This is a genomic window from Rathayibacter sp. AY1C2 (assembly GCF_002931195.1).
Classification (GTDB): domain Bacteria; phylum Actinomycetota; class Actinomycetes; order Actinomycetales; family Microbacteriaceae; genus Rathayibacter.
Genome location: NZ_PSWG01000019.1, coordinates 1 through 55369, shown reverse-complemented (window position 1 = coordinate 55369; position 55369 = coordinate 1). Strand labels below are relative to the sequence as shown.

The following is a 55369-nucleotide window of genomic DNA, read 5'->3' as shown; positions in this document are numbered from 1 at the left end:
TGATCGGGCGGCTCTGGGCGGTCCACCACTCCGTCTTCGAGGGCGTGGCCCGGTACTCGCCCGCGCTCGTCGTCGCGAACTTCGTCTGGCTGGCCGCGGTCGTCCTGCTCCCCTTCGCGGCGAACCTGATCTCGAACGTGCTCGACACCGACGGCAGCGTCATCGCGCTCTACATCGGCACGATGATCGCGGCGAGCGCGGCGACCCTCGCGATGCAGCTCATCGTGCGCCGCGATCCGGATCTCCTGGCCCCGGGGGCGGAGCCGCGGCGCTCCCTCTCGAGGTCGCTGATCGTGATCAGCGTCCTCCTCGCGGCCCTCGTGCTCGCCGTCGCGGTGCCGGCCGTCAACATGTTCGCGCTCCTGCTGCTCCTGCTCTCGGGTCCGATCGAGCGCCTGGTGCACCGCGGGCGCCCCGGGGGACGCGCGGCCCACCGCCGGACGGAGCGCGGGCTCGACCGGCTCGTCAACTTCTCGGACGCGACCGCCGCCATCGCCATCACCGTCCTCGTCCTGCCGCTGGTGCAGCTGGCTCCCGAGGTCGCCCGGGAGGGCGGCGGAGTCCCGGCGCTGCTCGCGGAGCACCTGGACTCGGTCCTCGCCTTCGCGCTCTCCTTCGCGGTCATCGCCGTCTTCTGGATCCCCCACCACCGCGTCTTCGAGATCGCCGGGGACTACGACGGCGCCCTGGTGTGGCTGGACCTGCTCTGGCTGGCCGCGCTGGCGTTCTTCCCGTTCTCGACGAGCGCGCTGGCGCTGTTCCCGGACTCCCGGGCGACGATCGGGCTCTACATCGGCACGATGGCCGCGATGAGCGGGGCGCTGGTCCTGATCGAGCTGCGCCTCTCCCGGCACCCGGAGCTCAGGCGGCCCGGCGCAGGGCCCCTGCCGCTCGCGCCCGCCCTGCTGCCCTTCGCGCTGCTCCTCGTCGCACTGGCGCTGGCGCTGCTGGTCCCGTCGGTCGGGCTCTGGTGGCTGCTCCTGCTCCTGCTGCAGCGGCCCGTCCGGGCACTGCTCGCGCGGCGCTGATCCTCAGGCGCCGGGCGTCCAGCCCAGCTGCGGGGCGATGCGCTCGGCGACGGCGCGCAGGATGCGCCGGTGCGACTCCACCCCGCCGACCGCCGGGAGCGTCACCGTGAGCGCGTCCGCCTCCGCGAGCGCCGGATCCGCGGCGAGCGATGCGACGATCCGCTCCGGGCTCCCGACATGGAGGGGGCTGAAGCGCATCGGGGCGGCGATGATCGACCGGTCGGCCGTGCGGGGGCGGCCCTCGTCGTCCATCCGCGCGAGGTAGCCCTCGATGAAGGGGCGGTGCGCCTCCTCGTCGGCGGCGTCGAGCAGCGGCAGCACGATGCGGCCCGCCGTCACCCTGGACGTGCGCCCCGGGTGCGCGGCGGCGAAGGCCTCGCGGTAGGCACGGATCTGCACCGCCTGCTGCTCGGCGAACGGCAGGCCCGTCTCCTCCGTGTTGAGCGTGGACACCTGCAGGTGCATGCCCTGCTCGCCCGCCCGGACCGCGGAGGACACCGTTCCCGCCCCGTACCAGAGCCGGTCGGCGAGGCCGGGCGCGTGCGGCTGCTGAACCAGCGGAGCGCCGACCGGGACCGACATCAGGGCCGACTCCGCGACGCCGAGCACGGCGCCCGAGAGCGCCTCGCGGAGTCGCGCGATGCGCTCCTGCGCCTCCTCGCGGAAGTCGCGCTCGGCCTGCCCGAACACCCCGTCGAAGACGGAGGAGAGATGCGCGAAGCCGCTGCTGACGCCGAGGTCGAGGCGTCCGCCCGAGAGCAGGTCCACGGTCGCGGCGTCCTCGGCGAGGCGCACGGGCGACTCGTAGCGGGCGCCGATGACCGCGGTCCCGAGGCGGAGGCGGCGGGTCCGCTGGGAGGCGGCCGCGAAGAAGGTCATCGGAGACGCGAGGTAGCGCTCGAAGTGCCGCACGCGGGCCCAGCCGGTGCCGTAGCCGAGCTCCTCGGCGAGCTCGAGCAGGGCCAGCCCGTCCTCGAGGCTCCGCGCGGCGTCGCCGGGCCGCTCGGGGCCCTCCGGGTACGGCACGAAGGTCAGCAGGTCGAGTCCGAGGCGGCGGGTCACGCTGCGACGCTACTCCGGCCGGACCCGCCCCGACGACGGAACGGACGGCGCCGCCCGCCGGAGCAGGGGCACCGTCCGTTCCGACGGTGGTGCGGGGAGGACGGGCGCTAGAGCGCCGCGTAGACCTCGCGGAGCAGGGCGGCCGTCTCGGACGGCGTCTTGCCGACCTTCACGCCCGCGGCCTCGAGGGCCTCCTTCTTGGCCTGCGCGGTCCCGGCCGAGCCGGAGACGATGGCGCCGGCGTGGCCCATCGTCTTGCCCTCGGGGGCGGTGAAGCCCGCGACGTAGCCGACGACGGGCTTCGTGACGTTCGCCTTGATGAAGTCCGCGGCGCGCTCCTCGGCGTCGCCGCCGATCTCGCCGATCATCACGATCGCCTTCGTCTCGGGATCGGCCTCGAACGCGGCGAGCGCGTCGATGTGGGTCGTGCCGATGATCGGGTCGCCGCCGATGCCGATGGCGGTCGAGAAGCCGAGGTCGCGCAGCTCGTACATCATCTGGTAGGTCAGGGTGCCCGACTTCGAGACGAGGCCGATCGGGCCCTTGCCGGTGATCGTCGCGGGGGTGATGCCCACGAGCGACTCGCCCGGCGTGATGATGCCGGGGCAGTTGGGGCCGATGATCCGCGTCTTGTTCCCCTTCTCCTGCGCGTACGCCCAGAACTCCGCGGAGTCCTGCACCGGGATGCCCTCGGTGATGACGACGAGGAGGCCGATCTCGGCGTCGATCGCCTCGATGACGGCGTCCTTCGAGAAGGCGGGCGGCACGAACGCGATGGAGACGTCGGCGCCGGTGGCCTCCATCGCCTCCTTCACGGTGCCGAAGACGGGGAGCTCGACGTCGCCGTGGGTGACGGTCGTGCCGGCCTTGCGGGCGTTGACGCCGCCGACCACGTTCGTGCCGGCCTTGAGCATCAGCGCGGTGTGCTTGGTGCCCTCGCCGCCGGTGATGCCCTGGACGATGACCTTGGAGTCCTTGGTGAGGAAGATCGACATGCTTGTTCTCTGATTCCTTGAGTCGTCGGGTCCGTTACGCGGCGGCGAGTTCGGCGGCCTTGTCGGCGCCCTCGTCCATGGTCGCGGCGAGCGTGATGAGCGGGTTGGCGGCGGCCTGGAGGATCGCGCGGCCCTCCTCGACCTTGTTGCCGTCGAGGCGGACGACGAGCGGCTTCGTGGCCGAGTCGCCGAGGATCTCGAGCGCCTGGAGGATGCCGTTGGCGACCGCGTCGCACGCGGTGATGCCTCCGAAGACGTTGACGAAGACGCTCTTGACCTGCTCGTCGCCGAGGATCACGTCGAGGCCGTTCGCCATCACCTGCGCGGAGGCTCCGCCGCCGATGTCGAGGAAGTTGGCCGGCTTCACGCCGTTGTGCCTCTCTCCGGCGTAGGCGACGACGTCGAGGGTCGACATGACCAGGCCCGCGCCGTTGCCGATGATGCCGACCTCGCCGTCGAGCTTCACGTAGTTGAGGTCGTTCTCCTTGGCCTTCGCCTCGAGCGGGTCGGCGGCGTCCTTGTCCTCGAGCGCGGCGTGGTCCGCGTGGCGGAAGCCGGCGTTCTCGTCGAGCGAGACCTTGCCGTCGAGCGCGACGATGTCGCCCTCCTCGGTGAGCACGAGCGGGTTCACCTCGACGAGCGTGGCGTCCTCGCCGGTGTAGACGTCGTAGAGCTTCACCAGGACGGGCGCGACCTTGGCGATCAGCTCCTCCGGGAACTTCGCCGCGCGGGCGATCTCCTCGGCCTTGGCCTGGTCGATGCCCTGGCCGGGGACGACCTCGACGCGCGCGAGGGCGTCGGGGCGCTCGACGGCGAGCTGCTCGATCTCCATGCCGCCCTCGTAGGAGGTGAGCGAGAGGTAGGAGCGGTTGGCCCGGTCCAGCAGCACCGAGAAGTAGAACTCGCGGTCGATGCGCGCACCGCCTGCGACCATGACGCGCTTGACGACGTGGCCCTTGATGTCGAGGCCGAGGATCGACTGCGCCGCGGCGAACGCGTCCTCGGGGGTCTTCGCGACCTTCACGCCGCCCGCCTTGCCGCGGCCGCCGATCTTGACCTGCGCCTTGACGACGGTGACGCCGCCCAGCTTCTCCGCCGCGGCGCGCACCTCCTCCGGCGTGTCGGCGACGATGCCCGGGAGCACGGGGACGCCGTACTTCTCGAACAGATCACGGGCCTGGTATTCGAAGAGATCCACGCTGCATTCCCATTCCGCGCCGAGCGCGCTTGCGTTTCGAGTTCGAGGTGGCCCGGACGACGCCGGAGTCTCGGCACTGTCCCTGGGCCGCGCCGAGTCTACTCCGCACCCGCCGGGGGCTTCCCGTGCGGTCGCTCCGCGCCCGCCGTACGCCCGCCGGGGGCACCGGCTCCTCCTCCGCCGGCCGCTCCCGCGTAGCGTGGAGCCATGTCGTCGGCCTCCCGCACCCCGGACGTCTTCCGCGAGGGCGTGTTCCTGCTGGCGGGCGCGCGCGCGATCCTCCTCCAGATCGCGCACCCGGCGGTCGGGCAGGGCGTCGCCGACCACTCCGACTTCGTGCACCGGGCCGTGAACCGCCTGCACGGGACGCTCTCCTACCTCTACGTCCTGCACTACGGCACTCCCGAGGACGTGCGCGCCGTCCGCCGCCGCGTGAACAGGGCGCACGTGCCCGTGCGCGGCCCCGGCTACACGGCCTTCGATCCGGAGCTGCAGCGCTGGGTCGCAGCGACGCTCACCCAGTCGATGCTGCAGCTCTACGAAGGCGCCTTCGGCGCGCTGAGCGAGGAGGAGGCGGACGACATCGTGCGCCGCTCCGTCGTCGTCGGCGCGGCCCTGCAGATGCCCGCGGACCTCTGGCCCGACTCCCGCACCGCGTTCGACGCCTACTGGGAGCGGGAGCTGGAGCGCCTCGAGGTCACGCCCGCGGCCCGCCGGGTCGCCCACGACCTGCTGGGCCCGAGCATCGCCGCCTGGTACCTGCGCCCGCTCGGCCCCTACCTCCGCCTGATCACCGCCGGTCTGCTCCCGGCGGCGCTCCGCGAGCCCTTCGGCTTCCACTGGACCGCACGGCAGGAGGCGCGGTTCGAGCGGGCGCTCTCGCGCACCTTCGCCGTCTACCGCCTGCTGCCCGCGACCGTGAGGACGGCTCCCAGCCGCTACTACCTCGCCCGGGTCCGACGCGACGCTCAGAAGCCGGCCACGACCTCCCAGCCCGCGTAGGCGGCGAGCTCCAGCCCGAGCGCCTGCGCGGCCGCACGCGCCTCGTCGATCCCGCGCTCGTCGCGCACGTCGACGGTGACCGGCACGCTGTCGCCGAACCCCGCGATCTCGACCCGCGCGCTCGTCGGACCGCTGTAGAGCGGAACGTGCGCGTCCGCGGTCCGCGCACCGACCACGCGCGAGCCGGTCGCCTCCGCGATCACCGCGAGGGCGAACGGAGCCGTCACCACCGCATCCGTGTAGAGCGTCGCCTCGCCGCGCATCGCGCCTCCCGTCGTCCGACCCGCGGAACCGGGCCGCAGCAGTCCGACTGTAGGCAGCCGCCCGCGCCTCCCGCACCCCCTTCCGCTCGGCGCCGGGATGCGCACTCCCCGCCCGTCCGTGCTGAACATCCGGTGCGGATCGCTCGACGCGGCCGCCCGGCGGATCTACGGTGAAGCACCCGGCATCCGCCGCGGCGGTCAACGACGACTGGAGCCTTGATGAGCATCACCGAACCCCGCACGGCCGAGGCCCCCGCCGCTCCCCCGCCCGCCGCCGGCTTCGGCACCCTCTCCGTCGCGGCCATCCTGGCGGAGGCGGCGCGGCGCACCCCTGACACGATCGCCATCCGCGTCGGCGAGCAGGCCGTCGACTACGCGACCCTCTGGCGGCAGACCCGTGCCTACGCCGGAGCCCTGCGCGCCCAGGGGATCGGACCGGGCGACCGCGTGGCCCTGCTCGTCCCGAACGTCCCCGACTTCCCCCGCGGCTACTTCGCCGTCCTCGCGCTCGGCGCCGTGGTGGTCCCCGTGCACGCCCTGCTCAAGCACGACGAGATCGCCTACGTCCTGCGCGACTCCGGAGCCGTCGCGCTCGTGTGCGCCGCTCCGCTGCTCGCCGAGGGGGCCGCCGGAGCGGACCTCGCAGACGTTCCCGTGCTGAGCGTGATGGTGCCCGACGGCACCGCCTCGCCCCTACCGCGCCTGGAGGACCTCGCCGCGGAGGCGACCCCGATCGACGGCTACGTGCCCCGCTCCCCCTCCGACACGGCGACGATCCTCTACACCAGCGGCACCACCGGCCGCCCGAAGGGGGCGGAGGGGACGCACTTCGCGATCGTCTCACAGTCGGACGTGCTGCTGATGAACACGTTCGACCTGCACCGCGGCGACGTGGTGCTCGGGGCGCTGCCGCTCTTCCACACCTTCGGGCAGGTCTGCGCGATGAACACGGCCTTCCGCACCGCCGCGACGGTCGTCCTGGTGCCGAAGTTCGACGGCGACGCCGCGCTCGAGGCGATGATCGCCCACGGCTGCACGGTCTTCGAGGGCGTGCCCACGATGTACGTCGCCCTGCTCGACGCCGCGACCCGGCGCGAGGACCGGCCGCCGCTGCGCTACGCGGTCTCGGGAGGCGCCGCCCTGCCCGTCGCCGTGATCGAGCGCTTCCGCGAGGTGTTCGGCGTCGAGATCTACGAGGGCTACGGGCTCACCGAGACCTCCCCGGTCGCCACCTTCAACCACGTCGGAGTCCCGCCGCGGCCGGGCACGGTCGGCACGCCGATCTGGGGCGTCGAGGTCGAGGTCGCCCGCCCCGACGTGACCGACCGCGTCGAGCTGCTCCCCCGGGGCGAGCTCGGCGAGATCGTGGTGCGCGGGCACAACCTGATGAAGGGGTACCTCGGCAACCCGGCGGCGACCGCGGAGGCGGTGATCGACGGCTGGTTCCGCACCGGCGACCTGGGCACGAAGGACGAGGAGGACTACATCCGCATCCTCGACCGCACGAAGGACATGATCATCCGCAACGGCTACAACGTGTACCCGCGCGAGGTCGAGGAGGTGCTGATCGGGCACCCGGCCGTGCAGAACGCGGCGGTCTTCGGGATCCCGGACGAGCGCCACGGCCAGGAGGTGATGGCCGCGGTGATCCTCGCCCCGTCGGCGACCGCCACCGCGGAGGAGCTGATCGCCTACGCCAACGAGCACCTCGCCGCCTTCAAGTTCCCCCGCCGCGTCGAGTTCGTCGACGCCCTCCCGCTCGGGCCCAGCGGCAAAATCCTCAAGCGGGAGCTCGTCGCGCGCTACGCAGGCTGACCACTTCCGCGAGATGCCACTCGGGTGAGCCCGCCACGGCGTGCCGCGCACCGGAGCGGCATCTCGCGGACGGCGACCAGAGGGCACACGGGAAGGGACGGACGTCAGCCGAGCAGTGACCAGACGGTCCCGGCGAGGACGGTGCCGACGGCGGCGCCCGCGAGGACCTGGGCGGGGGTGTGCGCACCGAGGCGCACCCTCGACCAGAGCACCCAGAGGACGATGGGCACGCTGATCAGCAGGGAGAGCGGTCCGTAGGCGATCAGCACGACGACGGCGCAGGTGGCGACCACCGCCGCGTGCCCGGACAGCTTCCAGACCAGGTTGACCACGCCGACGGCGAGCACCACGGCCACCGTCACCACGCCGAACGTGGTCACCGCGGCAGGAGCGCCGAGCACGGCGAGAAGCACCAGTCCGGCCGCGATCGACACCAGCGCCAGCGCGATCGGCAGCGCCCGCTCGCGCCGGTCGGGCACGTGATGGTCGCCGTGGATCCGGCCGGTGCGCATCAGCAGGCGGATGACGAGGTAGGGCACCACGCCGACGAAGAGCGCCGCGAGCGCTCCCCAGGCGACGCCGAGCAGGGGCGGATCCGCGACGCGCGCGCCGACCACGACCGGCACGAGCACCGCGAGGACCGCCGGGGAGAACACCTCCGTCGCGAGCCGCGCGGCCGCCGATCCGGCCGCCACCGGACTAGATCTTCTCGATCGGCGCGACCTTGATCAGCAGCTTCTTCGCGCCCACCTGGTCGAAGAGCACGTGCGCGACACGCTTCGAGCCCTCGCCCGTCACCGCGTTCACGCGCCCCTCACCGAAGTCGGTGTGCCGGATGCGGTCGCCCGCGATCAGCTCGAGGTCGCCGTTGTCGCGCACCATGCCGGTGATCCGGTTCGGGAACTCGCCCTTGGCCTTCGGCGCCGCGGCGAGCGCCTCCCGGAACTCGGTGTTCGATCGCGACTTGCCGAAGCCGGGCCGCTGAGCGTTCAGGGCCCGGGGCTGCGTGCCGCCGCGCGAGGTCGCCGCGCCGGGCGACTGGCGCCACTGGATCAGCTCTCCCGGGATCTCCTGCAGGAACCGGCTCGGCATCGCGACCGACGTCTCGCCGTACTGCGCGCGGGTCATCGCGAGCGAGAGGTAGAGGCGCTTGCGGGCCCGGGTGATCCCCACGTAGAACAGCCGCCGCTCCTCGGCCGGGCCGCCGGGCTCGTTCGCCGAGATGCGGTGCGGGAGCAGGTCCTCCTCGATGCCGGTGAGGAACACGGCGTCGTACTCGAGGCCCTTCGCCGTGTGCAGCGTCATCAGCGAGACGGTGCCGGAGTCGTCGTCGAGGTCGTCGGCCGCGGCGACCAGCGAGACCTCGGTGAGGAAGTCCACGAGCTCGCCGTCCGGGTTGTTGCGCGCGAACTCCTTGGTGACGGCGATGAGCTCGTCGACGTTCTCGGCGCGGGCCTCGTCCTGCGGGTCGCGGCTGGCGCGGAGCATGTCGAGGTAGCCGCTGCGGGTGAGGAGCGCCGTCAGCACCTCGTGCACCTTCGCCTCGCCGCCCTCCCGTGCGGGGTCGAGCATCAGCGCGCACTCGTCGAGGAGGGTCGCGAGGTCGACGATCGCCTTCGTCACCTTCGGGCCCATCCCGAGCGAGCCGGCGTTGCGCATCGCCTCCCGCAGGGTCACCGCGTTGGTGTCGGCGAACGACTGCAGCTGCGCCTCCGTCGCGGGGCCGATGCCCCGCTTCGGAGTGTTCATGATGCGCCGCAGCGCCAGCACGTCGGCCGGGTTCGCCACCGTGATCAGGTACGCCAGTGCGTCCTTGATCTCGGCGCGCTCGTAGAACTTCGTGCCGCCCAGGATCCGGTAGGGCAGCGCGGAGCGGATGAAGATCTCCTCCAGCGCGCGGGTCTGCGCGTTGGTGCGGTAGAAGACCGCGATCTCGTCGTAGCCGGTGCCCGCCGCGTGCAGGCGGGCGATCTCGTCGACCACGAACTGCGCCTCGTCGTGACCCGAGTACCCGGTGTAGCCGACGATCTTCTCCCCGTCGCCGCTGGAGGACCAGAGGTTCTTCGCGCGACGGTCGAAGTTGTTCGAGATGACGGCGTTGGCCGCCGAGAGGATGTTCTGCGTCGAGCGGTAGTTCTGCTCGAGCAGGATCACGCGGCAGCCCGGGAAGTCGCGCTCGAACTCGACGATGTTGCGGATGTCGGCGCCGCGGAACGCGTAGATGGACTGGTCCGAGTCGCCGACGACGGTGAGCGAGGCCCCCGGGATGGAGCCGTCGGCCGTGACCGGTCCGCGGTAGGGGCGGTCGAACTGCGCCGCGGCCATCGTCGCCGGCGGCACGGGCCGGGTCAGCTCGTGGATCAGCGAGTACTGGGCGTGGTTCGTGTCCTGGTACTCGTCGACCAGCACGTGGCGGAAGCGCCGCTGGTACTTCGCGGCGACGTGAGGGAAGGCGCGGAAGAGGTAGACGGTCTGCGCGATCAGGTCGTCGAAGTCGAACGCGTTCGCCCCCTCGAGCGCCCGCGAGTAGGCCCGGAAGACCTGGAGGAACATCTCCTCGTTCGGGTCGCTGAGGTTCGCGGTGCGGGCATAGGAGTCGACGTCGGCGAGCTCGTTCTTGAGCTTGGAGATCTTCGCGGAGGCGCTCGCGACGGTGATCCCGAGCGAGTCGGCCTCGAGGTCCTTCACAATGCGCTTGAGCAGGGCGCGCTGATCGCCCGAGTCGTAGATCGTGAACGACTTGGTCATGCCGAAGTTCTCGGCCTCGCGGCGCAGGATCCGCACGCACGCGGAGTGGAACGTCGAGATCCACATCCCCTCGGCGCTCTGCCCCACCAGCTTCTCGACGCGCTCGCGCATCTCGGCCGCGGCCTTGTTGGTGAACGTGATCGCGAGGATTTGGCTCGGCCAGGCCTCGCCGTTGCCCAGGAGGCTCGCGATGCGCCGGGTGAGGACGCTGGTCTTGCCCGAGCCCGCACCCGCGACGATGAGCAGCGCCTCTCCGCGGTACTCGACCGCCTCGCGCTGCTGGGGGTTCAGCCCCGCGACGAGCTGCTCGTGCGCCGGGTCGGTGCGGGGCGCGTCCCCGGGGCCGCCGGGGGGACCGACGATGACCGGGGTGGCGCGGGAGTCGCTCGGATCGAAGAGGAAGCTCATGTCCCTCCGAGTGTAGATCGCCCCTCCGACACCGGAGCGGTCAGGCGGTCCGCTGACGCGGCGCGGGCGAGGTGAGCGCCCCACCGACGTCCAGTCCGCGCCACGCGAGGGAGAAGCCGAGCACGGCGAGCGCCGACGTCGACACCGCCAGGAGCTGCAGGAGCGCGAAGGCGGTGAGGTCCTTCGTGTCGTCGGGGTAGTACTGGATGCCCTGGACGGCGAGAGCCGCGAGCAGCACCACCACGATCACCGAGCACACCAGGAGCAGCCGGTTCACCCCGCGCCGCGCGGGCCTCTTCGGCGCTCGGCCCACCTGGGCCCTGGTGGTCAGCCACGCGCAGGCGGCGGAGGCGGAGGCGAGCGCGACGAGGTCGGCCCCGAGGACGTCGCTCGCCCGGTGCCAGGAGGCGGCCATCGTCAGGTTGCCGACCAGCACCACGACCGCGCCGCCCAGCGCGAGCACGACGGTCCGCGCGCGCCCGGGGACGACCATCGCCAGGGCGAAGACCACCGAGACGGCCGCCGCGGTGTGCCCGCTCGGGAAGCTGCCGCCGGTGTACCAGGAGTCGGTGTCGACCAGCTCGGGCCGCTCGAGGACCACGTTCTTGAGCAGCTGGGTGAGCCCGGCCGTGACGACGATCGAGCCGACGGAGGCGACGGCCAGCGCCGGGCGCCTCCGGATCAGTGCGATCGCCGCGACGAGCAGGGCGCCGACGACCATGGAGAGCGGGGTGACGTCCGCGAGCGCCCCCGCGGCGGCGCCGGTGGCGCGGCCGAAGACGAGGTCGGCGCCCCGGAGCCCCGAGTTCTCGACGCCCTGGCCCTGAGGGGTGAGCACGGCGAGCCAGTAGACGACGGCGACGCCGATCACGGCGAGGACGGCGGTGGTGATCCAGCGGCGGGTGATGCGCTCTCGGGTGGACACGGGGCCTCCTCTCGAGGGACGGGCGGGCGGTGGTGAGCCGATGATGCCAGCGAAGCCTCCGCGTCCGCTCGGCACGCGCCGGAGGAGCGCCCGATCACGATCCGGGTTCAGCCGCGGAGCAGACGCTCCTGCTCGGCCGCCCGCGCCTCGATCGCCAGATCGGGCTGGTCGGCGAAGACGCCGTCCACTCCCGAGCGGAGGATCATCGCGAACTCCTCCTGCCAGCCGCCGTACTCCGCCGGGTCCTTCCCGCGGCGGTGCACCTTCTCGAGGAATCGGTTCTCGGCGCGCAGCGTCCAGCAGTAGACCTCGAGCCCGGCCGCGTGGGCGTCCTCGACGAGCGGACCGGTCCCCGTCGCCCGGCCGGCCGCGTCCCGCGAGAAGAGCATGCTCTTGTCGACGCTGATCCCGTCGACGGCTCCGGCGAGGTTCCGCAGTCCCGCCGGCGTGGTGAAGGCGGAGTAGGGGGCCGCGTCGGCGCCGTGGGCGGCCACGAGGTCGGGCGGGGCGCCCCGCGACTCGAGCAGGTAGATCCGGCGGGCGCCGACTCCGCTCACCGCGAGCCGCTCAAGCACGGTCTTCTCGAAGCTCTCGATCGTGAGCCGCGGGTCGCGCGGACCCCAGCCCGCGGCGGCGAGCTCCTCGCGCAGCAGCACGTCCAGCGGCAGCCCGATCCCGGCGAAGTACGTCGCGTGCTTGATCTCGGCGACGAGCCCCGGCGGAGCGAGCGGATCGTCCTCCGCCGCCCGGTCCAGCAACGCCAGCAGCTCGCTGAAGCGCAGCAGCGGGAACTGCCCGTCGAACGTGGCGCTGGAGCCGCGCACCGCCGGCAGCCGCTCCCGGGCCCGCAGTTCCGACAGCTCGTCCCAGGTGAAGTCCTCGGTGAACCAGCCGGTGATCTCGCGGCCGTCGATCCGCTTGGTGGTGCGGCGTGCAGCGAACTCCGGGCGCTTCTCGACGTCCGTCGTGCCGGAGATCTCGTTCTCGTGGCGGAGGACGAGCACGCCGTCGCGGGTCGCCACCAGATCGGGCTCGAGCGCATCGGCGCCCAGCGCGATCGCCAGCTCGTAGGCGGAGCGGGTGTGCTCCGGTCGGTAGCCGCTCGCTCCGCGGTGGCCGATGACGAGCGGTGACTGGCGCGCGGGCATGCCGCGATCCTACGGGCGGCTCTGCACGGCTCGCAGCGGAGTCGAGGTCCGCTCGAAGAGAACAGCCAGACTCTGAGAGGTGCTCTCAGATAAGGTGGTGTCCATCGTCGCAGTCCTCTCGGATCCGCGGCGCACCCCGCACCCACAGCGACTCAGATCCGCGAGTTCCCTCGGAGACCAGCGCACCTGAGAGAAGAGGAACCATGGCAAGCAACAATCCGGCCTTCGGACGCCCGGAGTTCAGTAACCGCGGCTACGCCGGCCGCGTGCAGGACCTCCCGGACGTCTCCCCCGGCACGCTCGACCAGATGTACTCCCGTCCGGCCGCCGGCTCCGTCGAGACCGACCGGATGACCGTCGAGGACACCCTCGCCAAGACCGCCCTCGCCTTCGTCGTGCTCCTCGCGGGTGCGGCCGTCGGCTGGTTCGTCCCGGGCCTGATGCTCCCCGCCGTGCTCGTCGCGCTGGTGCTGGGCATCGTCAACGCCTTCAAGAAGCAGCCGTCGCCCGCCCTGATCCTCGGCTACGCCGCGACCCAGGGCATCGCGGTCGGCGCGATCTCGAAGTTCTTCGAGAGCGCGTACGCCGGAGCGGTCGTCCAGGCCCTCATGGCGACCGTCATCGTGATCGGCGTCACCCTGGCGCTGTTCATGAACGGCAAGATCCGCACCTCGCCGAAGCTCAACAAGATCTTCTTCATCGGCATGATCAGCTACGCGGTGTTCTCGCTGGTGAACCTGGGCCTCGGCCTCTTCGGCGTCGGCGGCGGCTTCGGTCTCCGCACCGGCTTCATCGGCATCGTGATCGGCCTCATCGCCGTCGCGCTCGCCACGTACTCGCTCGTGATGGACTTCGAGTTCATCCAGCAGGGCGTGCGCAACCGCCTCCCCCGCATCTACGGCTGGACCGGCGCCTACGGCATCCTGGTCACCGTCGTCTGGATGTACCTGGAGATCCTGCGCCTCGTCGCGATCTTCCGCGAGTAGCACGGCGCACCACGTCCGACGGGCGCTCGACCTCCGGGTCGGGCGCCCGTCGTCGTTCCCGGCCCCAGCGCCGTTCCCGGTGCACTGCCGGGAGCGCCTGGCACGATGGAGGGATGAGTGCCGCAGACTCCCGGATCGTCGGCCTCGACGTCGCACGCGGCCTGGCCGTCCTCGGCATGTTCGCCGCCCACCTCGCCCCGGTCGAGAGCGAGATGCTCTGGAACGGCCGCAGCTCCGTCCTCTTCGCCGTGCTGGCGGGAGTGTCGATCGGGCTGATGACGGGCGGAGCACAGCGCTCCTCGCGGCCCTGGCACGACACGGGATCGATCCTGCTCCGCGGGCTGTACCTGCTCGTCATCGGCGTCGCCCTCACCCTGCTGGGGACGCCGATCGCGGTGATCCTGCCGCACTACGGGGTGATGTTCCTCGTCGCGGCGCTGCTGCTCTTCCTGCCGCGGGCGGTCCTCGCCCTGCTGGTCGCGGTCGCGGCGATCGCCGGGCCCCTCGCGGTCGACGCGCTGACGAGCGCCGGCGGCTCCTGGCTCTCGACCCTGTCGCCCGACGAGGCGCTCCTGGCCGCGCAGCCCCTCACCTGGCTCACCCAGTACTACCCGGTGCCGTCGTGGCTGGCGTACGTGGTGCTCGGCCTCCTGATCGCGCGCTGCGACATCCGGTCCGCGACCACCCAGCGCTGGGTCGTCGTCGGCGGCGCCGTCTCGGCCGTGCTCGGCTACGGCGGCGGGCTGCTGCTCGGGGGTCCGGAGGCGGTGGAGGCGCACGCCAGCACCACCGCCGAGCTCCTCGGGGCGGGCGGGGTCGCCTGTGTGGTTCTCGGCGCGCTGACGGCTCTGCTGCAGCGGCTGCCGCTCCTGGCACGGGCGGCGACTCCGATCGCGGCCGTCGGTGCGATGCCGCTGACGATCTACTCGCTGCAGCTCGTGGCGCTGGCGGTGTACCTGGTCCCGTACGAGCCGTTCGACTTCGGGTCGTGGCGCAGCTGGACGCTGCTCGGCGTCTTCGTGGTCGGCTCGATCGTCGCCGCTCTCCTCTGGAGGCGGCTCGTGGGGCAGGGCCCGCTGGAGTGGCTGCTCGCGCGCGCGTCGCTGCGGCCTCGGGGTCCGCGCGCGGCGCTGGGTTAGGGTGGCCGGATGATCACGCGTCGCGAGGCCGCTCAGCGCCTCGACATCCCCCTCGAGATGGCGACGCGGCACGGCATCCCCACCCGTCTGTCGGAGGAGGAGCTCGCCGCCCTCGAGCAGGATCCGCCCGCCTGGCTCGTCCAGTCGCGCGCGAACCGCACCGGCAGGCGTCCCGTGTGGGTGACCCTCGACTGCGCCGTCTGCGGCCGCTCCGAGGCCGCCCGCCCGAAGAAGTGGTGGCCCGAGTTCACGTTCCTCGTCTGCGAGGACCACTCCCCCGCCTCCTGGCCGCACCACCCCGAGGGCCACCGCCGCGACGAGTACGACGGCATCGGCACCCGCTTCATCGGCGTGCTCGACACCCCCGCCTGACCCGCGCTCGCGCGCCCGCCGCCTCCGCCTGCACCACGGCCCCCGGACCAGCGCAGACCCGCGTTCCCCGACCACCCGGCAGGAGCTCGCCTCTCGATCGGCACCCCCGGAACGTCCCCGCAGGGCCTCGTCCCGCTGACCGCCACTCGGAACGCCTCGCCAGGCACCGGTCAACCCCGACCGATCCCCCGGCCGAACCGCGGCCACCCGTTCCCTGAACAGCCACCTGAGCTCGTTCCCCGACCTGCATCCCGGGAACGGCCCCGCAGGGGCTCGTTCCCCTCTACCTGCACCCGGGAACGGCCCCGCAGGGGCTCGTTCCCCCACCCGCTCCCCTCAACAAGAAACGGCCCCCTTCGAAGGGAGCCGTTCCTGACGTTCCGCGGGTCTCCGCGCGGTCAGCTGCAAGGCGGAGAAGGGCGCGATACCGGAGGTATCGCAACCGCCGACAACGCCGCAGATGACCGTGCGGAGACCCGCGGAATCACTCCCACTCGATGGTGCCGGGGGGCTTGGACGTCACATCCAGCACCACCCGGTTCACGCCGCTCACCTCGTTGGTGATGCGGTTGGAGATTCTGGCGAGGAGGTCGTAGGGCAGGCGGGTCCAGTCGGCGGTCATCGCGTCTTCCGAGGAGACGGGGCGCAGGACGATGGGGTGGCCGTAGGTGCGGCCGTCGCCCTGGACTCCGACGGAGCGGACGTCGGCGAGGAGGACGACGGGGCACTGCCAGATCTCGGTGTCGAGGCCGGCGGCGGTGAGCTCGGCGCGGACGATGGCGTCGGCGTCCTGGAGGAGGTCGAGCCGCTCCTGGGTGACCTCGCCGACGATGCGGATGCCGAGGCCGGGTCCGGGGAAGGGCTGGCGGCCGACGATGACCTCGGGGAGGCCGAGCTCGCGGCCGATCGCGCGGACCTCGTCCTTGAAGAGGGTGCGGAGCGGCTCGACGAGCGCGAACTGCAGGTCCTCGGGGAGTCCGCCGACGTTGTGGTGGGACTTGATGTTGGCGGTGCCGGTGCCGCCGCCGGATTCGACGACGTCGGGGTAGAGCGTGCCCTGGACGAGGAAGTCGATCGTCTCGCCCTCGCCCTGCGCTTCGAGCACGAGCGCTTCGGCGGCGGCCTCGAAGGTGCGGATGAACTCGCGGCCGATGATCTTGCGCTTCTGCTCCGGGTCGCTGACGCCGGCGAGCGCGTCGAGGAACTGCTCGCGCGCGTCGACGGTGACCAGGCGGACGCCGGTCGCGGCGACGTAGTCCTCCTCGACCTGGCGGCGCTCGTCCTTGCGGAGGAGTCCGTGGTCGACGAAGACGCAGGTGAGCTGGTCGCCGATGGCACGGTGCACGATCGCAGCGGCGACGGCGGAGTCGACTCCGCCGGACAGGCCGCAGATGACGCGTCCGGTGCCGACCTGTTCGCGGATCACGGAGACCTGGTCGTCGATCACGTTGGAGGAGTTCCAGTCGGCCGGGATGCCCGCGGCGCGGTGGAGGAAGTTCTCGATGACGGCCTGGCCGTAGGCGGAGTGCTTGACCTCCGGGTGCCACTGCACGCCGTAGAGGCGGCGCTCGTCGTTGCCGAAGGCGGCGACCGGGGTGGAGCTCGTGGAGGCGAGGACCTCGAAGCCCTCGGGCGCCTGTGCGACCGAGTCGCCGTGGCTCATCCACACCGTCTGGTCGGCGGGCTGCTCGCCGAGGAGCACGCCACCGTCGGTCGAGAGGGCGGCGTCCGTCGCTCCGTACTCGCGCAGCCCCGTGTTGGCGACCTCGCCGCCGAGCGTCTTCGCCATCACCTGGAAGCCGTAGCAGATGCCCAGGACCGGGATCCCGAGGTCGAAGATCGCGGGGTCGAGCTGCGGGGCGCCCTCCTCGTACACGCTGGAGGGGCCGCCCGAGAGGATGATGCCGACGGGCGACTTCGCGGCGATCTCGGCGGCCGTGGCGTTGGAGGGCACGATCTCGGAGTAGACGTTCGCCTCGCGGACCCGGCGGGCGATCAGCTGCGCGTACTGCGCGCCGAAGTCGACGACGAGGACGGGCTGCGCGGCCAGGTGCGGCTGGGGAGCGGTGGGCTGCTCGCTAATGGGGGGCCTCCACGGAGTCGGTCGGGGTCTTCGGGTCGGTGCCGGCGGTCCGGCGCTCGAGGTACTGCTCGACCTCGCGGGCGATGCGGGTCTCGACGAAGAAGGAGAGGGTGGGCACCACGCCGCCGAGCGCGATGAGCACGAAGCGCGTGAACGGCCAGCGCATGAGGCTCCACAGGCGGAAGTCGGCGAAGAGGTAGACGACGTAGAACCAGCCGTGCGCGATCAGGATGCCGGTGGACAGGTTCGCGCCGGTGCCGCTCGACGTGAACTCGCCTCCGGGCACCTCGTACATCGGGGCGAAGTGCAGGACGCCCTGCTGGCCGAAGGCGAACAGCTCGAGGTGGAAGACGTACTTGAGCAGCATCTCCGCGCAGAGCAGGAGCAGCATCACGCCGGTGATGATCGAGGTCACCCGGTAGAAGCGCAGCGCGCTCCGGATCGCAGGGAACTGCGCGGGCTTGGGCTCGAGGGGCATGACGACCAGTTTACGGTGCGGGGGCGGGGGCCTCGGCCCGGTCGCCCAGGTCGGCGCGGGCGCGCTCCTCGGCGTCGAGCGCCTCCTCGGCCTCGCGCTCCCACGCGTCCTTGACGAGGCGGAACCAGAGGTAGAGGGCGAAGCCGGCGAAGACGACCCACTCGATCGCGTAGAAGACGTTGAGCCAGTTCAGCGAGACGTCGCTCACGCGCGCCGGGGAGTCGATGGCCTCGAGGCCGGCGACCGGCTCGTCGACGACGACGTAGCCCTGGTAGACGTCCTGGGGCGGGTCCGGCCAGCGGTTGATCAGCGCGGGGACGGAGAGCGCGGTGAGGGTGGCGGGGTCCAGGCCCTCCGCCGGAGCCTCCGCGGCCTCGTTGGCCACGAGGCGGCCGATGAAGGAGGAGGGCGCCTGCTCGCTCCCGCTGTTCAGCGCGTCCGCGACGGACTGCGCCTGCGCCTCGTCCTGCGTCCAGCCGTAGGCGAGCACCAGGTCGGCGTCGGCGGTGCGGGTGCGGGCGATGACCCACCAGCCCGGCTGCTCGCCGTTCAGGCGGCCGCCGAGGATCTCGGCACCGCCCGGCACGAAGACGGACGAGCCCTCCACGCGCTGTCCGTCGGCGGTCGCCGTGATCGAGCGGGAGGGGGTCGCGACATCGGCGAGCGGGAGCGTCGTCTCCGACACTCCGGAGTCGGGCGCGGCGGCCTCGACCGCGCGGCCGACCTGCCACTGCCCGAGCGCGGCGAAGAGTCCGGCGATCAGGAGTGCGAGCGCCAGCGCGGCGATCCAGCGCGGGCGCCGGGCCACCTGCCCGACCGTGCTCTGCGTCATTCGTCCCTCGTCCGCCCTCGATCCGTGCGGTGTCCCGCGGGCCGGATCGAGCCTAACCCGTGAGTGTGGGAGCTCCGTGGGATCAGTAGTCGGGCTCCCTCGGGCGGCGGGGCCGGGCGTCGTCGGCGCCGTCGGACTGCTGCATCGCCTGGTCGATGAGCGCCTGACGCATCGGATCGGGGAACTCGTCGTCGAGCTCGTCCGGCTCCGCGGGGCGCCTCGGAGGAGCGGGGGCCTCCTCCGCGGAGACGGCGGGCGCGGCCATCGCCGCCTCCACGAGCGCGAAGTCCTCCTCGTCCATGGCCGTGGCCGCTGCGGGTGCCGGGCGGTGCCGCCGCCGCGAGAGGAACGCGCCGATGCTCTCGGAGCGCGAGGCGAGGATCGGCCCGACGATCGCCATGATCAGCACGTAGAGGCCGGCGAAGGGCTGGATCCGCTCGTCGAGCCCCGCCGAGAGCGAGAGCGTCGCCAGGATGAGCGCGAACTCGCCGCGGTTGTGCAGGATGAACGCCGCGTTCAGGCCCGCGCGCGGTCCGAGCTTGTTGAGCCACGCGACGAACTGCCCCGCGCCGAGGTTCAGGACGATGGTCATCACCGCGGCGATCAGCACCGGGACCACGACGCTCGGGAACGCACCGGGATCCAGCCCGAGACCGAAGTTGACGAAGAAGAAGGCTCCGAACACGTCGCGCAGCGGGATCGCGATGTGCTCGACCCTCGACCGGAACCGCGTCGCTCCGATGACCAGTCCGATCAGGAATGCGCCGATGGCGTCCGTCACTCCGAGGACCTCGCCGATGCCGCCGAACAGGATGGCGAGACCGAAGAACAGGATCGTGAACAGCTCGTCGTCGCGAGTGCGGAAGAAGCGGGAGACGACCTTCCCGCCCCAGCGGGCGATCGCGAACATCACCACGAGGAACGCGAACGCGATGACGAGCTTGAGCACCACCGGCCACGGCTCCGTCTCGCCCGAGAGCACGACGGACACGATCGCCAGGTAGACCGCGATGAAGATGTCCTCGACGACCGTGACGCCCAGGATCATCGGCGTCTCGGGGTTCGCCAGGCGCTTGAGCTCGATCAGCAGCTTGGTGACGATCGCGCTCGAGCTCGTCGCCGTGATGCCGGCGATGATCAGCGCCTCGCGGCTCCCCCAGCCCAGCGCGAAGCCGAAGCCGAGGCCGACGGCCATGTTGACCGCGATGTAGGAGCCGCCGGAGAGGATCAGGCGGCCGGCGTTCCCGAAGAACTCGTCCTGGTCGAACTCCAGGCCGAGGTTGAACAGCAGGAGTATCAGCCCGAAGACCGCGGTCAGCTCGATGTAGCTCGACTCGAAGTCGAGCGGGAAGAGGTGGAAGTTCGGGCTCGCGAGGAGCCCGACGACCATGTAGATCGGGATGGCCGGGAGCCCGATCGTCCTCCCCAGCCGGCCGAGGACGTAGGCGACGACGAACAGGACGCCGAGGACGATGAGGTCTTCGCCGTGGTGCATCCTCAGGCTCCGGGCGGGGCGTCGACCGTCTTGGCGAAGCTGCCGGTGCGGAAGAACGCGAACGCCTTGGCGACCTTCTCGGGGCTGCCGGCGACCACGAGGGTGTCGCCGGGGAAGACGCGGAAGTCGGGGGCCGGCGCCGGATTGGCGGCGTCGCCCCGGACCACGGCGACGACGGTCAGCCCGACGATCCCGCGGTCGGCGGGCTTGCCGAGCTGCTGTCCGGCGATGTGGTCGTCGTAGTCGACGGTGAACCAGTCGATCGAGAGGCCCGGGATCTGGTCGAGCGCGGTCAGCGACTCCGTGATCTGCGTGCCGCCGAGCAGCTCGGCGAGCGTGTGCGCCTCGTCATCGCTCAGGCGGAGAGACACCTTGGCGCCGTCCTGGTCGCCCTCGGCGAACGTGATCAGGTCGCTGTGGCCGGAGCGGTGGGCGATGACGCCGACCTTCCCGCCGTCGGCCGTCAGGAACGTGTGCAGAACGCCGACACCGGGCAGTTTGACCCTGCGGACCTCGACCATGCGTGCTCCCTCCGCGCCGTGCGGCGCTCCCACTCGGGACTTCCAGCTTAGGCGCGTGCGGAGCCCTCCTGCCGAGGGAACCCCGACCCGTCGAGGGATCCCGCAGTTCCCGGCCGGCTCGGCGGTCCTGCGTCCCTCGCTGTCCACAGGGGGTGGGGGGAGTCTCCACAGAAGGAGCGGAGGGAGGGAAAGGGGGGCGGAAGCGTGCAGTGGGGATCTGTCGAGACGGGGCGTGCCGCCGGTCGGACGAGTCCGTGCGGCTGCACAGCGGTACGCGCGGACCGGCGAGTGGGCGAGGACCTCCGCGGACGAGCGGCAGCGGGCGCGGATCGACGCCGTGGCCGCGACCGGGAGCGCGCCCTTCGTCCTCCGCGAGTCGGCGGCGGCGGTCCGGGACCCCCCCCTGGTCGAGCCGCTCGCGGTGACCGTGCATGTCGAGGGGCGACGGACCTGGGCAGCCGGACGTGGAACGGCGTCGCGGAGCGCGCGTCCGCCCCCACCCGCACTGATCGACGGACTCGCCGTCTCGGATCTGGCGCAGACCGCCGTCGACCTGGACCGACCCGGCGTTCCTCCGGGACCGCTCCCGAGCTCGTGCTTCTCGCCGAGAAGCGCCGGGAGGACCGGCTCCGCGCGCGGGTCCGCAGCGTCGTCCGCTGGGCTGGCGCAGGGCCCACGACGCCAGCCCCCTGCTCATCCGGCCGGCCCGTCCCGGCGTCCGCCGCGTCGAGGGACCTCCGGCCCGTCGAGGGAGCCCGCTGTTCGCGGCGGCCTCGACGGTCCGGATCGCCTCGGTCGGTGAGCGTCAGCTGGGCTGGTACGGCGCGACGACGACCTCGACCCGCTGGAACTCCTTGAGGTCGGAGTAGCCGGTCGTCGCCATCGAGCGGCGCAGGGCGCCGATGAGGTTCGCCGTGCCGTCGGCGCCGGTTGCCGGACCGTAGAGGACCTGCTCGAGGGTGCCGACGGTGCCGACCTCGACGCGGCGGCCTCGCGGCAGCTGCGGGTGGTGCGCCTCCGCGCCCCAGTGCCAGCCGCCGCCCGGAGCGTCGGTCGCGCGCGCCAGCGCCGAGCCGAGCATCACGGCGTCCGCGCCCACCGCGACGGCCTTCACGATGTCGCCGGAGGTGCCGAGGCCGCCGTCCGCGATGACGTGCACGTAGCGTCCGCCCGACTCGTCGAGGTAGTCGCGGCGAGCGCCGGCGACATCGGCGACCGCGGTCGCCATCGGAGCCTGGATGCCGAGCGTCGTGCGAGTGGTGGAGGCGGCACCGCCGCCGAACCCGACGAGGACGCCCGCGGCGCCCGTGCGCATGAGGTGCAGGGCCGCGGTGTAGGTGGAGGCGCCGCCGACGATGACGGGCACATCGAGCTCGTAGATGAACTTCTTGAGGTTCAGCGGCTCGGTATCGCGCGAGACGTGCTCGGCCGAGACGGTCGTGCCGCGGATGACGAACACGTCGACCCCGGCGTCGACGACGGTCTGGTAGAGCTCCGCGGTCCGCTGGGGCGACAAGGCCCCGGCGACGGTCACGCCCGCGGCGCGGATCTCGGCCAGGCGCGCGGTCACCAGCTCGGGGCGGATCGGAGCGGAGTAGATCTCCTGCATCCGCTGCGTCGCGGTCTCGGCCGGAAGCCTGCGGATCTCCTCGAGCAGCGGCTCCGGGTCCTCGTACCGCGTCCACAGACCCTCGAGGTCGAGGACGCCCAGCGCCCCCAGATGCCCGAGCCGGATCGCCGTCGCCGGCGACACCACCGAGTCCATCGGCGCGGCGAGGATCGGCGTCGCGAACTGGTACGCGTCGATCGACCACTTCACCGACACGACCTCGGGGTCGCGCGTCCGGCGGCTCGGGACGACGGCGATGTCGTCGAAGGCGTACGCGCGGCGGGCGCGCTTGGCGCGCCCGATCTCGATCTCCATGACGCAGAGTTTACTGTGGCTCGCTCCTCGCTCCGCTCGTCGCTCGCCCGCGGTCGGCCCGAGCGGGCGGTCGCGTTCCGCAGAGCGGGTCGCGTCCGCGCTACGACGATCCGCTCGCACGCGGATCGCCGGTTACCGCTGAGCGGTGTCAGCCGTGGCTCGCTCCTCGCTCCGCTCGTCGCTCGCCCGCGGTCGGCCCCAGCGGATGGTCGCGTTCCGAAGAGCGGGTCGCGTCCGCGCTACGACGATCCGCTGGAGAGCGGATCGCCTGCTACCGCTCCTACCGGGCTCCTCACCGGGCCGCGATCGACGCGAGCGGGCGCACTCCACCAGCAGGTGAAGCTTGCGCGGCCGCCACCACGATTCGCTGCAACGCGGGAAGCCCGTCCCCACTCCGTCGCGCTCGCGCGCGGTGCATGACCACTCCCCCGCGACGGCACAGGCGGAAGCCTCCCCCCGCAGTCGCGGCGGCGCCTCGCGCCGCTCGCGCTGCGTCCCCCGCCCCTCAGCCGAGGACCGGCGCTCGTCTCCCGGAGGGAGGCGGCGGATCGGGATCGCGGCCCCTCCGGCGTGGTGGGCGTATGGGCCGCAGGCCCATCGGGCAGAGGGGCCGCGATCCCGATCCGCCGCCGGCCCCACCAGACCCCCTCAGCGCCGGTAGTTCGGCGCCTCCACCACCATCTGCACATCGTGCGGGTGCGACTCCTTCAGCCCGGCCGCCGTGATGCGCACGAACTTCCCGCGCTCCTTCAGCTCGGGGATGGTGCGCGCTCCGACGTAGAACATCGACTGGCGGAGCCCGCCGGCGAGCTGGTACGCCACGTTCGCGAGCGGGCCGCGGTAGGGCACCTGGCCCTCGATGCCCTCGGCGATCAGCTTGTCGTCGGTGGGCACGTCGGACTGGAAGTAGCGGTCCTTCGAGTAGGAGGTCCGCTCGCCGCGGGTCTGCAGGGCGCCGAGGGAGCCCATACCGCGGTAGGTCTTGAACTGCTTGCCGTTCTGGAACACGAGGTCGCCGGGGCTCTCCTCGCAGCCCGCGAGGAGCGAGCCGAGCATCACGGTGTCGGCGCCGGCGACGAGCGCCTTGGCGATGTCGCCGGAGTACTGGAGGCCGCCGTCGGCGATGACGGGGACGCCGGACTCGCGCGCGGCGAGGGACGCCTCGTAGACCGCGGTGACCTGCGGGACTCCGACGCCGGCGACGACGCGGGTGGTGCAGATCGAGCCGGGGCCGACGCCGACCTTGATGGCGTCGGCGCCCGCGTCGACGAGTGCCTGCGCCCCGGAGCGGGTTGCGACGTTGCCGCCGATGACGTCGACGCCGGCGAACGCGGAGTCGGACTTCAGGCGGCGGATGATGTCGAGCACGCCGGCGGAGTCGCCGTTGGCGGTGTCGACGACGATCACGTCGACGCCCGCGTCGAGCAGGGCGGTGGCGCGCTGCCAGGCGTCGCCGAAGAAGCCGATCGCGGCGCCGACCCGGAGGCGGCCCTCGTCGTCCTTCGTGGCGTTGGGGTACTGCTCCGACTTGTCGAAGTCCTTGACCGTGATGAGGCCGGCGAGCTTGCCCTGTGCGTCGACCAGCGGCAGCTTCTCGATCTTGTGCTGCGCGAAGAGGGCGATGACCTCGCTGTCGGGGATCCCGACGCGGCCCGTGATCAGGCCGGTGCTGGTCATCACGTCGCGGACGAGCGTGGTCGCCTTCTCGAACGGCGAGACGAAGCGCATGTCGCGGTTGGTGATGATGCCCACGAGCACGCCGGTGGAGTCGACGACGGGGAGGCCGCTGATCCGGTACTGGCCGCAGAGGTCGTCGACCTGGGCGACGGTGGCGTCCGGGGTGGTGGTGACGGGGTTCGAGACCATGCCCGACTCGCTCCGCTTCACCCGGTCGACCTGGTCGGCCTGGTCGGCGATGGAGAGGTTGCGGTGCAGGACGCCGAGGCCGCCCTGGCGGGCCATCGCGATCGCCATGCGCGCCTCGGTGACGGTGTCCATCGCCGCGGAGAGCAGCGGGGTCGCCACGCTGATGCGCTTGGTGAGACGGGAGGCCGTGTCGGCCTCGCTCGGGATGACGTCGGTGTGCCCCGGGAGGAGCATGACGTCGTCGTAGGTGAGTCCGAGGAATCCGAAGGGATCCGGCTGGTCCATCAATGCCCCTTAGCAGGTCGAGTGCGGGAGCCCGGAGAGGACGGGAGGAGTCCGCTCACGAGCGCCACGGTTGTTCGATCTTAAGCGCCGTGAGGCTCGCGGTATTCCTCGACGGCGCGGCCGCCGGGCCGCGGATGGGCGCTGGAGCGCTCTCCTCTCCCTCATAATGTCGTCACGCGTAAGTGCGGACGGTGAAACACCGCCGACACATGCGGAACGTATGGTCAACCAACGTTGTTTGACGACGGCGATTCGGGCGTGCCCGGAGACCCCATCCGTCTGTGCACCCTGACGAGAGGTAGACGTCTTGCTCACAGCCAGCCGTTCGATGCGCCGCCAGCGCTCGACGACCCTGCATCCGACGGACCGGGAGGCGCCCCGTGGATAGGAGACGCCCGAGGCTCCGAGACCGGCTCCTGGCCCTGGGTCTGCTCGCCGCGACCCTCACCGGGATCGCCGCGGCGGCCCCCGCCGCACTCGCCGCCACCACCGCCGACCAGTCGATCATCGCCTGGGTCCGCGTGCAGGGGACGAACGAGAACCTGACGGGGGTGACCGTCGAGATCGGCGGCGACGCCTCCGCGACCGTGACCACCGGCGAGGACGGCCGGGCCACGTTCCCCCTCGACGCCGCGGGCACCTACACGGTGACCGTCGACGAGGAGTCCCTGCCCGTCGACAAGGGCTACCCCGCCGCGGGTCAGAACCCGAAGCAGGTGAAGATCGTCGCCTCGCAGAACCAGATCGTGAACTTCATCGTCTCGACGGCCAACCCGAAGGGCTCCGGAGCGACCGTCCCGGTCCCGACGGACTCCGCGGCTCCGACGAGCCCCGCGACCGAGGGCACGACCGGCAACGACGCGACGAACCCCGACGGCACGTCCAACGCGGTGAACCAGCCGGTGTCGGCCGACACGTTCTGGATCATCTTCTGGCCGAAGGTCGTCACCGGACTGATCTTCGGGCTCCTGATCGCCCTCGCGGCGATCGGCGCCTCGCTGATCTACGGCGTGACCGGCCTGAACAACTTCGCCCACGGCGAGCTGGTCACCTTCGGCGCGCTGATGGCGTACCTCTTCTCCGGGGTCTTCGGACTCCCGGCGCTGCTGGCCATCCCGATCGCGGTGATTCTCGGCGGGGCCTTCGGCTTCGTCCAGGACGGGCTGCTCTGGAAGCCGCTGCGGAAGAAGGGCATCCAGCTCATCCCGCTGATGATCGTGACGATCGGCCTCTCGCTGGCCCTGCGCTACGTGTTCGTCTTCTTCTTCGGAGCCGACCGCCTCTCGCTCCCCAACAGCACCGCTCCGTTCTTCACGGTGCCGGAGCTCGGGATCAGCCTGAAGTTCACCGACATCGTCGGCGCCGTCGTCGGCGTCGTCTGCATCGTCGCCGTGGCCTACGTCCTCACGAAGACGAAGATCGGCAAGGCGATGCGGGCGGTCTCGGACAACCGGGCCCTCGCCTCCGCCTCGGGCATCAACGTTGAGCGCGTCATCCGCGTCGTCTGGGTGATGTCGGGCGCTCTCGCCGCGCTGGCGGGCGTCTACATCGGCTACTACCAGTCGCTGCGCTGGGACACGGGAGCGTCGATCCTGCTGCTGATCTTCGCGGCGATCACGCTCGGCGGACTCGGCTCCGCCTACGGCGCGCTGGTCGGCTCGCTCATCATCGGACTGATGATGAACATCTCGACGATCTGGATCCCGGAGAACCTCAAGTACGTGGCTCCGCTCGTTCTCATGATCATCATCCTCCTGGTCAGGCCGCAGGGAATCCTGGGCCGCAAGGAACGGATCGGCTAGGACACCATGAACCTCAACTTCATCTGGCTGGCGATCGGGCAGATCGTCGATCCCACTGTCGCCGCGTACGCGCTGGCGACCATCGGCCTGGTCATCCACTTCGGATTCACGGGGCTGCTCAACTTCGGACAGGCCGGCTTCATGGCAGTGGGCGGCTACGCCTTCGCCATCACCTCGGTCAAGTTCGAATGGCCCGTCTGGGGCTCCTTCCTCGCGACGATCGTCGCGGCGACCGTCTTCGCGCTCATCCTGGGCATCCCGACGCTGCGGCTGCGGGCCGACTACCTCTCGATCGTCACGATCGCGGCGGCGGAGATCATCCGGCTCTCGGTCAAGACCCCCGAGTTCTCGGCGATCACCGGCGGCTCGGAGGGCATCAACGGCGCGGCGAAGGCGTTCAACGACCTCAACCCGCTGCCCGAGGGCCGCTGGGGCATCGGCGTGCTCACCTACAGCCAGGACCAGTGGTGGGTGCGGATCGTCGGCTGGGGCCTCGTGCTCCTGGCCTGCCTCCTGGTGTTCCTCCTGATGCGCAGCCCCTGGGGCCGCGTCATCAAGGGCATCCGCGAGGACGAGGACGCCGTGCGCTCGCTCGGCAAGAACGTCTTCTCGTACAAGATCCAGGCGCTCATCCTGGGCGGCGTGCTCGGAGGCCTCGCAGGAGCGCTGTTCATCCTCCCCCGCTCGCTCCAGCCCGACAACTACGGCACCCAGCTCACGTTCTTCCTCTACACGATCATGCTGCTGGGCGGCGCCGCGACGGTCTTCGGACCCGTCGTCGGCTCGATCATCTTCTGGGTCGTCCTCGGTCTGACCGACGGACTGCTCACGCTCGGGATCGACACCGGGGTCCTCAACAACGACCTCATCCGCCTCACCACCGTGCAGACCGGACCCATCCGGTTCATCGTGGTGGGGGTAGCCCTCATGCTCCTGGTGATCTTCAGACCCCAGGGGATCTTCGGCAAGAAGAAGGATCTGCACTTTGCCTAAGACGCCGGTCTCGGACATCACCGAGGAAGCAATCGTCCCCGGGGTCAGGAAGAAGGACCCCATCGTCGTCGCCGACAACGTCAGCCGCCGCTTCGGCGGCCTGACCGCGGTCGACGTCGAGCACCTCGAGATCCCCCGCGGATCCATCACCGCCCTGATCGGCCCGAACGGGGCCGGCAAGACCACGTTCTTCAACCTGCTGACGGGCTTCGACAAGCCCAACACCGGCAAGTGGAACTTCAAGGGCAAGAACCTCGCCAACGTCCCGGCCTACCGGGTGTCGCGGATGGGCATGGTGCGCACGTTCCAGCTCACCAAGGCGCTCGGCGGCATGACGGTGCTCGAGAACATGCTGCTCGGCGCGAAGGGGCAGAAGGGCGAGAACATCTTCACCTCGCTCATCCGCCCGCTGTGGTCGAAGGAGGAGGACTCGATCGAGCAGCGCGCGATCCGCCTGCTCGAGAAGTTCAAGCTGGACACCAAGCGGGACGACTACGCGTCGAGCCTGTCGGGCGGCCAGAAGAAGCTGCTCGAGATGGCGCGGGCGCTGATGTCGGAGCCCGAGCTCGTCATGCTCGACGAGCCGATGGCCGGCGTGAACCCGGCGCTGACGCAGTCGCTCCTCGGTCACATCGTGAACCTGAAGGACGAGGGCATGACCGTGCTCTTCGTCGAGCACGACATGCACATGGTCAACACGATCGCCGACTGGGTGATCGTGATGGCCGAGGGCAAGGTCGTCGCCGAGGGCCCGCCCTCGACCGTGATGAACGACCCGGCCGTCATCGACGCGTACCTCGGCGCGCACCACGACACCGACCTGGGCACGATCGAGGGCCAGCTCGAGATCGCCGAGGAGATGGACTCCGACCTCGTCCGCGAGGACGTGGAGCGGCAGGCGGATAAGGCCGGCATCCCGACGCCCGGCCACGACGCTCCGGCGGCCGGAACGGCGTCCCCGTCGGCCTCCGCGCCGACGAGCGTCGCCCCGACGACCGACGCCCCGGCCGTCGAATTCGAGAAGGACGAGAGATGACCGCCGACACGACGACTCCGAACACCCTCGAGACGCACGATCTGCACGCGGGCTACGTGCCGGGGGTCAACATCCTCAACGGCTCGAACGTCTACGTGAAGCGCGGCGAGCTCGTCGGGATCATCGGCCCGAACGGTGCAGGCAAGTCGACGCTGCTGAAGGCGATGTTCGGCCTGGTCAACATCCGCCAGGGCACCGTCCTGCTGAACGGCGAGGACATCACCGGCCTCAAGGCCGACAAGCTGGTGTCCAAGGGCGTGGGCTTCGTGCCGCAGAACAACAACGTCTTCCCGTCGCTCACCATCGAGGAGAACCTCGAGATGGGCATGTACCAGAAGCCGAAGCTGTACAAGGAGCGGCTCGAGTTCGTCACCGAGCTCTTCCCGGAGCTCAGCAAGCGGCTCAAGCAGCGCTCGGGGTCGCTCTCGGGCGGTGAGCGCCAGATGGTGGCGATGTCGCGGGCTCTGATGATGGACCCGTCGATGCTGCTGCTCGACGAGCCCAGCGCCGGCCTGTCCCCGATGCGGCAGGACGAGACGTTCGTCAACGTGCAGCGGATCAACCGCGCGGGCGTCTCGATCATGATCGTCGAGCAGAACGCGCGGCGGGCGCTGCAGATCTGCGACCGCGGCTACGTCCTCGATCAGGGCCGCGACGCCTACGAGGGCGCGGGCCGGGAGCTGATGAACGACCCCAAGGTCATCGAGCTCTACCTGGGCACGCTCGCGACGACCAACGAGGTCACCACGAGCACCCCGACCGTCGGCGGCTGATCCCCGCTGCGAAGGGCCCGTCGTCTCCGGACGGCGGGCCCTTCGTCGTTGCCGGGGCGCGGATCGGGCGCGAGCGGGGCCGAGGGGCCGGGGCGGCTCCGGGGCGGAGGCGGGGCCGCTCGCCCAGGGCGCCGGGCGGCTCGGAGACCACTCCGAGCAGGGCGGGAAGGCAGGCGGCTCGGTGCCCGGAGATGCGCCGGCACGGGGTACCGGAGAAGGGAGGCGAGGGAGCCGCTCTCCCGGCGCGGACACGCCTTCACCGGTCTCTCCGCGATGCCCGCCGAACCCCCGGCAAGTCGGCGGAACGACGGTCTGGACACTCGGTCTCCTGTCCGCGGGACGAGGGCAGGACAGCGAGAGTCTCTCCGCACCAGCGACCCCCACGAGGGGGACAGGATATCGCCCTGCCTGCCGTAGTTTTGGGGACACGGGACAGCCCTGCAGGGGGACGTCCCGCTCCCCTCTCCCCCGGTAGGGACCGCGATCGGTCGCCGATCTCCTCCCCTCCCCGCAGCGCCTCGAGCGCCGCGTCGTCCGCCTCGAAGGAGCCGACCATGAAGAGCTACACCCCCGCCCCTGTGGAACTCGGAGCCGGCTTCGGCACCGGTGCGATCGGCGACTACGAGCGCTGGCGCGTCGTCGGCGTCTACGCCCAGGTCGTCATCGCCGAGACCACCGGCGGCAAGCGCCGCAACTACAGCCGTTCCTTCGTCACGTACCGCCTGGCGCAGGAGGCGGAGCTGCTCCGCGCCTCCTAGGTCCTCCGCACTCCACGAGCGCGCGTCCTCCCTCGGGAGGGCGCGCGCTTCTGCGTTCCCGCTCGACGTCGTCGCTCCCGCCCGCGGTCCGGCAGGGCGCCCCTCGAGGCCGGGAGAGGCGCTCGGAGGCGTTCACAGGCCGTCCGAGCCGCTCCTCCTCCCGGGTGTCTCCTCGACGCGACGCCAGGCCCTGGACGCCGCGCAGCCGTCCGCCCGCACCCGACAGCGGACGCCCGCGCGGACGACCGCCGCGCCTCGCTGCGTCCGCGCGACCGGCGCGTCTCCGCCTCTGCCCTCCGGGAACGGCGAAGGGGCCCGGTCCGAAGACCGAGCCCCTCAGGGATGCGGCAGGAGCCGCGTCACCGCGTCGTCAGTTCAGCGAACCCTCGACGGTCTCCTCGAAGGAGGTGGTGTTGCCCGTGCCGTACTTGTAGATCGAGACCGAGGCCTCGCTGGTGTCGCCGTTCTCGTCGAACGAGATCGGGCCGGAGAGGCCGTCGTAGTCGACGTCCTCGCCGTCGGCGATGAGCTTCGCGCAGTCGGCGAAGGTCGTGCACTTGGTGCCGCCCTCCGAGACCGACATGAGGTTGTCGCGGATGGTCGCACCGTCCGTCGCCTTGCCCTGGAGCGCGGCGAGAGCGGTCAGGACCGTGGCGTCGTACGACTCCGGCGCATAGCTGAACACGGTCAGCGCGTCGTTGCCCTGCGACTCGACGAGCGACTGCAGCTTGCCCTGGAAGTCCTCGGACGCCTGGACGCCCGGGTTGGTGAACTGCGCGCCGGCGATGTCGACGTTGGTGTCGGACTCGCCGATGACGCCGTAGTTGCCGTCCGTGCCGTAGAGCTTCGAGAAGTCGAAGCCCTTGGCCGAGAGCTGCTCCGCGATGGTCTTGATCTCGTCGAACGAGATGACGACCAGCGCGTCGGGGTTCGGGGCGAGGACCGAGGTCAGCGCCGAGTTGAAGTCGGTCGAGGCCGGCTCGAAGATCTCCTCGGCCGCGACGGATGCTCCGCCCGCCTCGAGGGTCTCCTTGATGTTCTTCTCGAGGCCGGTGCCGTACGCGTCGTTCATGTACAGGATCGAGACGTTGGTCTTGCCGTCGCCGAGGATCTTGTTGCCGAGGATGCGGCCCTGGAGCACGTCCGAGGGAGCGGTGCGCCAGTAGTAGCCGTCGTCGTCGTAGGTCGTGAAGTCCGGCGAGGTGTTGGCCGGCGAGATCTGGACGACGCCCGCCTGGGTCACCTGGTCGATGAAGGTCTTCGAGACGCCCGAGGACGCCGCGCCGATGATGGCGGAGACGTTGTCGGCGATGAGGGACGTGGCCGACTGCGTCGCGATGTCGGTCGTGGTGTCGCCCGAGTCCTTCTGCTCCACGTCGATCGTGATGCCGGCCTTGGCGTCGTTGATGTCGACGACCGCCTGGTCGACGCCCGCGATCTCGGGCGGGCCGAGGACGGCGAGGGTGCCGGTCTGCGGGAGGATCGTGCCGATCTTGAGGGACAGGTCGCCCGAGCCGCTGTCGCCGCTCGATCCGCTGTCGCCGCCGCCGGCGCAGCCGGCGAGGACGAGAGCGCTGGCGCCCAGAATGGCGACGCCGCCGAGGGTTGCCCGGAGGGACCGCGCGCGGGCCGAGCCGGCCTTCGCGTAAACGCCCATGTTGCTCCTTGAGAGGTGTGTGTCAGTGGGAGCGGCGCCGGTGGCAACCGCTCGGCCAACCTAACCTCCGAAGCAGCCGTGAACAATACAGGGGTGTTACCAATACGTTTCGCGACCGGATCGTTACCATTCCGCTGTCGCGCCGCGCCAGGACGACGCGTTCCGCAGATCAGACGGAGGATCGGCGCCGTCTGCGCTCCGCGGCGACGAGGTCGCCTGAGAAGATCGCCAGGGCGGCCCACACCAGCGCGAAGCCGATCCAGCGCTCGAGCGGCATCTCCTCGTGCAGGACGAAGGCCCCGACGAGGAACTGCAGGAACGGCGTCAGGTACTGCACGAAGCCGACGATCGACAGCGGGAGCCGGCGCGCGGCGCCCGCGAACAGGAGCAGCGGGACGGCCGTGACGATGCCGGCCGAGGCGAGGATGAGGGCGTGCCCCGTCCCCTCCGTCGTCAGGGTCAGCCCCACCGTGGAGCCGACGACCGCCAGCTGCACGACGGCGAGCGGCGTCAGCCAGAGCGTCTCGAGCGTCAGTCCGCCGACCGCGTCCACCGTGCCGCCGACGCGGCTCTTCACCAGGCCGTAGAGGCCGAACGAGAAGGCGAGGGCGAGCGAGATCCACGGGAAGGATCCGTAGCCCACCGCGATGACCAGCACCGCGACCGCGCTGACGCCCATCGCGGCCCACTGCAGTGGCCGGAGGCGCTCGCGCAGCACCAGGACGCCCAGCAGCACCGTGACCAGCGGGTTCATGAAGTAGCCCAGGGCCGCCTCGATGACGTGGCCCGTGGTCGTGGCGATCACGTAGACCTGCCAGTTGACGTAGATGAGCACGCCCGCGATCGCCATCATGCCGAGCAGGCGGGGGCGGCGCAGCAGCGCGCCGAAGGAGCGCCAGCCGCGGAGGACCGTGAGCAGGATCACGCAGAAGACGAGCGAGAAGAGCACTCGGAACGCGACGATCTCGAACGGCGAGGCCGGCGCCATCGCGATGAAGTAGAGGGGCATCGCACCCCAGAGCAGGTAGGCCGAGAACGCGAACAGCAGCCCCGTGCCGGACATCCCGCCCGGGCGTCCCGCCGCTCCGAGCGCCTCCACTCCTTCGCCGACGGGCACGTCCGAAGGGGACGGCGAGACGGACTCGGCAGGGGTGCGGGAGCTGGTCACTCCCCCGATGCTACGCAGCCGCGGGGTGGGGAGACGGCCCCGTAGCGGGCGGATCAGGCCACTGGCCGCGAGGAGGACCGGGAACGACGGAAGGGCCCGCCGACCGAGGTCGACGGGCCCTTCCGAGGGATGCTGCCTAGCGGACGACGACCGCGAGGACGTCGCGAGCGGAGAGGACCAGCAGGTCCTCGCCACCGAACTTGACCTCGGTTCCGCCGTACTTGGAGTAGATCACCTTGTCGCCGACGGCGACGTCGAGCGGCACGCGGTTGCCGTTGTCGTCGATGCGACCGGGTCCGACGGCGACGACCTCGCCCTCCTGCGGCTTCTCCTTGGCGGTATCGGGGATGACGAGACCGGAAGCGGTCACCTGCTCCGCCTCGACCTGCTTGATGACGATGCGATCTTCGAGCGGCTTGATGGACACCGACACGGTTGACCTCTTTCTTGACGACGATGTGGGCGGAACGCGGTTCTGGCACACACGCTCCGAGAGTGCTAGATCCATCGTAGGGGCTCCGCTGGCACTCGTGCAATCAGAGTGCCAAGCGGGGCGGCGGACCCGCCGGGAGGCCGTGGCCTACCATGGCCGGATGCGACGCGACGAGCTGGTCGAGCTCCTCTCCCCCGAGGGCCTCCGGCTCCTCGACTCCCTCGACGGCTACCGGTCCGACGACCTGGTGCGGGCTGTGGCAAGCCTCCGGGCCGCCGGCCACTCCCCCGTCCTCGTCGCCGCGGTGCTCACCCAGGCGAGGCTCCGGCAGAAGGCGGAGGCGAAGTTCGGCGAGTTCGCCCGCTCGATGCTCTTCACGGACGCGGGACTCGAGCAGGCGACGCGGCTGCGCGTCGCCGCCCTGCACGCCGGCCGGTTCGCCGCGGCGGGAGCGGCGCGCGTCGCCGACCTCGGCAGCGGGATCGGCGGCGACGCCCTCGCGATGGCCGCGATCGACCTGGCGGTCACCGCCGTCGAGGCCGACGAGGTCACCGCGACCCTGGCCAGCTTCAACCTCGCCCCGTTCCCCGCGGCGAGCGCCGTGCACTCGACGGCCGAGGGCTTCGACCTCGACGGCTTCGACGCCGTCTACCTGGACCCGGCACGCCGCACGGCCGGCCACCGCGAGACCCGCCGGCTCGACGATCCGGACGACTACTCCCCCTCCCTCGACTTCGCGTTCGGCCTGGCCGAGCACCGTCCCGTGGGCGTGAAGGTGGGTCCCGGCTTCGACCGCGAGCGCCTGCCGCGGGACGCCGAGGCGCAGTGGGTCTCGGTCGACGGGGAGCTGGTCGAGACCGGGCTCTGGTTCGGTTCTCTGGCGCGCCCGGGCGTGCGCCGCTCCGCTCTGCTGCTCGGCGCGGCCGGCTCCTCCGAGCTCACCGCGGCGGGCGACAGCGAGGACGAGGAGGTCGGCCCCCTCGGCGCGTTCGTGCACGAGCCGGACGGCTCCGCGATCCGCGCGCGCCTCCTGGGCGAGCTCGCGCGCTCCAGCGACTCGCGGATGCTCTCGCCCGGCATCGCCTACCTGACCGGCGACCATGCGGCCGCCTCGCCCTTCCTCCGCAGCTTCCGGGTCCTCGCCGAGCTGCCGCTGGACGAGCGCACGCTGGCGAAGGAGCTGCGCACCCGCGGCATCGGCGTGCTCGAGATCAAGAAGCGCGGGGTGGACGTCGATCCCGCCCGCTTCCGCAAGCGGCTGAGCCTCTCCGGCACCGGCAGCGCGGTGCTGATCCTGACGCGGATCGCCGGGCGCCACCGCGCGCTGCTCGCGGAGCGCGTCGAGCGGCCCGCGCCGGCTCAGTAGCCGGAGGTGCCGGCGGCGAGGGCGACCACGACGAAGACGAGGAAGACCGCCAGGTAGATCAGCGAGACGGCGATGCCGGCGAACCCGGTGATGATCGCGGTCAGCGCGAAGCCGCGCGCGGCCGGCTCGCGCCGGCGTCCGAGGAAGCCGAGCACGACGGCCGGAGCCGACAGCAGGAAGCCGAAACCGGCGGCGAAGAGCGTGATGACCAGGCCGACGATGCCGAGGATCATCCCGACGAGGCTCAGCGTGCGGGGGACGACGGGCGCCGGTGCGGCCGCATAGGCGGCGGGGTGGCCGGGCACGGAGGAGTAGGCGGGCGCCGAGGGGTACGCGGGCGGGGGCGGCGGCGACCCGTAGGCCGGCGGTGCGGAGTCGGCGAGCGGCACCGACGGCTGCGACGCGGCCGAGGGCGGAGCGGGCGGAGCCGGGGGGACGGGCGGGGCCGGCGGGACCGGGACGGAGCCGTGCTGCTCGTCGGAGCCGGGGCCGGGACGGGTGCTGTCGTCGCTCATGGCGCGAGTCTAGCCAGCACCCGGGCGGCGGCGGAGGGGTTCCGTCCGCTCACGCGGGCAGGTACCCGCCGTCGCGCAGGTCGCCCACGAAGGCCGTCCAGGCGAGGTAGGCGATCACAGCGAGGACGATCGCGAGGTAGCCCAGCACGAAGCCGGCGACCGCGAGACCGCGGCCGCGCTGTCCGGAGCGTCGGGCCTGGGCGAAGCCGATGTGGCCGAGGACGATGGCGGCGGGCGCCAGCCCCAGCAGTCCGCACACCAGAGCCGCGACCGCGAGCGGGTTCATCGGCGGGCGGCGGGGCGGGAGACCGGGGTAGGGATCGGCGGCGGCCGTCGGCGGCGGGTAGGCCGCCGACGGCTCGCCGAGCGGAGGGGCGAACGGCGCGGGCGCCGGTCCGGTCTGCGGTCCGGGCGCGGTGTCGTCGGTCACGGTGTCCTCCTGGTGGTGCGGGCGCCCCCGAGCCTCGGAGGCGTGTCGATCAGTACCCGGTCGTGGGCATGGTCGCCGCGATCGAGAAGAGCGCGACGAACGAGATGATGGTGATGATGATCGCGACGAAGCCGATGATGACGGCGGCGAGGGCGAGGCCGCGGCCCTTCTCCCCCGTGCGCTTGATCTGCGACAGGGCGATGAAGCCCAGCACGATGCCCACGATGGAGACGAAGAACGAGGCGATGAAGCCGATGATCGCCAGGATGTTGTAGCGGTCGGACGCGGGCGTGTACGGAGTGGTCATGGAATCCCCCAGGGTCAGGAACGAGCGGATGCGGCCAAGAGTGGCAGTGGCACGATCCGCCTGTCAAAAAGCTGGACGGCGCTTGCGCGCCCCGGCTGCCGCCCGGTAGAGGCCTCAGCGGACCTGGATCTCGGTGACCGGGAGGGTCGAGTCGGCCCCGAATCCGAGCCCCGACGGCGGATGCCCCGCCTCGATCAGCTGCGCCGCCAGTGCGGCGATCATCGCGCCGTTGTCGGTGCAGAGCGAGAGCGCCGGGATCCGCAGGGTCACTCCCGCGGCCGCGCACCGCTCCTCCGCCAGCGCGCGCACCCGGGCGTTGGCGACCACGCCGCCGCCGAGCAGGAGGCGCGGCACGCCCCGGTCGCGGCAGGCGGCGAGCGCCTTCGTGAGCAGGACGTCGGCGACCGCCTCGCGGAAGCTCGCCGCGACGTCGGCCACGGGCACCTCCTCCCCCGCGTCCTGGCGCTTCTCGACCCAGCGGGCGACCGCGGTCTTCAGCCCCGAGAACGAGAAGTCGTAGCGGTGGCGCTCGAGGTCCTTCGGCAGGCTGAGCCCGCGGGGGAAGCGGATCGCCTTCGGGTCCCCGTCCGCCGCCACCCGGTCGATCTGCGGTCCGCCCGGATAGGGCAGGCCCAGGACTCGCGCCACCTTGTCGAAGGCCTCGCCGGCGGCGTCGTCGATGGTCTCGCCGAGCAGCTCGACGTCCGACACCAGATCGCGCACGTGCAGGAGCGAAGTGTGCCCGCCCGAGACCAGCAGCGCGATCGTCGGCACCTCGACGGGGCTGCCCTCGCTGCCGTCTGAACGGAGGACGTCGGCTCCCACATGTCCGACGAGGTGGTTCACGGCGTAGAGCGGCAGGCCGAGCGAGACGGCGAGCGCCTTCGCCGCTCCGACGCCGACCATGAGGGCGCCCGAGAGCCCCGGTCCGCTGGTGACCGCGATCGCGTCCAGGTCGCCGAGCGCGACACCGGCCTCGGAGAGCGCCGCGTGCAGGGCGGGCTCGAGCGCCTCCAGGTGCGCCCGGGCGGCCACCTCGGGCACGACGCCGCCGTAGCGGGCGTGCTCCTCCATCGAGGAGGCTATGGTGTTCGAGAGCAGCGTCGTGCCGCGGACGATGCCGATCCCCGTCTCGTCGCAGCTGGTCTCGATGCCGAGGACGAGGGGTCCGGTGCTCACGGGGTCTCCTGGGTCGGGGTCGGCGGCAGGCGCATCACGATCGCGTCCACTCCGTCGGGCTGGTAGTAGGCGGGGCGGACGCCGATCTCCTCGAAGCCCTCCGAGCGGTAGAGGGTCTGCGCGGCGGGGTTGTCGGCGCGGACCTCGAGGAAGACCTCGCGGGCACCTCGCTCGCGGGCCGCCTCGAGGAGCGCGCGCAGCAGTCGGCGGCCGAGGCCGGTGCGGCGGACCCGGGCGACGACCGCGATCGTCTGCACGTCGCCCTCGTGAGCGCCGACGGGGCAGAGGAGCCCGGCGTAGCCGACCACCTCGCCGTCCTGCTCGGCGACCAGGTACCGGGTGTGACGGCTCCGGATCTCCTCCGCCATCATCCCCCGCGACCAGGCGTCGCCGGCGAACTCGGACTCCTCGATCGCCATGACGGCGTCGAGGTCGTCCGCCTGCGCGTCGCGGAGCACGGCCTCGCTCATGCGGTCACCCGCTTGGGGCCGGCCGACAGCGTGACGTCGGGCGAGCGGAGGTAGAGGGGCTCGTCCGCGGCACCGGGCCGGCCGGCCGCGCGCAGGCGGGCGGCCACGACTCCGAGCTCGCCGGCGGAGACCGACTCGGCCTCCAGGCGCGGGAGCTCCGGATGCGGGAGGGCCGGCGGCTTGTCCAGGCCCGGGCCGGCGAGGCGGACGGGGAGTCCCTGGTCGTCGAGCCCGTCGTAGGCGCTCCAGTACAGCTCGCGGCGGCGGGCGTCGGTGACGACGAGGAAGCCGGCGGCGCGCCCGTGCCGCAGCGCGGCGAGCGCGATCGCGTCGTGCGAGACCACGGGGAGGGTGGGGACGCCGCGGCCGAGCGCGAAGGCCCGGGCGGCGGCGATCCCGACCCGGAGGCCGGTGAAGGGGCCGGGGCCCATGCCCACGGCGACCGCCTCGATGCCCCCGGGAGCCACGTCGGCCGCCTCGAGCGCCTCCTGGATCAGCCGGCCGACCACCTCCGCGTGGCGCATGGTGTCGGTCTCGGTGCGCTCCGAGCGCACGGCGCCCGCGGAGTCGACGACGGCGACGGAGGTTCCGGAGGAGGTGTCGATCGCGAGGAGCACGCGTCCAGGGTACCCGCGGGCTCAGCTCCAGCCGGTGCCGCGGAAGCGGACGGTGCGCGGCTCGATCGGCTCCTCGCCCTCCTCGGCGTCGGAGTCGGCGGTCGGCCGCTCGATGACCACGTCGAGCCAGGACTCCGCGACGCCGTCCAGCATCCCGGCCCCCCACTCCACGACGACCACCGAGCGCGCCGGATCGAGGTCGAGGTCGTCGAGCTCGACCGGCGAGCCCACGCGGTAGGCGTCGACGTGCACGAGCGGCGGCCCGTCGTGCAGCGGCGGGTGCGTCCGCGCGATCACGAAGGTGGGGCTCGTCACGGGACCCCGCACGTCGAGGCCCTCGCCGAGCCCGCGCGTGAAGGTCGTCTTGCCCGCGCCGAGCGGCCCCGTCAGCACCAGCAGATCGCCGGCGCGCAGCACTCGGCCGAGCTCGCGGCCGAGCTCCGCCATGGCCTCCGGATCGGCGACCTCGACGACGCGGTCCGCGAACCAGGAGCGCTCAGGCACGGCCGTCCGCCGCGCTCAGCAGCCGCCGCTGGACGCGCGGCCCGAGCCGGGTGACCAGCTCGTAGTTGATGGTGCCGCACCACCGCGCCCACTCGTCGACCGAGGGGACGCCGGTCGTCGGGTCGCCCCAGAGGGTCACCGGGTCGCCCGTCGCGACGCTCGCGTCCCCCACGTCGACGACGAACTGGTCCATCGCGACCCGCCCGGCGATCCGATGGCGGCGGCCGCCGATCGAGACCTCCGCGACGCCGGAGGCGCTCCGCGGGATGCCGTCCGCGTAGCCGAACGGCACGAGTGCGAGGGTCGTCCCGCCCTCGGCCCGCCAGGTGTAGTCGTAGCTCACGCCGGTCCCGTGGGGCACCCGGCGGACGCCGGCGACGCGGCCCTGGAGCGTCATCGCCGGGACGAGCCCGAGCTGGAGCGAGGTCTCGTCCTCGAACGGCGAGAGTCCGTAGAGGGCGATGCCGCTGCGCACCATGTCGAGGCGTGCTTCCGGGAGGCGCAGCGCCGCCGCCGTCGCCGCGAGGTGCAGGACCGGCGCCTGCACCCCGTGCGCGGCCAGCACGGCCTCGGCGCGGCGGAGGAGCGCGAGCTGGGCGAGGTCGTCCTCGCGCGAGGTGTTGGACAGGTGCGAGAAGAGCCCGGTGAGGTGGACGGTGCCGCGAGCGCTGTGACGGGCGAGCGCCTCCGCCAGGTGCGGCCACTCCTCCTCCGCGGCGCCGTTGCGGCTGAGGCCGGTGTCGACCTTGAGCTGCACGGCCGCGCGCACGCCGCGGTCCTCCGCCGACTGCGCGAGCGTGTCGAGCTGGTCGACGGAGGAGACGGCGACGTCGATCGAGTGCTCGAGCGCCGCGTCGAAGTCCTCGCCGGGGTCGTGCAGCCAGCAGAGGATCGGAGCGACGACGCCTGCCTCGCGCAGGGCCACGGCCTCCCGCAGCTCCGCGGTGCCGAGGGCGTCCGCGCCGCCGTCGAGCGCCGCCTGCGCCGCGGCCAGGGCGCCGTGCCCGTAGCCGTTGGCCTTGACGACGGCCATGAGCCGTCGGGCACCGGTGAGCTCGCGCAGACGCGCGGCGTTCGCCGCCATCGCGTCGACGTCGATCACCGCCTCGCGGTACGACGCGGGGACGCTCACGACTCGGCCACCACGAACGCGCAGGCCACGCCCGCGTCGTGCGTCATCGAGAGGTGCACGCGCGTGATCCCCCGCGCCTCCGCGGCCGCCCGGGCCGGGCCGTGCAGCGCGAAGGACGGATTCCCGTGCTTGTCCCGCTCGACGACCATGTCGAGCCAGCGGGCGCCCACGGAGTCGCCGAGCGCCTTGATCAGCGCCTCCTTGGCGGCGAAGCGGCCCGCCAGCGAGGCGACCGGGAGCGAGCGTTCGCTCTCGGCGAACAGGCGGTCGCGGAGCCGGGGCGTGCGCGACAGCGAGCGCTCGAAGCGCGCGAGGTCCACGACGTCCACCCCGATCCCCACGATCACGGCTCGATCACTCGACCGTGACCGACTTGGCGAGATTGCGCGGCTGGTCGACGTCGAGGCCCTTGGCGGCGGCGAGCTCCATCGCGAACATCTGCAGCGGGGTGACGGCGAGCAGCGGCTCGAACAGCGGGTCGGCGAGCGGGATCGGCACGACCTCGTCGGCGATCTGGATCGCGGCCGTATCGCCCTGCTCCGCGATCGCGATGACGCGGGCGCCGCGGGCCTTGATCTCCTGGATGTTCGAGATCACCTTGCGCTGCAGCTCGTACGACTCGCTCGGGCTCGGCACGATCACGAAGACGACCTGGCCAGGCTCGATCAGTGCGATCGGGCCGTGCTTGAGCTCGCCCGCCGCGAAGCCCTCGGCATGGATGTAGGCGAGCTCCTTGAGCTTCAGCGCGCCCTCGAGCGCCACCGGGTAGCCGACGTGGCGGCCGAGGAACAGCACCGCACGGGTGTCGGCCATCCAGCCGGCCAGCTGGGCGATGTCGTCGGAGGCGTCGAGCACGCGGGAGAGCTTCTCCGGGATCGCGGCGAGCTGAGCCGCCTGCGAGGCGACGAGCTCGGTGGAGGCGGCACCGCGCACCGCGGCCAGGTGCAGCCCGAAGAGGTAGAGCGCCGCGATCTGGGCGACGAAGGCCTTGGTCGAGGCGACCGCCACCTCCGGTCCCGCGTGCGTGTAGAGCACGGCGTCCGACTCGCGCGGGATCGTCGCGCCCTGGGTGTTGCAGACCGAGAGCGTCTTGGCGCCGTGCTCGCGGGCGTACTTGACCGCCATCAGCGTGTCCATCGTCTCGCCGGACTGGCTGATCGAGACGACGAGGGTGCGCGGGGTGAGCACCGGGTCGCGGTAGCGGAACTCGTGGCTGAGCTCGACCTCGACGGGGACGCGCGCCCACTTCTCGATCGCGTACTTGGCGACCATGCCCGAGTAGGCGGCCGTGCCGCAGGCGATGATCGTGATGCGGTCGATCTCCGTCAGCACCGGACCGAGCGCGTCGAGCTCGGGCAGCGTGATCGCGCCCTCGTGGATGCGGCCGCGGAGCGTGTTGGCGACGGCCTCGGGGCCCTCGGTGATCTCCTTGGCCATGAAGCTCGACCAGCCGCCCTTCTCGGACGCCGACGCGTCCCAGGCGATCTCGAACGGCTCGGTCTCGACGAGGTTGCCGAAGAAGTCGGTCACCGTGACGAGCTCCGGGGTGATCGTGACGATCTGGTCCTGGCCGATGGCGACCGCGCGGCGGGTGAACTCGACGAACGCCGCGACGTCGGAGCCGAGGAAGTTCTCCCCGTCGCCCAGGCCGATCACGAGCGGCGAGTTGCGGCGCGCGCCGACGACCACGCCGGGCTGGTCCTGGTGCAGGGCGAGCAAAGTGAACGCGCCCTCGAGGTGCGCGACGACGGCCTGGAAGGCGAGCACGAGGTCGCCGGTGCGGCGGTACTCGCGGGCGATCAGGTGCGCGGCGACCTCGGTGTCGGTCTCGCTCTCGAAGACGGCGCCCTCGGCGAGCAGCTGCTCCTTGAGCGGCTGGAAGTTCTCGATGATGCCGTTGTGGATGACGGCGAGCCTGCCCTCGTCCGCGAGGTGGGGGTGGGCGTTGCGGTCGGTCGGGCCGCCGTGCGTCGCCCAGCGGGTGTGGCCGATGCCCGTGGTGCCCTCGGCCAGCGGGTGCGCCTCGAGGTCGTCGACCAGGACGCTGAGCTTGCCCGAGCGCTTGCGGCTGTCGAGCTGCCCGTCGGCGTCGATCACGGCCACGCCGGCCGAGTCGTAGCCGCGGTACTCCAGACGCTTCAGGCCCCCGAGCAGCACGGCCAGGCTGTCGCGCTCACCGACGTATCCAACGATTCCACACATGCGCTCGATTCTAAGCGGCGCGGAGGCGCCTCCCGCGGCGTCGGGCACCCGGCGGGGCGGACGCTAGGATCGGTCCCCATGCCGTCGTCTCCTCGCGATCCCGCGCGCGACGCGCACCCCTCCCCCTTCGTCGAGATCGTCCGCTCCGACTGGGCCGAGCTCGCCCGCACCACGGAGCTGCCGCTGTCGGAGACCGAGGTCGTGCAGCTGCGGGGGCTGGGCGACCGGCTGAGCCTCACCGAGGTCGCGGAGGTCTACCTGCCGCTCTCGCGCCTGCTGAGCCTGTACGCCGGTGGCGCGCGGCACCTGCACCGCGCGACGAGCACGTTCCTCGGGGAGCGCGCGCAGCCGACTCCGTTCGTGATCGGCGTCGCGGGGTCGGTCGCGGTGGGCAAGTCGACGATCGCGCGCCTGCTTCGGGAGCTGCTCGCCCGCTGGGAGGACACGCCCCGCGTCGAGCTGGTGACCACCGACGGCTTCCTGCTGCCCAACCGCGAGCTGGAGCGCCGCGGTCTGATGAGCCGCAAGGGCTTCCCCGAGTCGTACGACCGGCGGGCGCTGCTGCGCTTCGTCTCGGAGGTGAAGGGCGGGGCCGCGGAGGTGCGCGCGCCGTTCTACTCGCACCTCTCCTACGACATCGTCCCCGACGCCGAGATCGTCGTGCGGCGGCCGGACGTGCTGATCGTCGAGGGCCTGAACGTGCTGCAGCCGCCGGTGCCCGGTCACGGCCTGGCGGTGAGCGACCTGTTCGACTTCACCGTCTACGTCGACGCCCGGACCAGCGACATCGCGCGCTGGTACGAGGAGCGCTTCCTCACCCTGCAGCAGGGCGCGTTCGCGAATCCGAACTCCTACTTCCACCGCTACGCGGCGCTCAGTCCGGACGAGGCCCGTGAGCGCGCGCGGAGCATCTGGGCCGCGATCAACGAGCCGAACCTGCTGCAGAACGTGCGCCCCACCCGCTCCCGCGCGAGCCTGGTCCTCCGCAAGCAGGCCGACCACACCGTCTCCTCGGTCCTCCTCCGCAAGATCTGACCGCGCCCCCGGTCGCTGTTCGCCGCCGCGCGCACCGCGCAGCCACCGACCTCGAACCCCTTCACCGCACGATCGGCGCAGGCTCGCCACCACCCACGAGCCGTCAGCGTGAATCGCGTGCCAAGCGATTCACGCGCGGCGAACGCGACCCGCTCCACCCAGCGCGACCACCTCCACAAGCCGACCGCGAGGGGCCGCGCAGGGAGCGGCCCCGCAACCAACACCGCCGTCGGCGGGAATCGCGTGCCAAGCGATTCACGCGCGGCGATCGCGACCCGCTCCACCCGCGCAACCACCTCGACAAGCCGACCGCGAGGGGCCGCGCAGGGAGCGGCCCCTCAACGAACACAGCCGTCGTGGGAATCGCGTGCCAAGCGATTCACCCGCGGCGAACGCGCCCCGCTCCACCCATCGCAACCACCTCCCCAAGCCGACCGCGAGGAGCCGCGCAGGGAGCGGCCCAACCCACGAGCCGTCGTGGGAATCGCGTGCCAAGCGATTCACCCGCGGCGAACGCACCCCGCTCCACCCATCGCGACCACCTCCCCAAGCCGACCGCGAGGAGCCGCGCAGGGAGCGGCTCCTTAAGAACGCAGCCGCTCGAGCACGACCGCGGCGAGCGATTCGGCGAGGCGGTCGGCCGTCTCCTGCGTCTTCGCCTCGACCATGACGCGCACCATCGGCTCGGTGCCGGAGGGGCGCAGGAGCACGCGGCCGTCGCTGCCGAGCTCGGCGGTGGCGTCGGCGACGGCGGAGGCGATGACCTCGTCGTCGCGGACGCCCTCGCGATCGACGCCGCGCACGTTGAGGAGGGTCTGCGGGAAGACGGACATGACGGCGGCCAGGTCGGCGATCGTGCGTCCGGTCCGGGCCATCTCGGCCGCGAGCTGGAGGCCGGTGAGCACGCCGTCGCCGGTGGTGGCGTAGCGGCTCATGATGACGTGGCCGGACTGCTCCCCGCCGAGCGAGTAGCCGCCGTCGTTCATCGCCTCGAGGACGTAGCGGTCGCCGACCGCGGTCTCGATGACGCGGATGCCGGCGTCGCGCATGGCGAGCTTGAGGCCGAGGTTGCTCATGACGGTGGCCACGAGGACGTCGTCGCGGAGGGCGCCGCGGCGGGCCATGGCGGTCGCGAGGATCGCCATGATCTGGTCGCCGTCGACGATGCGGCCCTGGGCGTCCACCGCGAGGCAGCGGTCGGCGTCGCCGTCGTGGGCGATGCCGATGTCGGCGCCGGCCGCGCGGACGGCGTCGGCGACGTTGTCGAGGTGGGTGGAGCCCACTCCGTCGTTGATGTTGAGGCCGTCGGGGTCGTTGCCGATGACGGTGACGGTCGCTCCGGCGTCGGTGAACACCTGGGGCGAGATGCCGGCGGCGGCGCCGTGCGCGCAGTCGATGACCACGTGCAGGCCGTCGAGACGGGTGCCCTCGAGGGATCCGAGCAGGTGGAGGACGTAGCGGTCCTCCGCGTCGGAGAAGCGGGTGATGCGGCCGACGTCGGCTCCGGTCGGCGTGAGCGGGGGGACTCCGAGGGCCGCTTCGATGCGGTTCTCGAGCTCGTCCGGGAGTTTGCGTCCGCCTGCGGCGAAGAACTTGATGCCGTTGTCGGCTGCGGGGTTGTGCGAGGCCGAGATCATCACGCCGAAGTCGGCGTTCTCGTCGGCGATGAGGTAGGCGGTGGCGGGCGTCGGGATGACGCCGGCGTCGAGTACGTCGACTCCAGCGCTCGCGAGACCCGCCGCGACCGCGGCTCCGATGAACTGACCGGAGATGCGGGGGTCGCGGGCGAGCACGGCGACGGGCCGACGGCCCTCGGCCCGGGCGGCCGCTCCGAGTACACGGGCGGCCGCCTGGGCAAGGCCGAGAGCCAGGTCGGCCGTGACCTCGCGATTAGCGAGGCCACGGACGCCGTCTGTTCCGAACAGGCGCGGCATGGTGCGCAGTCCCTTCTCGAGCTGCTGGTCGTGCGGCCGTCAGGCCGCGTCGACTAGCGCTTCGAGAACTGGGACGCCTTGCGGGCCTTCTTGAGACCGGCCTTCTTGCGCTCGATGACGCGGGCGTCGCGGGTCAGGAAGCCCGCCTTCTTCAGGATCGCGCGGTTGTTCTCGCGGTCGATCTCGTTGAGCGCACGGGCGATGGCGAGGCGCAGCGCGCCGGCCTGGCCGGAGGGGCCGCCGCCGGTGATCTTGGCGACCACGTCGTAGGAGCCGATCAGGTCGAGCACCTTGAAGGGGTCGGTGATCAGCTGCTGGTGCAGCTTGTTGGGGAAGTACTCCGCGAACTCGCGGGCGTTGACGGTCATGCCGCCGTTGCCGGGGACGAGGCGCACGCGGGCGATGGCCTGCTTGCGTCGGCCCACGGCTGCGCCGGAGACGTTGAGGACGGCGCGGGGCGTCGTGGACGCCTCGGTGGCCGGGCTTTCGGTGGAGTAGCTCTCGGGAGCCACGTCGATCTGGTCTGCGATCTTCGCCACGGTGTAGGTGATCCTTTGTCTTCGAAGTCTGGGGTGTCGGGGAGGGCCGGAGCCTACTGGGCGACCTGGGTGAAGGCGTACGCCTGCGGCTGCTGGGCCGCGTGGGGGTGCTCGGATCCCGTGTAGACCTTCAGCTTGCGCAGCTGGGCGCGGCCGAGGGAGTTCTTGGGGAGCATGCCGCGGATGGCCTTCTCGACGGCGCGGACCGGGTTCTTCTCGAGGAGCTCGGCGTACGTGGTGGCCGAGAGGCCGCCCGGGTAGCCGGAGTGGCGGTAGGCCTTCTTCTGGAGGAGCTTCTGGCCGGTGAGGGCGACCTTCTCCGCGTTGACGATGATGACGAAGTCGCCCATGTCCATGTGCGGCGCGAAGGTGGCCTTGTGCTTGCCGCGCAGGAGCGCCGCGGCGTGGGTGGCGAGACGGCCGAGCACGACGTCGGACGCGTCGATGACGATCCAGTCGTGCTGGACGTCAGCCGGCTTCGGAGAAAAAGTGCGAGTCACGTGAGTGCTGCTTTCTGGTCGGAGTGAGGTGTTCGTGGATCCCGCTCCGTGGCCGTTCGACCCGCGAGGGGGCCGAACCGATCCGGTGGAGGGCTCAACTTCGGGCGCTCGGCACACGGCCGAAAACACCAAGGGTCGACATTACAGCAAAGCCCCCGTGCGGCCAAGCACGGATCGTGGCGGCAGGGGCTCCGGCGGCGGGAGGTGCGACCCGAGCCGCCACGGGTCGCGGGGCGCGGTCGCGCGCCCTCGCCTCACTCCGAGTCCTCCGGGTCCGGCTCCTCGGTCCGCACGGTGCGCTTCGCCCGGGTGAGCAGGGCCCGCTCGGCGAGTGCGTCGTCCTCGGGGTAGTCGACCTCGCGGAGGATGAGGCCGCGGGCCGGCATCACCGCGAACGCGTTGGTCCGTCGGGCGGCGTCCCGGAGCAGCGGGACCGCCCCCGCCTCGAGCTTCCCGGCGCCGACCGCCACGCACGCCCCCACGAGGGCCCGCACCATGCTGTGGCAGAAGGCGTCCGCGCGCAGGTGGGCGTGCAGGACTCCGTCGGCGTCGCGCTCCCAGGTGAAGTCGAGCAGGCTCCGGATGGTGGTGGCCCCTGCGCGGGCACGGCAGAACGACGCGTAGTCGTGAAGGCCCAGGAGCGAGCGGGCCGCGGCCGTCATCGCGTCGAGGTCGAGGGAGTCGGTGATCCAGGTGGTGTACGTGCGGTCGAGCGGGTGGCGCATCGAGGAGGCGTCGGCCAGCCGGTACTCGTACCGCCGCCAGCGCGCCGAGAACCGCGCGTCGAACCCCTCCGGCGCCTCCGTCACCCGGTGCACCGAGACGTCGGTGTACTGCCCGAGGATCCCGCGGAGCCGCCGCTCCAGGATCGACGCGGGCGGGAACGGCTCCTCCCCCGGTCGGCGCCTGCCGCTGCTGATGCGGCCCCACTGCTCGGGGGTGAGGTCGACGTGGGCGACCTGGGCGCTGGCGTGCACGCCGACGTCGGTGCGCCCGGCGACCGTCACGGTCGGGTGCTGCTCGGAGCGCAGCACCAGGGCGAGCGACTCCTCGAGCACCCCCTGCACGGTGCGGAGGCCGGGCTGCTTGGCCCAGCCGGAGAAGTGCGAGCCGTCGTAGGCCAGGTCGAGGCGGACGCGGTGGAGCATCAGACGAGTCTAGAGCGCGCCGTGGTCGCGGCTCAGGCGACCGCGAGCGGGACGTCGACGGTTGCCAGGGCCGAGACCGCCCAGCCGACCAGCGTCGACTGCTCGCCGACCGAGGAGACGATCCGCGCCTCCCAGCCGCCTGCGAGCACGGCCAGCTCGGAGGGGGCGGAGGCGATGCCCTGCACCCAGTAGGCGGCCGTGCCCAGCGAGACCGGCACGGCGCCGAGCGCCTCGCCCGCACCGGTGAAGGTCTCGACGAGGGGCCCGCGGTGCAGCGTCAGCACGACGACCGGGTCGCCGCCGTCGACGGCGTAGGAGCACGTGTCTCCCGCGGCGGTGATCGACACGGTGCCCGCCGTCAGGCCGGCCTCCTGCTCGACGAGGGAGGCGGGGAGAGCGGTCGCGCAGTCCACACCCTCGCTCGACGGCACAGAGGGCACGGAGGGCACGGTCGGTGCGGCCGACGGCACGGGGGTCGTGCTCGCGAGACCCGCCGACTCCGGCACGTCGATCACCTCGCCGGAGGCGCAGCCGCTCACTCCGCCCGCGAGTGCCAGGGCGAGGAGCGCCGCAGCGGCCGAGGAGCGCAGTCGCACAGGAGTCCTCCGAGGATCGTCGGGGCGGACCCCGGGCGCCGGTCGTGACGCGGCCGCACCCGACGAGCGCAGCCGTGCCATCGTAAGCGACGATTCGCGCCACTCGGCCCCGTGGAACGACGAGAGCCCCCCGCCCCGGAGGGGACGGAGGGCTCTCGGCAGAGGGGGCGTGACTACTTGGTCGCGCCGGTCTCCTCGACAGGAGCGTCCTGTGCGGCGTCCTCGACGGGAGCGTCCTGCACGGGCGCCTCCTCGACGGGGGTCTCCTCGGCAGTCGTCTCCTCGGCGGGGGCCTCGTCCACCGGAGCGGACACGGGCGCCGTGGCGGTGCGCGACTTCTTCGCCTTGGGCGTGACGGGCTCGAGGACGAGCTCGATCACGGCCATGGGCGCGTTGTCTCCCTTGCGGGGGCCGATCTTGGTGATGCGGGTGTAGCCGCCCTCGCGCTCGGCGACGAGCGGAGCGATCTCGGTGAAGAGCTCGTGGACGACCGACTTGTCGCCGATCGTCGCGAGGACGCGACGGCGGGCGTGCAGGTCGCCGCGCTTGGCGAAGGTCACCAGGCGCTCGGCGAGCGGACGAAGGCGCTTGGCCTTGGTCTCGGTCGTCTTGATGCTCTTGTGCGTGAACAGGGCCGCGGCCAGGTTCGCCAGCAGCAGGCGCTCGTGTGCGGGTCCGCCTCCGAGGCGGGGGCCCTTGGTGGGCTTGGGCATGGGTTTACTCCAGTACTAAAGGGGTGTCAGCAGGTCGGACGCGAGGAGCCGGGGCTCCGGAGCGGAGGACCTAGATGCTCTCGTCGTCGTAGCTGTAGAAGTGGGCGCCGTCGAACCCGGGGACCGAGTCCTTGAGCGACAGGCCGAGCTCCGTCAGCTTCTCCTTGACCTCATCCACCGACTTCTGACCGAAGTTGCGGATGTTCATGAGCTGCGTCTCCGAGAGGGCGACGAGCTCATTGACGTTGTTGATGCCCTCGCGCTTGAGGCAGTTGTAGCTGCGCACCGAGAGGTCGAGGTCCTCGATGGGCATGGACAGCTCGGTCGAGAGGACCGCGTCGACCGGCGCGGGGCCGATCTCGATGCCCTCGGCCGCGTTGTTCAGCTCGCGGGCGAGACCGAACAGCTCGGTCAGCGTGCGTCCGGCGGAGGCGATGGCGTCGCGCGGCGAGATCGCGGCCTTCGTCTCCACGTCCACGACCAGGCGGTCGAAGTCGGTGCGCTCGCCGGCACGGGTGGCCTCGACGCGGTAGGTGACCTTCAGCACGGGCGAGTAGATCGAGTCGACCGGGATCTGGCCGGCCTCGGAGAACTCGCTGCGGTTCTGAGTCGCCGAGACGTAGCCGCGGCCGCGCTCGATCGTGAGCTCGAGCTCGAACTTCGCCTTGTCGTTCAGCGTGGCGATGACGAGCTCCGGGTTGTGGATCTCGACACCGGCCGGAGCCGAGATGTCCGCGGCGGTGACCTGGCCGGCTCCCTGCTTGCGCAGGTAGGCGGTGATCGGCTCGTCGTGCTCGGAGGAGACGACGAGTCCCTTGATGTTCAGGATGATCTCGGTGACGTCCTCGCGGACGCCCGGGACGGTCGTGAACTCGTGCAGGACTCCGTCGATCCGGATGCTGGTGACAGCGGCGCCGGGGATGGAGGACAGCAGGGTGCGACGCAGCGAGTTGCCGAGCGTGTAGCCGAAGCCGGGCTCGAGGGGCTCGATGACGAAGCGGGAACGGAACTCCGAGATGTTCTCCTCGGTGAGCGTCGGACGCTGTGCGATAAGCACTGATGATTCCTTTCGATCACGTGTCCGCTATATGACACGTGCGTTTGCGAGGTGTGGAGTTGTGAAAGAAATGCGCGATCCGCCGGCCGGCCGCACTCCCCGCCCGGAGGCGGTTCGTGCGGCCGGCCGACGGCTGCGAGTGCTGCTTAGACGCGACGACGCTTGGGCGGGCGGCAGCCGTTGTGCGCCTGCGGGGTGACGTCGTTGATCGAGCCGACCTCGAGGCCTGCGGCCTGGAGCGAGCGGATCGCGGTCTCACGACCCGAGCCGGGGCCCTTCACGAAGACGTCCACCTTCTTCATGCCGTGCTCCTGAGCCTGGCGCGCGGCCGACTCGGCGGCGAGCTGGGCGGCGAACGGCGTCGACTTGCGCGAGCCCTTGAAGCCGACTCCACCGGACGAGGCCCAGCTGATGACGGCCCCGGAGGGGTCGGTGATCGAGACGATGGTGTTGTTGAACGTCGACTTGATGTGGGCCTGGCCCACAGCGATGTTCTTCTTCTCCTTGCGGCGCGGCTTGCGCGCGGCCGACTTGGGGGTAGCCAATTCTGTATCTCCTCTAGGTCCGTGTCGCCCGCGTTACTTGCGGCCGGCCTTCTTCTTGCCGGCGACGGTGCGCTTGGGTCCCTTGCGGGTGCGCGCGTTCGTCTTGGTGCGCTGTCCACGGACCGGGAGGCCGCGACGGTGGCGGAGGCCCTCGTACGAGCCGATCTCGACCTTGCGGCGGATGTCGGCGGCGACCTCGCGGCGGAGGTCGCCCTCCACCTTGTAGTTGCCCTCGATGTAGTCGCGGAGCGAGACGAGCTGGTCGTCGCTGAGGTCCTTGACGCGGATGTTGCCGTCGATCCCGGTGTCGCTCAGGGTCTTGAGCGCGCGAGTGCGGCCGACACCGTAGATGTAGGTCAGTGCGACCTCCACGCGCTTCTCGCGCGGGATGTCTACTCCTGCCAGACGTGCCATTGTGGCTTCTCCTGTGAGTGAGTGGAGGTGTGAAGCAGCACCGGTGCCTCGGCCTCCGACCGAAGGTGTCCTCGCCGTCCACCCCGGGGTCGCCGGGGTGCTGCGCGATTTCTGGTGCTGCGGGTGTGTTCAGTTGTGCAGTGGGGCGGCACGCCGCCCCTGCGCTCCCTCGCGGAAGCAGCGGGACTAGCCCTGGCGCTGCTTGTGGCGGGGGTTGCTGCTGCAGATGACCATCACGTTGCCGTGGCGGCGGATGATCTTGCAGTGGTCGCAGATGCGCTTGACGCTGGGGTTGACCTTCATTGTTCTTGTCCTTGTTTTCGCTGGCGTCGTGCTCCCGGCGGATGCCGGGGCCGTTCCTTACAGGACACGCACGTCGCGAACGTCAGCGGAGCGAACGTCTACTTGTAGCGGTAGACGATCCGGCCGCGGGTCAGGTCGTAGGGGCTCAGCTCCACGATCACCCGGTCCTCGGGGAGGATCCGGATGTAGTGCTGACGCATCTTGCCCGAGATATGGGCGAGAACTTTGTGTCCGTTGGTCAGCTCCACGCGGAACATCGCGTTGGGGAGCGCCTCGACAACCGCACCTTCGATTTCGATGACACCGTCTTTTTTGGCCATAGCCTCACTGTCGTTCGGAAGTAGTGTGTGTACTGGTCGTGCGAATGTTTCCGCGACGAGCCACCACCGGGCGAGAGCCCGGATCGGGGTTCGCGGGCATGCCGGAGCACGCGCAAAACACCAAGGGTCGATGCTACGCGAATCGCGGCCGCTCCGCCACCTCGGGCGTGTCGCCCCCTCCTCCGCCTCCGCGCCCGACGCGCGCCCCCTGCCCGGCCCTGCGTCCGCCGCCGCCTAGGCTGGCTCCGTCGAGCCGGAGGGAGAGCACATGGCGCGCACGACGAGGTCCGCGACCGCGAGGCGGAGCTGGTACTCGCACCCGGTGGTGACGATCCTGGCGGCGATCGCGGTCATCGCCCTGGTGCAGACCTTCTTCGTGAAGGTGTACACGGTGCCGACCGGCTCGATGGAGAACACCCTCCAGGGCGGAGGGTTCTTCGGCGACCGCATCCTGGTCGACCGCACCCTCGCCCTCCAGGGCGGGCCGGAGGAGGGGCAGATCGTCGTCTTCTCGCGCGACGCCGACTGGGGCGCGAGCGACGAGGCCGGCAGCCCCCTCTCCGAGATCGTGAAGACCTTCGGCGACGTCACCAGCATCGGCCCCTCCCACGAGGAGTTCCTCGTCAAGAGACTGATCGCCGAGGGGGGCCACACCGTCTCCTGCTGCGACGCCGAGGGGCACGTGCTGGTCGACGGGAAGCCGCTGGACGAGTCCTACGTGTTCGAGGACTTCCCCTTCACCCCCGGGACCCTCGACTGCACGACGAGCCCCGCGTCCCTCCGCTGCTTCGACGAGTACACCGTCCCCGAGGGCTCCCTCTTCGTCCTGGGCGACCACCGGTCGAACTCCAACGACTCGCTCGGCGAGTGCCGCGGCGCCGGCGGGCCGATCGACACATGCGTGAAGACCGTGCCGATCGACAGGGTCACCGGACGCGTCTTCGCCGTGGCCTGGCCGCTCACGCGCTGGCGGCTGTTCTAGCGCTCCGCCCGAGCCGCCGCAGACGACGACGAGGTCCCCCGCGGGAAGCAGGGGACCTCGTCGTCGTTCACCGTCGTGCGGCCACGGGACTAGCCGCGGACGACCGCCACGACCCGGTCGAAGAGCGGATGCTCGGCCGTGAGGCCGGTGACCTCCGCCACGAACTCCTCCGGGGTGAGCGCGGCCAGCTTCTCGTGGAGCTCCACGCTCTGGGGGTCCTCGGGCACGTCGAAGCGCAGCGCGGCGCCGATCGCGGCGAGCAGGCCCTCCGGCGTGCGCCCGCGCTCGGCGAGCTCGGCCGCCGGTCCGATGAAGCGCTCGTGCCGCGACAGCTTCCGCAGCGGCTGGCGTCCCACCCGGTCGACCGTGTCGGTCAGGTACGGGTTGGCGAAGCGCTTCAGCGTCTTCTCGAGGTAGGCCTGCTGCTCCTCGTCGCTGAAGCCGTGCTTGGCCACGATGAGCGCCTTGGTGTCCTCGAGCGCGGCCTTGACCGCGTCGTGCACCTCGGGCATCGCCAGCGCGTCGGAGAGCTTGTGCGCTCCGGCCGCGAAGCCGGTGTAGGCGGCCGTCGCGTGGCCGGTGTTCACCGTGAAGAGCTTCCGCTCGATGAAGGGCTCGAGGTCGTCGACCCAGGTCGCGCCCGGGATCTCCGGCTCGGTGCCCTCGAACGGAGTGCGGTCGACGACCCACTCGAAGAAGCTCTCCACTGTCACGTCCAGGCCCTGGCCCGGTTCCTGGTTCGGGACGATGCGGTCTACCGCGGTGTCGGCGAAGACGGCGCGGGTGCGCAGGCGCTCCCACTCGTCCGCGCCGAGGTTCGCGGCGACCTCGGTCTGCAGGAGGCGCGTGGCGTTGATCGCGTTCTCGCAGGCCATGACCGCCAGCCGCGGCGCCGACTCGTCGCGGGCGGCGAGGCCCTTCGCGATCACGGGGGCGACGAAGCGCAGGATGTTCGGGCCGACGGCCGTGGTGACGATGTCGGCGGCGGCGATCTCGCGGACGAGCGCCTCCTCGTCGGCGGCCGAGTCGATCGCGCGGAAGCGGTCGACGACGTGCGTGGCCGCCTCCTCCCCCACCTCGTGCACCTCGTAGCTGTCGGCGGCGGCGAGGCGGCCGATCAGCTCGGAGTTGACGTCGGCGAAGACGAGCTCGTAGCCGGCGCCGTGCAGGATCAGGCCGACGAAGCCGCGGCCGATGTTGCCGGCGCCGAAGTGGACGGCGGTGGGCATCAGGAGTTGACCTCGCCCAGCAGGCTGTAGAGCGACTGCGCGTCCGGGGCGTCGAGGAGCTTCTGCACCTCGTCCTCCTCCGAGAAGATGATCGCGATCTTGGAGAGGATCTCGAGGTGCTCGTTGTCGACGCCGGCGATGCCGACGACGAAGCGCACCTCGTTGCCGTCCCAGTCGATCGGCTGCGCGTAGCGCACGAACGAGAGGGCGGAGGAGCGGATCTCGTCCTTCGCGTCGTTGGTGCCGTGCGGGATGGCGAGCAGGTTGCCCATGTAGGTCGAGACGGTCGCCTCGCGGGCGAGCATGGCCTCGTAGTAGGCGGGGGTGACCGCGCCGACGCCGACCAGCATGTCGGCGGCCTCCTTGATGGCGGCCTCCTTCGTGGTGGCGGTGCCGGAGGCGTCGATCTGTCCGATGGTGAGCACGTCGCTCATGGGGTGCGTCCTTCCGTGGAGGTGCTGACAGCGAGGGAACCCGCAGGGGCGAGCGGAGCGTGTCCGCTCTGTCGCACCCTACGGGTTCCCTCCGAATGGTTGGCGTACTACTTGCCGTGCTGCTCCGCGACCAGCGAGACGACCTCGTCGTACTTCGGGCTGTTCATGAAGTTGTCCACGGAGACGTGGATGGCGCCCGGGGTGCGCTGGCGGGCGCGCTCCGTGAGCTCGGCCTGGGTGATGACCAGGTCCACGTCGTCCTCGAGAGCGGCGATCGCCTTGTTGGTGACCGTGACGTCCTCGAAGCCCGCCTTCTTCATCTTGTTCCGCAAAACAGAGGCGCCCATCGCGGACGAGCCCATGCCGGCGTCGCAGGCGAAGACGATGTTCCGGACCTGGGTCGCGGTGGCCGTGGCTCCCGCGGTCGAGGCGCCGGCCGAGTCCTGCGGAGCGTTGGCGCCGCGGGCGTTGATGAGCGAGCCGACGGCGCTCTCCTTGCCCTTGTTCGCCTCGTTGGCGGCGACGGCGGCGGCGAGCTTGTCGTCGCCCTCCTGCTCCGCGGCCAGGTCGCGCTTGCGGCCGGACCGGATGATGACCGAGGCCACCAGGAACGACACGGCGGTCGCGAGGATCACAGAGAGGATGACGCCGAGGAAGCTGTCGTTCGCGGTCTGCAGGAGCACCGCGATGATCGAGCCGGGCGAGGCGGGGGCGCGGAGGCCGGAGTTGAACGCGACGTTCGTCGCGACACCGGTCGCACCGCCGAGGATGACGGCTGCGAGCAGCGCCGGCTTCATCAGCACGTACGGGAAGTAGATCTCGTGGATGCCGCCGATGAAGTGGATGATCGCCGCGCCGGGAGCCGAGGCGCGGGCCGCGCCGACGCCGAAGAACGCGAACGCCAGGAGCACGCCCATGCCGGGGCCGGGGTTGGCCTCGAGGAGGAAGAGGTAGGACTTGCCCGCCTCCTCCGCCTGCTGCACGCCCAGCGGCGTGAGGATGCCGTGGTTGATGGCGTTGTTGAGGAAGAGGATCTTCGCCGGCTCGATGAAGAGCGAGGTCAGCGGGAGCAGACCCGCGTTGACCAGGAACTCCACGCCCGCGCCGAGGGCGGTCGAGAGGCCGACCACGAGCGGCGCGACGCCCGCGAAGGCGAGGAGCGCGAGGAGGAGGCCGAGGATTCCGGCGGAGAAGTTGTTGACCAGCATCTCGAAGCCGGGCTTGATCTTGCCGTCCCAGATCGAGTCGACCTTCTTCATGAGCCACGCCGACAGCGGGCCCATGATCATGGCGCCGATGAACATCGGGATGCCGGCGCCGACGATGACGCCCATGGTCGCGATGGTGCCGACCACGCCTCCGCGGGCGCCGTAGACCATGCGGCCGCCGGTGTTCGCGATGAGGAGCGGGAGGAGGTAGGTGATCATCGGGGCGACGAGGCCGGTGTTGACGACGTCGGGATCCGTGCTCCAGCCGCCGAACTGCTGGACCCAGGTGGCGTCAATGCCGAGGAGGGGGAGCCATCCGGTCTGGATGAAGAGGGCCGTGATGAAGCCCCAGGCGATGAAGGCCGCGATGTTCGGCATGACCATTCCCGAGAGGAAGGTGCCGAAGCGCTGGACGTGGACGCGCGCTCCACCGCGCGTCGACGTCGCTGACGTCGTTGTCATGTGGTGTGTTCTCCGATTTCTAGGGGCGGGCGGGC

56 protein-coding genes (1 of these 56 cut by a window edge) are annotated in these 55369 nt (G+C 71.5%); 14 read left to right on the top strand and 42 right to left on the bottom strand.

Translation table 11 applies throughout. The annotated features are described in order from the left end of the window. Positions 1 to 1028, top strand: partial view of a TMEM175 family protein gene (locus tag C5C55_RS12865; protein WP_181067853.1) — the 3' portion only. 199 nt of this gene lie to the left of the window's left edge; 1028 of the gene's 1227 nt are visible here — the last part of the coding sequence; its start codon lies beyond the left edge, outside the window; the stop codon is at positions 1026 to 1028. 3 nt (positions 1029 to 1031) lie between these two features. Here the strand turns inward: C5C55_RS12865 and C5C55_RS12860 are convergent, their stop codons facing one another. The 3 genes from C5C55_RS12860 to sucC form a co-directional block, all read right to left on the bottom strand. Then, complete coding sequence (locus C5C55_RS12860) at positions 1032 to 2090, bottom strand: LLM class flavin-dependent oxidoreductase (RefSeq protein WP_104234176.1); 1059 nt, start codon at positions 2088 to 2090, stop codon at positions 1032 to 1034. Positions 2091 to 2197: 107 nt separating this feature from the next. Beyond that, positions 2198 to 3085 (bottom strand): succinate--CoA ligase subunit alpha, encoded by an 888-nt coding sequence (gene sucD / locus C5C55_RS12855; RefSeq protein WP_104224929.1) that lies wholly within the window; start codon positions 3083 to 3085, stop codon positions 2198 to 2200. A 34-nt stretch (positions 3086 to 3119) separates the two neighbouring features. After that, a complete protein-coding gene (gene sucC, locus C5C55_RS12850) occupies positions 3120 to 4283 on the bottom strand; it encodes an ADP-forming succinate--CoA ligase subunit beta (protein WP_104224928.1) in 1164 nt (387 codons plus the stop codon). 207 nt (positions 4284 to 4490) lie between these two features. Between sucC and C5C55_RS12845 the strand changes: the two genes are divergently transcribed. Beyond that, positions 4491 to 5285: an oxygenase MpaB family protein gene (locus C5C55_RS12845; protein ID WP_104234175.1), complete on the top strand. Its 795-nt coding sequence runs from the start codon at positions 4491 to 4493 to the stop codon at positions 5283 to 5285. Here the strand turns inward: C5C55_RS12845 and C5C55_RS12840 are convergent. Continuing rightward, complete coding sequence (locus C5C55_RS12840) at positions 5252 to 5548, bottom strand: hypothetical protein (RefSeq protein WP_104224926.1); 297 nt, start codon at positions 5546 to 5548, stop codon at positions 5252 to 5254. The genes C5C55_RS12845 and C5C55_RS12840 overlap by 34 nt on opposite strands. A 219-nt stretch (positions 5549 to 5767) precedes the next feature. Between C5C55_RS12840 and C5C55_RS12835 the strand changes: the two genes are divergently transcribed. Continuing rightward, positions 5768 to 7363 carry a long-chain fatty acid--CoA ligase gene (locus C5C55_RS12835; RefSeq protein ID WP_104234174.1) on the top strand — a complete coding sequence of 532 codons (1596 nt, stop codon included), beginning with the start codon at positions 5768 to 5770 and terminating at the stop codon, positions 7361 to 7363. Between the two features lie 104 nt (positions 7364 to 7467). Here the strand turns inward: C5C55_RS12835 and C5C55_RS12830 are convergent, their stop codons facing one another. The 4 genes from C5C55_RS12830 to C5C55_RS12815 all read right to left on the bottom strand — a co-directional run bounded on the left by C5C55_RS12830 (position 7468) and on the right by C5C55_RS12815 (position 12592). Then, a complete protein-coding gene (locus tag C5C55_RS12830) occupies positions 7468 to 8058 on the bottom strand; it encodes a phosphatase PAP2 family protein (protein ID WP_104227299.1) in 591 nt (196 codons plus the stop codon). A gap of 4 nt (positions 8059 to 8062) precedes the next feature. Then, positions 8063 to 10519: an ATP-dependent helicase gene (locus tag C5C55_RS12825; RefSeq protein WP_104234173.1), complete on the bottom strand. Its 2457-nt coding sequence runs from the start codon at positions 10517 to 10519 to the stop codon at positions 8063 to 8065. A 40-nt stretch (positions 10520 to 10559) separates the two neighbouring features. Continuing rightward, positions 10560 to 11444: a phosphatase PAP2 family protein gene (locus tag C5C55_RS12820; RefSeq protein WP_104224743.1), complete on the bottom strand. Its 885-nt coding sequence runs from the start codon at positions 11442 to 11444 to the stop codon at positions 10560 to 10562. A 107-nt stretch (positions 11445 to 11551) separates the two neighbouring features. After that, complete coding sequence (locus tag C5C55_RS12815; RefSeq protein ID WP_104234172.1) at positions 11552 to 12592, bottom strand: glycerophosphodiester phosphodiesterase family protein; 1041 nt, start codon at positions 12590 to 12592, stop codon at positions 11552 to 11554. A gap of 203 nt (positions 12593 to 12795) precedes the next feature. On the opposite strand from C5C55_RS12815, the gene C5C55_RS12810 reads away from it, so the two are divergent. The 3 genes from C5C55_RS12810 (at position 12796) to C5C55_RS12800 (ending at position 15089) form a co-directional block, all read left to right on the top strand. Continuing rightward, the gene (locus tag C5C55_RS12810) at positions 12796 to 13578 is read left to right on the top strand and encodes a Bax inhibitor-1/YccA family protein (RefSeq protein ID WP_104224741.1); all 783 of its coding nucleotides are present in this window, start codon (positions 12796 to 12798) and stop codon (positions 13576 to 13578) included. A gap of 113 nt (positions 13579 to 13691) precedes the next feature. Continuing rightward, on the top strand, positions 13692 to 14717 hold the full coding sequence (locus C5C55_RS12805; protein ID WP_104234171.1) for a DUF418 domain-containing protein: 1026 nt from the start codon (positions 13692 to 13694) through the stop codon (positions 14715 to 14717). Positions 14718 to 14726: 9 nt separating this feature from the next. After that, positions 14727 to 15089, top strand: a complete 363-nt coding sequence (locus C5C55_RS12800) for a DUF5997 family protein (RefSeq protein WP_104224739.1) — start codon at positions 14727 to 14729, stop codon at positions 15087 to 15089. A 484-nt stretch (positions 15090 to 15573) separates the two neighbouring features. On the opposite strand, the gene guaA is transcribed toward C5C55_RS12800, so the two are convergent. The 7 genes from guaA to guaB all read right to left on the bottom strand — a co-directional run bounded on the left by guaA (position 15574) and on the right by guaB (position 24573). Continuing rightward, entirely contained in the window at positions 15574 to 17139 is a 1566-nt protein-coding gene (guaA, locus tag C5C55_RS12795) for a glutamine-hydrolyzing GMP synthase (protein WP_104234170.1), read from the bottom strand. A gap of 28 nt (positions 17140 to 17167) precedes the next feature. Next, positions 17168 to 17650 (bottom strand): DUF3817 domain-containing protein, encoded by a 483-nt coding sequence (locus tag C5C55_RS12790; protein ID WP_104234169.1) that lies wholly within the window; start codon positions 17648 to 17650, stop codon positions 17168 to 17170. Positions 17651 to 17660: 10 nt separating this feature from the next. Next, positions 17661 to 18482, bottom strand: coding sequence for an SURF1 family cytochrome oxidase biogenesis protein (locus C5C55_RS12785; protein ID WP_104234168.1), 822 nt, complete (start codon positions 18480 to 18482; stop codon positions 17661 to 17663). Positions 18483 to 18564: 82 nt separating this feature from the next. Further along, positions 18565 to 19977 carry a cation:proton antiporter gene (locus tag C5C55_RS12780; protein ID WP_104234167.1) on the bottom strand — a complete coding sequence of 471 codons (1413 nt, stop codon included), beginning with the start codon at positions 19975 to 19977 and terminating at the stop codon, positions 18565 to 18567. A gap of 2 nt (positions 19978 to 19979) precedes the next feature. Next, a complete protein-coding gene (locus C5C55_RS12775; protein WP_068256939.1) occupies positions 19980 to 20498 on the bottom strand; it encodes a cation:proton antiporter regulatory subunit in 519 nt (172 codons plus the stop codon). Positions 20499 to 21303: 805 nt separating this feature from the next. After that, entirely contained in the window at positions 21304 to 22422 is a 1119-nt protein-coding gene (locus C5C55_RS12770; protein WP_104224734.1) for a GuaB3 family IMP dehydrogenase-related protein, read from the bottom strand. Positions 22423 to 23070: 648 nt separating this feature from the next. Continuing rightward, the gene (guaB, locus tag C5C55_RS12765; protein ID WP_104224733.1) at positions 23071 to 24573 is read right to left on the bottom strand and encodes an IMP dehydrogenase; all 1503 of its coding nucleotides are present in this window, start codon (positions 24571 to 24573) and stop codon (positions 23071 to 23073) included. Positions 24574 to 24953: 380 nt separating this feature from the next. On the opposite strand from guaB, the gene C5C55_RS12760 reads away from it, so the two are divergent. The 5 genes from C5C55_RS12760 to C5C55_RS12740 all read left to right on the top strand — a co-directional run bounded on the left by C5C55_RS12760 (position 24954) and on the right by C5C55_RS12740 (position 29935). Beyond that, positions 24954 to 26375, top strand: coding sequence for a branched-chain amino acid ABC transporter permease (locus C5C55_RS12760; RefSeq protein WP_104234166.1), 1422 nt, complete (start codon positions 24954 to 24956; stop codon positions 26373 to 26375). Positions 26376 to 26381: 6 nt separating this feature from the next. Then, complete coding sequence (locus C5C55_RS12755) at positions 26382 to 27368, top strand: branched-chain amino acid ABC transporter permease (protein WP_104224731.1); 987 nt, start codon at positions 26382 to 26384, stop codon at positions 27366 to 27368. Continuing rightward, positions 27361 to 28404 (top strand): ABC transporter ATP-binding protein, encoded by a 1044-nt coding sequence (locus C5C55_RS12750; RefSeq protein WP_104234165.1) that lies wholly within the window; start codon positions 27361 to 27363, stop codon positions 28402 to 28404. The genes C5C55_RS12755 and C5C55_RS12750 overlap by 8 nt, the downstream gene beginning before the upstream one ends. After that, complete coding sequence (locus C5C55_RS12745; RefSeq protein ID WP_104224729.1) at positions 28401 to 29177, top strand: ABC transporter ATP-binding protein; 777 nt, start codon at positions 28401 to 28403, stop codon at positions 29175 to 29177. Before C5C55_RS12750 ends, C5C55_RS12745 begins: the two co-directional genes overlap by 4 nt. Positions 29178 to 29731: 554 nt before the next feature. After that, the gene (locus C5C55_RS12740) at positions 29732 to 29935 is read left to right on the top strand and encodes a hypothetical protein (RefSeq protein WP_104234164.1); all 204 of its coding nucleotides are present in this window, start codon (positions 29732 to 29734) and stop codon (positions 29933 to 29935) included. Between the two features lie 370 nt (positions 29936 to 30305). On the opposite strand, the gene C5C55_RS12735 is transcribed toward C5C55_RS12740, so the two are convergent. The 3 genes from C5C55_RS12735 to groES form a co-directional block, all read right to left on the bottom strand. Next, a complete protein-coding gene (locus C5C55_RS12735; RefSeq protein ID WP_104234163.1) occupies positions 30306 to 31592 on the bottom strand; it encodes an ABC transporter substrate-binding protein in 1287 nt (428 codons plus the stop codon). Between the two features lie 169 nt (positions 31593 to 31761). Next, positions 31762 to 32655 carry an EamA family transporter RarD gene (rarD, locus tag C5C55_RS12730; RefSeq protein ID WP_104234162.1) on the bottom strand — a complete coding sequence of 298 codons (894 nt, stop codon included), beginning with the start codon at positions 32653 to 32655 and terminating at the stop codon, positions 31762 to 31764. A 241-nt stretch (positions 32656 to 32896) separates the two neighbouring features. Next, positions 32897 to 33193, bottom strand: a complete 297-nt coding sequence (groES, locus tag C5C55_RS12725) for a co-chaperone GroES (protein ID WP_097167691.1) — start codon at positions 33191 to 33193, stop codon at positions 32897 to 32899. A gap of 160 nt (positions 33194 to 33353) precedes the next feature. On the opposite strand from groES, the gene C5C55_RS12720 reads away from it, so the two are divergent. Then, positions 33354 to 34559, top strand: coding sequence for an SAM-dependent methyltransferase (locus C5C55_RS12720; RefSeq protein ID WP_104234161.1), 1206 nt, complete (start codon positions 33354 to 33356; stop codon positions 34557 to 34559). Here C5C55_RS12720 and C5C55_RS12715 read toward each other — a convergent pair. From C5C55_RS12715 to glmS, 10 genes are all read right to left on the bottom strand, one after another. After that, a complete protein-coding gene (locus C5C55_RS12715) occupies positions 34553 to 35074 on the bottom strand; it encodes a DUF4190 domain-containing protein (RefSeq protein WP_104234160.1) in 522 nt (173 codons plus the stop codon). The genes C5C55_RS12720 and C5C55_RS12715 overlap by 7 nt on opposite strands. A gap of 49 nt (positions 35075 to 35123) precedes the next feature. Next, positions 35124 to 35504: a DUF4190 domain-containing protein gene (locus tag C5C55_RS12710; protein ID WP_104234159.1), complete on the bottom strand. Its 381-nt coding sequence runs from the start codon at positions 35502 to 35504 to the stop codon at positions 35124 to 35126. A gap of 49 nt (positions 35505 to 35553) precedes the next feature. Continuing rightward, a complete protein-coding gene (locus C5C55_RS12705; protein WP_104234158.1) occupies positions 35554 to 35811 on the bottom strand; it encodes a DUF4190 domain-containing protein in 258 nt (85 codons plus the stop codon). A 114-nt stretch (positions 35812 to 35925) separates the two neighbouring features. Further along, complete coding sequence (tsaD, locus tag C5C55_RS12700; protein WP_104234157.1) at positions 35926 to 36990, bottom strand: tRNA (adenosine(37)-N6)-threonylcarbamoyltransferase complex transferase subunit TsaD; 1065 nt, start codon at positions 36988 to 36990, stop codon at positions 35926 to 35928. After that, complete coding sequence (gene rimI, locus C5C55_RS12695) at positions 36987 to 37460, bottom strand: ribosomal protein S18-alanine N-acetyltransferase (RefSeq protein WP_104234156.1); 474 nt, start codon at positions 37458 to 37460, stop codon at positions 36987 to 36989. The genes tsaD and rimI overlap by 4 nt, the downstream gene beginning before the upstream one ends. Then, on the bottom strand, positions 37457 to 38077 hold the full coding sequence (gene tsaB / locus C5C55_RS12690; protein ID WP_104225011.1) for a tRNA (adenosine(37)-N6)-threonylcarbamoyltransferase complex dimerization subunit type 1 TsaB: 621 nt from the start codon (positions 38075 to 38077) through the stop codon (positions 37457 to 37459). Before tsaB ends, rimI begins: the two co-directional genes overlap by 4 nt. Positions 38078 to 38098: 21 nt before the next feature. Continuing rightward, positions 38099 to 38524, bottom strand: a complete 426-nt coding sequence (gene tsaE / locus C5C55_RS12685) for a tRNA (adenosine(37)-N6)-threonylcarbamoyltransferase complex ATPase subunit type 1 TsaE (protein ID WP_104234182.1) — start codon at positions 38522 to 38524, stop codon at positions 38099 to 38101. A 49-nt stretch (positions 38525 to 38573) separates the two neighbouring features. Beyond that, a complete protein-coding gene (gene alr, locus C5C55_RS12680; protein ID WP_104225010.1) occupies positions 38574 to 39713 on the bottom strand; it encodes an alanine racemase in 1140 nt (379 codons plus the stop codon). Continuing rightward, positions 39710 to 40060 carry a holo-ACP synthase gene (locus C5C55_RS12675; RefSeq protein WP_104234155.1) on the bottom strand — a complete coding sequence of 117 codons (351 nt, stop codon included), beginning with the start codon at positions 40058 to 40060 and terminating at the stop codon, positions 39710 to 39712. Before C5C55_RS12675 ends, alr begins: the two co-directional genes overlap by 4 nt. 7 nt (positions 40061 to 40067) lie before the next feature. Beyond that, positions 40068 to 41915, bottom strand: a complete 1848-nt coding sequence (gene glmS / locus C5C55_RS12670; RefSeq protein ID WP_104234154.1) for a glutamine--fructose-6-phosphate transaminase (isomerizing) — start codon at positions 41913 to 41915, stop codon at positions 40068 to 40070. 78 nt (positions 41916 to 41993) lie between these two features. Between glmS and coaA the strand changes: the two genes are divergently transcribed. Next, the gene (gene coaA, locus C5C55_RS12665) at positions 41994 to 42950 is read left to right on the top strand and encodes a type I pantothenate kinase (RefSeq protein ID WP_104234153.1); all 957 of its coding nucleotides are present in this window, start codon (positions 41994 to 41996) and stop codon (positions 42948 to 42950) included. A gap of 584 nt (positions 42951 to 43534) precedes the next feature. Here the strand turns inward: coaA and glmM are convergent. The 11 genes from glmM to infA all read right to left on the bottom strand — a co-directional run bounded on the left by glmM (position 43535) and on the right by infA (position 51019). Continuing rightward, the gene (gene glmM / locus C5C55_RS12660; RefSeq protein WP_104227412.1) at positions 43535 to 44884 is read right to left on the bottom strand and encodes a phosphoglucosamine mutase; all 1350 of its coding nucleotides are present in this window, start codon (positions 44882 to 44884) and stop codon (positions 43535 to 43537) included. A 53-nt stretch (positions 44885 to 44937) separates the two neighbouring features. Beyond that, on the bottom strand, positions 44938 to 45423 hold the full coding sequence (gene rpsI, locus C5C55_RS12655) for a 30S ribosomal protein S9 (protein ID WP_104225004.1): 486 nt from the start codon (positions 45421 to 45423) through the stop codon (positions 44938 to 44940). 53 nt (positions 45424 to 45476) lie between these two features. Beyond that, a complete protein-coding gene (gene rplM, locus C5C55_RS12650) occupies positions 45477 to 45923 on the bottom strand; it encodes a 50S ribosomal protein L13 (RefSeq protein WP_104225003.1) in 447 nt (148 codons plus the stop codon). Positions 45924 to 46177: 254 nt separating this feature from the next. After that, the gene (locus C5C55_RS12645; RefSeq protein ID WP_104234152.1) at positions 46178 to 47071 is read right to left on the bottom strand and encodes a tRNA pseudouridine(38-40) synthase TruA; all 894 of its coding nucleotides are present in this window, start codon (positions 47069 to 47071) and stop codon (positions 46178 to 46180) included. Between the two features lie 32 nt (positions 47072 to 47103). Further along, positions 47104 to 47667, bottom strand: coding sequence for a hypothetical protein (locus tag C5C55_RS12640; RefSeq protein WP_104234151.1), 564 nt, complete (start codon positions 47665 to 47667; stop codon positions 47104 to 47106). Between the two features lie 173 nt (positions 47668 to 47840). Next, positions 47841 to 48380, bottom strand: a complete 540-nt coding sequence (gene rplQ, locus C5C55_RS12635) for a 50S ribosomal protein L17 (RefSeq protein WP_104225000.1) — start codon at positions 48378 to 48380, stop codon at positions 47841 to 47843. Between the two features lie 70 nt (positions 48381 to 48450). Next, complete coding sequence (locus C5C55_RS12630) at positions 48451 to 49437, bottom strand: DNA-directed RNA polymerase subunit alpha (protein ID WP_104224999.1); 987 nt, start codon at positions 49435 to 49437, stop codon at positions 48451 to 48453. A 146-nt stretch (positions 49438 to 49583) separates the two neighbouring features. Further along, positions 49584 to 49982 carry a 30S ribosomal protein S11 gene (gene rpsK, locus C5C55_RS12625; protein WP_055787170.1) on the bottom strand — a complete coding sequence of 133 codons (399 nt, stop codon included), beginning with the start codon at positions 49980 to 49982 and terminating at the stop codon, positions 49584 to 49586. Between the two features lie 33 nt (positions 49983 to 50015). Continuing rightward, positions 50016 to 50396 (bottom strand): 30S ribosomal protein S13, encoded by a 381-nt coding sequence (gene rpsM, locus C5C55_RS12620; protein ID WP_068251511.1) that lies wholly within the window; start codon positions 50394 to 50396, stop codon positions 50016 to 50018. Between the two features lie 186 nt (positions 50397 to 50582). Further along, positions 50583 to 50699 carry a 50S ribosomal protein L36 gene (rpmJ, locus tag C5C55_RS12615; protein ID WP_055787164.1) on the bottom strand — a complete coding sequence of 39 codons (117 nt, stop codon included), beginning with the start codon at positions 50697 to 50699 and terminating at the stop codon, positions 50583 to 50585. A 98-nt stretch (positions 50700 to 50797) separates the two neighbouring features. After that, the gene (infA, locus tag C5C55_RS12610) at positions 50798 to 51019 is read right to left on the bottom strand and encodes a translation initiation factor IF-1 (protein WP_022883252.1); all 222 of its coding nucleotides are present in this window, start codon (positions 51017 to 51019) and stop codon (positions 50798 to 50800) included. 268 nt (positions 51020 to 51287) lie between these two features. On the opposite strand from infA, the gene lepB reads away from it, so the two are divergent. Further along, positions 51288 to 52001, top strand: coding sequence for a signal peptidase I (gene lepB / locus C5C55_RS12605; protein ID WP_104224998.1), 714 nt, complete (start codon positions 51288 to 51290; stop codon positions 51999 to 52001). A gap of 89 nt (positions 52002 to 52090) precedes the next feature. Here lepB and C5C55_RS12600 read toward each other — a convergent pair whose 3' ends face one another. From C5C55_RS12600 to C5C55_RS12590, 3 genes are all read right to left on the bottom strand, one after another. Continuing rightward, a complete protein-coding gene (locus C5C55_RS12600; RefSeq protein ID WP_104234150.1) occupies positions 52091 to 53230 on the bottom strand; it encodes a mannitol-1-phosphate 5-dehydrogenase in 1140 nt (379 codons plus the stop codon). Further along, entirely contained in the window at positions 53230 to 53664 is a 435-nt protein-coding gene (locus C5C55_RS12595) for a PTS sugar transporter subunit IIA (protein WP_104224996.1), read from the bottom strand. Before C5C55_RS12595 ends, C5C55_RS12600 begins: the two co-directional genes overlap by 1 nt. 107 nt (positions 53665 to 53771) lie before the next feature. After that, a complete protein-coding gene (locus tag C5C55_RS12590) occupies positions 53772 to 55334 on the bottom strand; it encodes a PTS mannitol transporter subunit IICB (RefSeq protein WP_104224995.1) in 1563 nt (520 codons plus the stop codon). Positions 55335 to 55369: the final 35 nt, after the last annotated feature.

Bases quoted from the DNA above. Each gene is read 5' to 3' on its own strand.
- C5C55_RS12740 (WP_104234164.1), top strand. From the start codon at position 29,732: ATGAAGAGCTACACCCCCGCCCCTGTGGAACTCGGAGCCGGCTTCGGC.
- C5C55_RS12755 (WP_104224731.1), top strand. From the start codon at position 26,382: ATGAACCTCAACTTCATCTGGCTGGCGATCGGGCAGATCGTCGATCCC.
- coaA (WP_104234153.1), top strand. From the start codon at position 41,994: ATGCCGTCGTCTCCTCGCGATCCCGCGCGCGACGCGCACCCCTCCCCC.
- rplQ (WP_104225000.1), bottom strand. From the start codon at position 48,380: ATGCCCAAGCCCACCAAGGGCCCCCGCCTCGGAGGCGGACCCGCACAC.
- C5C55_RS12645 (WP_104234152.1), bottom strand. From the start codon at position 47,071: ATGCTCCACCGCGTCCGCCTCGACCTGGCCTACGACGGCTCGCACTTC.
- lepB (WP_104224998.1), top strand. From the start codon at position 51,288: ATGGCGCGCACGACGAGGTCCGCGACCGCGAGGCGGAGCTGGTACTCG.
- C5C55_RS12810 (WP_104224741.1), top strand. From the start codon at position 12,796: ATGGCAAGCAACAATCCGGCCTTCGGACGCCCGGAGTTCAGTAACCGC.
- C5C55_RS12595 (WP_104224996.1), bottom strand. From the start codon at position 53,664: ATGAGCGACGTGCTCACCATCGGACAGATCGACGCCTCCGGCACCGCC.
- C5C55_RS12835 (WP_104234174.1), top strand. From the start codon at position 5,768: ATGAGCATCACCGAACCCCGCACGGCCGAGGCCCCCGCCGCTCCCCCG.
- C5C55_RS12840 (WP_104224926.1), bottom strand. From the start codon at position 5,548: ATGCGCGGCGAGGCGACGCTCTACACGGATGCGGTGGTGACGGCTCCG.
- glmM (WP_104227412.1), bottom strand. From the start codon at position 44,884: ATGCCGCGCCTGTTCGGAACAGACGGCGTCCGTGGCCTCGCTAATCGC.
- C5C55_RS12715 (WP_104234160.1), bottom strand. From the start codon at position 35,074: ATGAGCGACGACAGCACCCGTCCCGGCCCCGGCTCCGACGAGCAGCAC.
- C5C55_RS12805 (WP_104234171.1), top strand. From the start codon at position 13,692: ATGAGTGCCGCAGACTCCCGGATCGTCGGCCTCGACGTCGCACGCGGC.
- rimI (WP_104234156.1), bottom strand. From the start codon at position 37,460: ATGAGCGAGGCCGTGCTCCGCGACGCGCAGGCGGACGACCTCGACGCC.
- rarD (WP_104234162.1), bottom strand. From the start codon at position 32,655: ATGTCCGGCACGGGGCTGCTGTTCGCGTTCTCGGCCTACCTGCTCTGG.
- C5C55_RS12600 (WP_104234150.1), bottom strand. From the start codon at position 53,230: ATGCCCACCGCCGTCCACTTCGGCGCCGGCAACATCGGCCGCGGCTTC.
- C5C55_RS12735 (WP_104234163.1), bottom strand. From the start codon at position 31,592: ATGGGCGTTTACGCGAAGGCCGGCTCGGCCCGCGCGCGGTCCCTCCGG.
- C5C55_RS12775 (WP_068256939.1), bottom strand. From the start codon at position 20,498: ATGGTCGAGGTCCGCAGGGTCAAACTGCCCGGTGTCGGCGTTCTGCAC.
- sucD (WP_104224929.1), bottom strand. From the start codon at position 3,085: ATGTCGATCTTCCTCACCAAGGACTCCAAGGTCATCGTCCAGGGCATC.
- guaB (WP_104224733.1), bottom strand. From the start codon at position 24,573: ATGGACCAGCCGGATCCCTTCGGATTCCTCGGACTCACCTACGACGAC.
- C5C55_RS12815 (WP_104234172.1), bottom strand. From the start codon at position 12,592: ATGCCCGCGCGCCAGTCACCGCTCGTCATCGGCCACCGCGGAGCGAGC.
- tsaE (WP_104234182.1), bottom strand. From the start codon at position 38,524: ATGGCGGAGCTCGGCCGCGAGCTCGGCCGAGTGCTGCGCGCCGGCGAT.
- C5C55_RS12825 (WP_104234173.1), bottom strand. From the start codon at position 10,519: ATGAGCTTCCTCTTCGATCCGAGCGACTCCCGCGCCACCCCGGTCATC.
- C5C55_RS12745 (WP_104224729.1), top strand. From the start codon at position 28,401: ATGACCGCCGACACGACGACTCCGAACACCCTCGAGACGCACGATCTG.
- C5C55_RS12845 (WP_104234175.1), top strand. From the start codon at position 4,491: ATGTCGTCGGCCTCCCGCACCCCGGACGTCTTCCGCGAGGGCGTGTTC.
- C5C55_RS12800 (WP_104224739.1), top strand. From the start codon at position 14,727: ATGATCACGCGTCGCGAGGCCGCTCAGCGCCTCGACATCCCCCTCGAG.
- glmS (WP_104234154.1), bottom strand. From the start codon at position 41,915: ATGTGTGGAATCGTTGGATACGTCGGTGAGCGCGACAGCCTGGCCGTG.
- C5C55_RS12770 (WP_104224734.1), bottom strand. From the start codon at position 22,422: ATGGAGATCGAGATCGGGCGCGCCAAGCGCGCCCGCCGCGCGTACGCC.
- infA (WP_022883252.1), bottom strand. From the start codon at position 51,019: ATGGCCAAAAAAGACGGTGTCATCGAAATCGAAGGTGCGGTTGTCGAG.
- C5C55_RS12780 (WP_104234167.1), bottom strand. From the start codon at position 19,977: ATGCACCACGGCGAAGACCTCATCGTCCTCGGCGTCCTGTTCGTCGTC.
- rpsM (WP_068251511.1), bottom strand. From the start codon at position 50,396: ATGGCACGTCTGGCAGGAGTAGACATCCCGCGCGAGAAGCGCGTGGAG.
- C5C55_RS12790 (WP_104234169.1), bottom strand. From the start codon at position 17,650: ATGCCCCTCGAGCCCAAGCCCGCGCAGTTCCCTGCGATCCGGAGCGCG.
- C5C55_RS12785 (WP_104234168.1), bottom strand. From the start codon at position 18,482: ATGACGCAGAGCACGGTCGGGCAGGTGGCCCGGCGCCCGCGCTGGATC.
- C5C55_RS12720 (WP_104234161.1), top strand. From the start codon at position 33,354: ATGCGACGCGACGAGCTGGTCGAGCTCCTCTCCCCCGAGGGCCTCCGG.
- rpmJ (WP_055787164.1), bottom strand. From the start codon at position 50,699: ATGAAGGTCAACCCCAGCGTCAAGCGCATCTGCGACCACTGCAAGATC.
- C5C55_RS12705 (WP_104234158.1), bottom strand. From the start codon at position 35,811: ATGACCACTCCGTACACGCCCGCGTCCGACCGCTACAACATCCTGGCG.
- C5C55_RS12590 (WP_104224995.1), bottom strand. From the start codon at position 55,334: ATGACAACGACGTCAGCGACGTCGACGCGCGGTGGAGCGCGCGTCCAC.